General features: G+C 38.7%; 55 protein-coding genes (2 of these 55 only partly in view). 13 read left to right on the top strand and 42 right to left on the bottom strand.

Annotated features, from left to right (window positions below):
- Positions 1-875 carry the 3' portion of an NAD-dependent epimerase/dehydratase family protein gene (locus R3E32_18965; GenBank protein ID MEZ4886817.1) on the top strand. It extends 103 nt beyond the left edge of the window, so 875 of the gene's 978 nt are visible here — the last part of the coding sequence; its start codon lies off the left edge, out of view; the stop codon is at positions 873-875.
- A 76-nt stretch (positions 876-951) separates the two neighbouring features.
- Here R3E32_18965 and R3E32_18970 read toward each other — a convergent pair whose 3' ends face one another.
- Positions 952-1,521 (bottom strand): YfiR family protein, encoded by a 570-nt coding sequence (locus R3E32_18970; protein ID MEZ4886818.1) that lies wholly within the window; start codon positions 1,519-1,521, stop codon positions 952-954.
- Between the two features lie 472 nt (positions 1,522-1,993).
- Here R3E32_18970 and R3E32_18975 point away from each other — a divergent pair, with 472 nt between their 5' ends.
- The 4 genes from R3E32_18975 (at position 1,994) to R3E32_18990 (ending at position 8,130) form a co-directional block, all read left to right on the top strand.
- Positions 1,994-4,075, top strand: a complete 2,082-nt coding sequence (locus tag R3E32_18975) for an OmpA family protein (protein MEZ4886819.1) — start codon at positions 1,994-1,996, stop codon at positions 4,073-4,075.
- Positions 4,076-4,139: 64 nt separating this feature from the next.
- Positions 4,140-5,489 carry a nucleotide sugar dehydrogenase gene (locus R3E32_18980; protein MEZ4886820.1) on the top strand — a complete coding sequence of 450 codons (1,350 nt, stop codon included), beginning with the start codon at positions 4,140-4,142 and terminating at the stop codon, positions 5,487-5,489.
- A gap of 164 nt (positions 5,490-5,653) precedes the next feature.
- Entirely contained in the window at positions 5,654-6,313 is a 660-nt protein-coding gene (gene deoC, locus R3E32_18985) for a deoxyribose-phosphate aldolase (protein MEZ4886821.1), read from the top strand.
- Positions 6,314-6,393: 80 nt separating this feature from the next.
- A complete protein-coding gene (locus R3E32_18990) occupies positions 6,394-8,130 on the top strand; it encodes an amidohydrolase family protein (GenBank protein MEZ4886822.1) in 1,737 nt (578 codons plus the stop codon).
- Between the two features lie 133 nt (positions 8,131-8,263).
- On the opposite strand, the gene R3E32_18995 is transcribed toward R3E32_18990, so the two are convergent.
- Genes R3E32_18995 through R3E32_19005 form a run of 3 tightly spaced genes read right to left on the bottom strand, consistent with a single transcriptional unit; the run spans position 8,264 to position 10,340 of the window.
- Positions 8,264-8,512, bottom strand: coding sequence for a phosphopantetheine-binding protein (locus R3E32_18995; GenBank protein ID MEZ4886823.1), 249 nt, complete (start codon positions 8,510-8,512; stop codon positions 8,264-8,266).
- A gap of 58 nt (positions 8,513-8,570) precedes the next feature.
- Positions 8,571-9,845 (bottom strand): beta-ketoacyl-[acyl-carrier-protein] synthase family protein, encoded by a 1,275-nt coding sequence (locus R3E32_19000; protein MEZ4886824.1) that lies wholly within the window; start codon positions 9,843-9,845, stop codon positions 8,571-8,573.
- Between the two features lie 54 nt (positions 9,846-9,899).
- The gene (locus R3E32_19005) at positions 9,900-10,340 is read right to left on the bottom strand and encodes a 3-hydroxyacyl-ACP dehydratase FabZ family protein (protein ID MEZ4886825.1); all 441 of its coding nucleotides are present in this window, start codon (positions 10,338-10,340) and stop codon (positions 9,900-9,902) included.
- Positions 10,341-10,522: 182 nt separating this feature from the next.
- Between R3E32_19005 and R3E32_19010 the strand changes: the two genes are divergently transcribed.
- Positions 10,523-10,933 carry a HEAT repeat domain-containing protein gene (locus tag R3E32_19010; protein MEZ4886826.1) on the top strand — a complete coding sequence of 137 codons (411 nt, stop codon included), beginning with the start codon at positions 10,523-10,525 and terminating at the stop codon, positions 10,931-10,933.
- 41 nt (positions 10,934-10,974) lie between these two features.
- On the opposite strand, the gene R3E32_19015 is transcribed toward R3E32_19010, so the two are convergent.
- Positions 10,975-12,138: an aminotransferase class V-fold PLP-dependent enzyme gene (locus R3E32_19015; GenBank protein ID MEZ4886827.1), complete on the bottom strand. Its 1,164-nt coding sequence runs from the start codon at positions 12,136-12,138 to the stop codon at positions 10,975-10,977.
- Between the two features lie 149 nt (positions 12,139-12,287).
- Here R3E32_19015 and R3E32_19020 point away from each other — a divergent pair, with 149 nt between their 5' ends.
- Positions 12,288-12,770 (top strand): TlpA disulfide reductase family protein, encoded by a 483-nt coding sequence (locus R3E32_19020; protein MEZ4886828.1) that lies wholly within the window; start codon positions 12,288-12,290, stop codon positions 12,768-12,770.
- Positions 12,771-12,854: 84 nt separating this feature from the next.
- Here the strand turns inward: R3E32_19020 and pyrH are convergent, their stop codons facing one another.
- From pyrH to dnaN, 20 genes are all read right to left on the bottom strand, one after another.
- A complete protein-coding gene (pyrH, locus tag R3E32_19025; protein MEZ4886829.1) occupies positions 12,855-13,604 on the bottom strand; it encodes a UMP kinase in 750 nt (249 codons plus the stop codon).
- Positions 13,605-13,755: 151 nt separating this feature from the next.
- Entirely contained in the window at positions 13,756-14,484 is a 729-nt protein-coding gene (locus R3E32_19030; GenBank protein MEZ4886830.1) for a glycosyltransferase, read from the bottom strand.
- A 283-nt stretch (positions 14,485-14,767) separates the two neighbouring features.
- Positions 14,768-15,586: a class I SAM-dependent methyltransferase gene (locus tag R3E32_19035; protein MEZ4886831.1), complete on the bottom strand. Its 819-nt coding sequence runs from the start codon at positions 15,584-15,586 to the stop codon at positions 14,768-14,770.
- 414 nt (positions 15,587-16,000) lie between these two features.
- Positions 16,001-16,663, bottom strand: coding sequence for a peroxiredoxin (locus R3E32_19040; protein ID MEZ4886832.1), 663 nt, complete (start codon positions 16,661-16,663; stop codon positions 16,001-16,003).
- Positions 16,664-16,717: 54 nt separating this feature from the next.
- Entirely contained in the window at positions 16,718-17,074 is a 357-nt protein-coding gene (locus R3E32_19045) for a rhodanese-like domain-containing protein (GenBank protein ID MEZ4886833.1), read from the bottom strand.
- A 65-nt stretch (positions 17,075-17,139) separates the two neighbouring features.
- On the bottom strand, positions 17,140-18,552 hold the full coding sequence (locus tag R3E32_19050) for an MBL fold metallo-hydrolase (GenBank protein ID MEZ4886834.1): 1,413 nt from the start codon (positions 18,550-18,552) through the stop codon (positions 17,140-17,142).
- 198 nt (positions 18,553-18,750) lie between these two features.
- Positions 18,751-19,212 (bottom strand): hypothetical protein, encoded by a 462-nt coding sequence (locus tag R3E32_19055; GenBank protein ID MEZ4886835.1) that lies wholly within the window; start codon positions 19,210-19,212, stop codon positions 18,751-18,753.
- 106 nt (positions 19,213-19,318) lie between these two features.
- On the bottom strand, positions 19,319-20,101 hold the full coding sequence (locus R3E32_19060; protein MEZ4886836.1) for an alpha/beta fold hydrolase: 783 nt from the start codon (positions 20,099-20,101) through the stop codon (positions 19,319-19,321).
- A gap of 26 nt (positions 20,102-20,127) precedes the next feature.
- A complete protein-coding gene (locus R3E32_19065; GenBank protein MEZ4886837.1) occupies positions 20,128-20,772 on the bottom strand; it encodes a flotillin-like FloA family protein in 645 nt (214 codons plus the stop codon).
- Positions 20,773-20,779: 7 nt separating this feature from the next.
- Positions 20,780-21,211, bottom strand: a complete 432-nt coding sequence (locus R3E32_19070; protein MEZ4886838.1) for a DUF3995 domain-containing protein — start codon at positions 21,209-21,211, stop codon at positions 20,780-20,782.
- A 150-nt stretch (positions 21,212-21,361) separates the two neighbouring features.
- Positions 21,362-21,760 carry an SgcJ/EcaC family oxidoreductase gene (locus R3E32_19075; protein ID MEZ4886839.1) on the bottom strand — a complete coding sequence of 133 codons (399 nt, stop codon included), beginning with the start codon at positions 21,758-21,760 and terminating at the stop codon, positions 21,362-21,364.
- A 210-nt stretch (positions 21,761-21,970) separates the two neighbouring features.
- Complete coding sequence (locus R3E32_19080; protein ID MEZ4886840.1) at positions 21,971-22,549, bottom strand: Crp/Fnr family transcriptional regulator; 579 nt, start codon at positions 22,547-22,549, stop codon at positions 21,971-21,973.
- Positions 22,550-22,621: 72 nt separating this feature from the next.
- Positions 22,622-23,038 carry a hypothetical protein gene (locus tag R3E32_19085; protein MEZ4886841.1) on the bottom strand — a complete coding sequence of 139 codons (417 nt, stop codon included), beginning with the start codon at positions 23,036-23,038 and terminating at the stop codon, positions 22,622-22,624.
- A 125-nt stretch (positions 23,039-23,163) separates the two neighbouring features.
- Complete coding sequence (locus R3E32_19090) at positions 23,164-24,870, bottom strand: solute carrier family 26 protein (protein ID MEZ4886842.1); 1,707 nt, start codon at positions 24,868-24,870, stop codon at positions 23,164-23,166.
- Positions 24,871-24,874: 4 nt separating this feature from the next.
- Complete coding sequence (locus R3E32_19095; protein ID MEZ4886843.1) at positions 24,875-25,528, bottom strand: class I SAM-dependent methyltransferase; 654 nt, start codon at positions 25,526-25,528, stop codon at positions 24,875-24,877.
- 103 nt (positions 25,529-25,631) lie between these two features.
- Positions 25,632-26,045 (bottom strand): DUF6691 family protein, encoded by a 414-nt coding sequence (locus tag R3E32_19100; protein MEZ4886844.1) that lies wholly within the window; start codon positions 26,043-26,045, stop codon positions 25,632-25,634.
- A 6-nt stretch (positions 26,046-26,051) separates the two neighbouring features.
- Entirely contained in the window at positions 26,052-27,470 is a 1,419-nt protein-coding gene (locus tag R3E32_19105) for an OprD family outer membrane porin (protein MEZ4886845.1), read from the bottom strand.
- A gap of 6 nt (positions 27,471-27,476) precedes the next feature.
- Positions 27,477-28,034, bottom strand: a complete 558-nt coding sequence (locus R3E32_19110; GenBank protein ID MEZ4886846.1) for a YeeE/YedE thiosulfate transporter family protein — start codon at positions 28,032-28,034, stop codon at positions 27,477-27,479.
- A gap of 222 nt (positions 28,035-28,256) precedes the next feature.
- The gene (locus R3E32_19115; GenBank protein ID MEZ4886847.1) at positions 28,257-28,892 is read right to left on the bottom strand and encodes a Crp/Fnr family transcriptional regulator; all 636 of its coding nucleotides are present in this window, start codon (positions 28,890-28,892) and stop codon (positions 28,257-28,259) included.
- 29 nt (positions 28,893-28,921) lie between these two features.
- Positions 28,922-30,040, bottom strand: a complete 1,119-nt coding sequence (dnaN, locus tag R3E32_19120; protein MEZ4886848.1) for a DNA polymerase III subunit beta — start codon at positions 30,038-30,040, stop codon at positions 28,922-28,924.
- Between the two features lie 374 nt (positions 30,041-30,414).
- On the opposite strand from dnaN, the gene R3E32_19125 reads away from it, so the two are divergent.
- The 3 genes from R3E32_19125 to R3E32_19135 all read left to right on the top strand — a co-directional run bounded on the left by R3E32_19125 (position 30,415) and on the right by R3E32_19135 (position 33,140).
- Positions 30,415-30,927 carry a gamma carbonic anhydrase family protein gene (locus tag R3E32_19125; protein MEZ4886849.1) on the top strand — a complete coding sequence of 171 codons (513 nt, stop codon included), beginning with the start codon at positions 30,415-30,417 and terminating at the stop codon, positions 30,925-30,927.
- 206 nt (positions 30,928-31,133) lie between these two features.
- Positions 31,134-32,258, top strand: a complete 1,125-nt coding sequence (locus R3E32_19130) for a hypothetical protein (protein MEZ4886850.1) — start codon at positions 31,134-31,136, stop codon at positions 32,256-32,258.
- Positions 32,259-32,540: 282 nt separating this feature from the next.
- Entirely contained in the window at positions 32,541-33,140 is a 600-nt protein-coding gene (locus R3E32_19135) for a hypothetical protein (protein ID MEZ4886851.1), read from the top strand.
- A gap of 5 nt (positions 33,141-33,145) precedes the next feature.
- Here the strand turns inward: R3E32_19135 and R3E32_19140 are convergent, their stop codons facing one another.
- From R3E32_19140 to R3E32_19165, 6 genes are all read right to left on the bottom strand, one after another.
- The gene (locus R3E32_19140) at positions 33,146-34,762 is read right to left on the bottom strand and encodes an Ig-like domain-containing protein (GenBank protein MEZ4886852.1); all 1,617 of its coding nucleotides are present in this window, start codon (positions 34,760-34,762) and stop codon (positions 33,146-33,148) included.
- A 45-nt stretch (positions 34,763-34,807) separates the two neighbouring features.
- Positions 34,808-36,667: a tRNA uridine-5-carboxymethylaminomethyl(34) synthesis enzyme MnmG gene (gene mnmG / locus R3E32_19145; protein MEZ4886853.1), complete on the bottom strand. Its 1,860-nt coding sequence runs from the start codon at positions 36,665-36,667 to the stop codon at positions 34,808-34,810.
- Between the two features lie 316 nt (positions 36,668-36,983).
- Complete coding sequence (locus R3E32_19150; protein ID MEZ4886854.1) at positions 36,984-39,614, bottom strand: AAA family ATPase; 2,631 nt, start codon at positions 39,612-39,614, stop codon at positions 36,984-36,986.
- Positions 39,615-40,021: 407 nt separating this feature from the next.
- A complete protein-coding gene (locus R3E32_19155; GenBank protein MEZ4886855.1) occupies positions 40,022-40,747 on the bottom strand; it encodes a lytic transglycosylase domain-containing protein in 726 nt (241 codons plus the stop codon).
- Positions 40,748-41,122: 375 nt separating this feature from the next.
- On the bottom strand, positions 41,123-42,400 hold the full coding sequence (locus tag R3E32_19160) for an MFS transporter (GenBank protein ID MEZ4886856.1): 1,278 nt from the start codon (positions 42,398-42,400) through the stop codon (positions 41,123-41,125).
- A gap of 118 nt (positions 42,401-42,518) precedes the next feature.
- Positions 42,519-43,193, bottom strand: coding sequence for a rhomboid family intramembrane serine protease (locus R3E32_19165; protein ID MEZ4886857.1), 675 nt, complete (start codon positions 43,191-43,193; stop codon positions 42,519-42,521).
- A gap of 241 nt (positions 43,194-43,434) precedes the next feature.
- Between R3E32_19165 and R3E32_19170 the strand changes: the two genes are divergently transcribed.
- Complete coding sequence (locus R3E32_19170) at positions 43,435-44,916, top strand: glutamate synthase subunit beta (GenBank protein MEZ4886858.1); 1,482 nt, start codon at positions 43,435-43,437, stop codon at positions 44,914-44,916.
- Here the strand turns inward: R3E32_19170 and R3E32_19175 are convergent.
- The 6 genes from R3E32_19175 to R3E32_19200 all read right to left on the bottom strand — a co-directional run bounded on the left by R3E32_19175 (position 44,913) and on the right by R3E32_19200 (position 50,490).
- Positions 44,913-45,548, bottom strand: coding sequence for a hypothetical protein (locus tag R3E32_19175; GenBank protein MEZ4886859.1), 636 nt, complete (start codon positions 45,546-45,548; stop codon positions 44,913-44,915). The genes R3E32_19170 and R3E32_19175 overlap by 4 nt on opposite strands.
- A 48-nt stretch (positions 45,549-45,596) precedes the next feature.
- Positions 45,597-47,024, bottom strand: coding sequence for a gliding motility-associated protein GldE (gene gldE / locus R3E32_19180; protein ID MEZ4886860.1), 1,428 nt, complete (start codon positions 47,022-47,024; stop codon positions 45,597-45,599).
- A gap of 400 nt (positions 47,025-47,424) precedes the next feature.
- On the bottom strand, positions 47,425-47,904 hold the full coding sequence (gene ssb / locus R3E32_19185; GenBank protein MEZ4886861.1) for a single-stranded DNA-binding protein: 480 nt from the start codon (positions 47,902-47,904) through the stop codon (positions 47,425-47,427).
- Positions 47,905-47,988: 84 nt separating this feature from the next.
- Complete coding sequence (gene ssb, locus R3E32_19190) at positions 47,989-48,405, bottom strand: single-stranded DNA-binding protein (GenBank protein MEZ4886862.1); 417 nt, start codon at positions 48,403-48,405, stop codon at positions 47,989-47,991.
- Between the two features lie 314 nt (positions 48,406-48,719).
- Positions 48,720-49,769: a thiamine-phosphate kinase gene (gene thiL, locus R3E32_19195; protein MEZ4886863.1), complete on the bottom strand. Its 1,050-nt coding sequence runs from the start codon at positions 49,767-49,769 to the stop codon at positions 48,720-48,722.
- A 106-nt stretch (positions 49,770-49,875) separates the two neighbouring features.
- Complete coding sequence (locus tag R3E32_19200; protein MEZ4886864.1) at positions 49,876-50,490, bottom strand: hypothetical protein; 615 nt, start codon at positions 50,488-50,490, stop codon at positions 49,876-49,878.
- 254 nt (positions 50,491-50,744) lie between these two features.
- Between R3E32_19200 and R3E32_19205 the strand changes: the two genes are divergently transcribed.
- Positions 50,745-51,605 (top strand): AraC family transcriptional regulator, encoded by an 861-nt coding sequence (locus R3E32_19205; GenBank protein MEZ4886865.1) that lies wholly within the window; start codon positions 50,745-50,747, stop codon positions 51,603-51,605.
- Positions 51,606-51,679: 74 nt separating this feature from the next.
- Here the strand turns inward: R3E32_19205 and R3E32_19210 are convergent, their stop codons facing one another.
- On the bottom strand, positions 51,680-53,014 hold the full coding sequence (locus tag R3E32_19210) for a Fic family protein (GenBank protein ID MEZ4886866.1): 1,335 nt from the start codon (positions 53,012-53,014) through the stop codon (positions 51,680-51,682).
- Positions 53,011-53,340: a DUF2087 domain-containing protein gene (locus R3E32_19215; GenBank protein MEZ4886867.1), complete on the bottom strand. Its 330-nt coding sequence runs from the start codon at positions 53,338-53,340 to the stop codon at positions 53,011-53,013. The genes R3E32_19210 and R3E32_19215 overlap by 4 nt, the downstream gene beginning before the upstream one ends.
- A gap of 159 nt (positions 53,341-53,499) precedes the next feature.
- On the opposite strand from R3E32_19215, the gene R3E32_19220 reads away from it, so the two are divergent.
- Positions 53,500-54,180: an RluA family pseudouridine synthase gene (locus R3E32_19220; protein MEZ4886868.1), complete on the top strand. Its 681-nt coding sequence runs from the start codon at positions 53,500-53,502 to the stop codon at positions 54,178-54,180.
- 32 nt (positions 54,181-54,212) lie between these two features.
- Here R3E32_19220 and R3E32_19225 read toward each other — a convergent pair whose 3' ends face one another.
- The 3 genes from R3E32_19225 to R3E32_19235 form a co-directional block, all read right to left on the bottom strand.
- The gene (locus R3E32_19225) at positions 54,213-54,971 is read right to left on the bottom strand and encodes a DUF6577 family protein (protein MEZ4886869.1); all 759 of its coding nucleotides are present in this window, start codon (positions 54,969-54,971) and stop codon (positions 54,213-54,215) included.
- 114 nt (positions 54,972-55,085) lie between these two features.
- On the bottom strand, positions 55,086-56,162 hold the full coding sequence (locus R3E32_19230; protein ID MEZ4886870.1) for a nucleotidyl transferase AbiEii/AbiGii toxin family protein: 1,077 nt from the start codon (positions 56,160-56,162) through the stop codon (positions 55,086-55,088).
- 93 nt (positions 56,163-56,255) lie between these two features.
- Positions 56,256-57,671, bottom strand: the 3' portion of a protein-coding gene (locus R3E32_19235) for a Z1 domain-containing protein (GenBank protein ID MEZ4886871.1). It continues 762 nt past the right edge of the window; only the last 1,416 of its 2,178 coding nucleotides appear in the window; its start codon lies beyond the right edge, outside the window; its stop codon occupies positions 56,256-56,258.

The following is a 57,671-nucleotide window of genomic DNA, read 5'->3' on the forward strand; positions in this document are numbered from 1 at the left end:
GTAGAATGGATTTGGTGGCAGACATTGAAGATCAAATAGAGTGGTTTCAAGCGGATATATTGGAGGTAGAGAATTTGAGGGCTGCAATGGTAGGCGTTTCTAAGATTTATCACTGTGCTGCTGTTATTGCTTTTGACTCGAAACAATACGAATGGATGCACCGAGTGAATGTGGAAGGCACGGCGAATGTGGTGAATTTGGCATTGGAGGAAGGTGTACAAAAATTAGTTCACGTCAGTTCGATTGCTGCAATTGGCAGAAGTGAGCGAAATAATAGAGTGAGTGAGAACACTAAGTGGGAGGATAGCCCTAACAATAGTCAATATGCTATTAGCAAGTACAGAGGAGAGATGGAAGTGTGGCGAGGTGCTGCAGAAGGGTTGAATGTCGTCATCGTAAATCCTTCTGTCATTATTGGAGAAGGATATTGGAATGAAGGAAGTAGTCAGTTAATTTCTAAAGTAGCCAAGGGTTTACCATTTTATCCAGCAGGAGGAACAGGCTTTGTAGATGTAAAAGACGTGGTGGAAGCAATGATTGGTTTGATGGATAGTAAAGTCGGAAACGAACGGTTTATTCTAAATGGAATCAATACGACCTACCAAGATTTTTTTACACAAGTCGCTGTGAAATTTGGTAAGAAACCTCCTCGTTTCAAAATCAATCCCTTGATTGCTGCTATTTCGTGGAGATTAGCCAAACCCTTGTCGTGGATTACTAGAAAAGCCCCTTTGATTACCAAAGAAACTGCTCAATTGATGCAATCACGATATTTTTATGACAATAGTAAAATTCAAAAAATGATTGGGTTTAAATTTCGGTCATTTGAAGATACGCTTCGGAGAATTGCTAAAAATTTTCCGAAAGAAGGATAATAAAAAAACCGCTCATTTTTTGATGAGCGGTTTTTTAAGAAAGGGGGTGGACATCTTTTTAGGATGAATTGTATTTTTAAGGTTTTGACCCATTTGCAACATTGGGGCTAGATGTATCGGGCAATATGGCAATTCTGAGCAATTGTGGACTTACTTTGAAGCCATAGTTAATCATTTTACTTTGATTAATTTCAAATTTGAGTGCGCCCGTTCGGGTTTCTACAAAATTAATCAAGCCTCCTTGTTGGGTAAAACCTACCTTTTCACCGACTAATAAAATACTTTTACTCGCTAATTTTTCTAAATTTGCTTGTAAAATACTTTGATTTTCACTGATAAATAAAATATGGCATAATGCAGAACTAGAAGCTAATAAATCATTTACATTATCAAAAGAACGCACCTTTACAGGCCTGGTTATTTCGTTAGAATTTGCTTTCTGCTCTAAATAACTATACACTTCTGTGTTTCCTATTACACCTATAATAACTTCACTATTGCCTTGCACACCACTCCACTCCACATACTGAATAAAGTTGTAGATATAATCTGCTTTTTGAGTATTGGCGTTTGCTTGAGCAAGAAGACTCACGCAAACCAGCAATAAACTGGATACTAATAGCGAAATATTCTTAAAAGTTAACATAGATTTGGGATATTACCGTAGTTCAGTCTAAAATAAGTAGTGTATTCAGTTTCATAGGCACTTAGTTATCTGATTAGTTTTACGATGGTATAGGGTATGAAAGATTCATTTATATCAAAGCTTGACTATTTATTCTATATTTTCATTGATTTAAAATATATTTTTTTAGGCGAAAATCTATTCAATTATTTGATATTCAATTTATTTCAAAATAAAATTTAAATAAAAAATTGCGTAAAATATATGTATTTACAATAAAAACATGACAAAATTTAGCAAACAGATGACAAGGAACTTTATAATATTTTTTGACTTCTTTTTGTTAATTAAGAGAACTATTTGACCTCTTTATACGATTATTTTAGTACAAAAGATTGAGGCAACTTTTAGTTCGCCCATGAAGACTGCAAACAATAAGTCAGACTTTGTGATTATCCAATAGATTAATACATTGAAGCGTAAAAAAATATCTATGAATACTGCAAGACATTTTCTTTTTCTACTGACTACGGTTAGTTTACTTTTAGTAGCAGGCTGTAAACTATTTGAAGCCCCAATAGATGCGACTACTGCCTATCAAAATAAACAATATGCAGTAGCCAGTACCTTACTGATTGAAGAATACAACAAAGAGTCAGACCTTATTAAAAAATCAAATATTGCCTACAAAATAGGGGAGTCTTTTCGAATGGCAAACAACACCAAGAATGCCGAAATATGGTACGCAAAAGCACTCGACTACAGCTCTGAACCTGCTGTATTGTTCAAATATGGGTTGATGCTCAAAGCCAATGGCAAATACAAAGAAGCAATTGTCAACTTTAGAGAATATGCCCTCAGCAATCCCATTGACGCAGTAAGAGCTACAAAAGAGCGACAAGCCTGCCAACAAGCATTAGAATGGCAGGAAGACAAAACGGATTATAAAATCCTTCAATTACAGGGCATCAACTCCATTGCCTCCGACTATGCTCCTGTATTATATGCGGATAAACAATTGGTTTTCACTTCCGATAGAAGCGAATCAATGGGCGAAGATGAATTTGGTTGGACTGGAAACAAATATTCTGATTTGTTTGTCGCCAATTTATTGAACGAAGTAACCTATGACCTACCCGTTCAGTTTGGCGATTCTATCAACACTGCCTTCAATGAGGGCGTAGTGAGTTTCACCTCAGATTTCAACACCGTGTATTTTACGGCTTGCGGTAGTCCACACGAAAAAGACGATTTTTGTCAGATATATGTGACAAACAAAGGTGAAGGCGGAAAATGGAGAGTGCCAGTACAGGTAGTACTTTTTGAAGAAGACACCATCAATGTAGGACACCCTTATATTACCCCCAACGGCAAAGAATTGTACTTTGCAGCAGATGCTCCAGACAGCTATGGCGACAAAGATATTTATATGTCCACCATTACGCCAGAAGGTCTGTGGTCTTATCCTAAAAATCTCGGCCCAGAAATCAATACTGAGAACTACGAAGGATTTCCGTATATCGGAACAGATGGACGACTTTATTTTGCTTCAAATGGGCATTACGGCATGGGAGGCTTAGACATCTATCGTGCAGACCGTGAGAAAAAAGGATGGACGAATGTGGAAAACCTCAAAGCTCCAATTAATTCATCTGCCGATGACTTTGGGATTGTCTTTTTTCCTTACATCGAACCCGAAATGATGGACAAAGTGGAGGCAGAAGGTTATCTCAGTTCTGCTCGCAATGGAGGAAAAGGTGCAGACGATATCTATAAATTCATATTAGAAATCCCAAAAGAAGAACCTCCTGTAGTCATTACAGATACCGTTCCTCCAATTCCAGTAGTACCTAAAGAGCCTATTTATGTCTTGGAGGGAAAGGTATTTCAAAAAATACTGGCAGATCCAGAAGATCCTAATAGTGGTGTAGTACGTAGAGAGCCTATTCCCACCGCAGTTGTTGAAGTATTGGGTTTGAGTGCCAACAGCCGCATCGGAAAACGTTTGGTGACTGACGAAAATGGCTTCTTTTCATTGGAAGTAGAAAAAGAAACCGACTATAAAGTGCGTGCCTCTTCTGCTGGATTTCTGGCAGCCTCGGTCAATGCTTCAACCAAAGGTAAAACAGGTGCTGCAGGAGAAACAGTGAAAGTATATGTGGAAATTACACTGGACAAAGTATTTATCCAAAAATCCATTACCCTCCAAAATATCTACTACGACTTGGACAAATGGGATATTCGAGAAGATGCCAAACCTACGCTCAATGAGGTGGCAAGCGTGATGCTCGAAAATCCTACTCTATTGGTAGAAATGGGTTCGCATACCGATTCACGAGGAAAAAATGCTTATAACCTTGAGCTTTCACAGAAAAGAGCCGAATCTGCCGTAGATTACCTCACTTCAAAAGGAATAGAACGAAGCCGATTAATTGCAAAAGGTTATGGAGAAACACAATTGACCAATGGGTGTGCAGACGGTGTTACCTGCGATGAAGAACAACATCAAGCCAATCGCCGCACAACCTTCAAAGTAGTTTCTAATAAGTATCGTGGAGGAAGCGCAGGTTTTTAGGAATACATTGTATCTATGCACTGCTTTTTATAACTTTGCGTTTTTAAATAACAAAAGCTAGCAAATGTTGCTAGCTTTTACTTTCTACGTGAATGTTATGATGGCAACTATCCAAAAAGGACAGATATTTACCGACTTAATTCAAAAAAAAACCTCTCTTGCACTGATAGGTTTGGGATATGTAGGTTTGCCAATAGCGCTCGAATTTGCCAAGAATTTGTCCGTTATTGGATTTGACATCAGCCAAGAACGCATCAAAATGATGCAAGAAGGCATTGACCCCAGCAATGAACTTTCTGCCAAAGAATTTGAAGACAAAGATATCCAATTTACCCACCACATTAAAGACCTTCAAAAAGCACGATTTTACATTGTAGCCGTTCCTACACCGATTGACGAACACAAAGTTCCCAATTTGAAGCCCTTATTAAGTGCCTCAAAATTCATCGGAAAAGTATTGAAGCAAGGAGATTATGTGGTTTATGAATCAACAGTTTACCCTGGTTGTACGGAAGAAGACTGTGTGCCTATTTTGGAAGAAATGTCAGGTTTGAAGTGCGGCAGAGACTTCAAAGTGGGTTATTCACCTGAGCGCATCAACCCCGGCGACAAAGAACACACAATCACCAAAATTACCAAAGTTGTATCGGGTTGTGATAAAGAAGCTTTGGACAATATTGCAGCCGTATATGGTTCGATAGTCGAGGCAGGTATTTTCAAGGCAAGTTCTATCAAAGTGGCAGAAGCGGCAAAGGTAATCGAAAACACACAGCGTGACCTCAATATCGCCTTAATGAATGAGTTGTCCATTATTTTTGATAAGATGAACATCTCTACATCGGATGTATTGAAGGCCGCAGGTACCAAATGGAATTTCTTACCCTTCTCGCCAGGCTTAGTCGGGGGACATTGTATCGGAGTCGACCCTTACTATTTGACCTACAAATCAAAAGAATTGGGTTATCGCCCGCAAATCATCCTCAGCGGTCGCCGAATCAACGATGATATGGGCGCATACATCGTAAAACGCATTGTACAAATGCTTATCAAACAAGGTAAAAGCATTCACCAATGCAAAGCACTCATCATGGGCGTAACCTTCAAGGAAAATGTGAGCGACATCCGCAATTCAAAAGTAATAGACCTCGCCACCGAACTACAATCTTTTTCCATCGAAACCGACATCATTGACCCACACGCTTCATCCGAAGAATTGCAGCATGAATACGGAATAGGATTGACCGAACAAATCAGATCGGATTATGACTGTGTGATTGTGGCCGTCAAACACGATGAATACGCCAATTTAAACGAAGCTTACTTTCAGCGTATTAGCAATCCCTCGGCTATTTTGATTGACATCAAAGGTGTTTACCACGGTCAGATTGAAGAGATGGAGTATTGGACTTTGTAAAAAAATCAAGGTTCTTGGACAAAATCTGTGATTTGAAACTTCGGAAGTTTGCCGCTTACAAAATCAAAAAAACTATTTCGCTAAAAATCAACCTCTTATAAAATGAAACTTCCGAAGTCTTTATTACTTCCACAAAAATTGTCACAGAACCAAAATCAAAAAGTATGACCAACCAAGACATCGCTTCAAAAATTGACCACACGATTTTGAAGCCCACCACAACCCACCTTCAAATTGACCAACTTTGTGAGGAGGCTCTGCAATATAGCTTTGCAGCCGTATGTGTGCCGCCCAATCGAGTAGAACAAGCAGTGAAAAAATTGAAGGACAGTTCGGTAAAAGTAGCAACCGTCATAGGCTTTCCTTTTGGCTACAACGATTCGATTATCAAAATGTTGGAAACCAATACTGCTATCGAAAGTGAGGTGGATGAAGTAGACATTGTGGCAAATATTGGAGCCATCAAAGAACATAATTGGGAAATGGTCAGAATGGATTTGCTGGTTGCCGTACAATTGTGTCAAGTGCATAAAATAACCTCCAAAATCATCATCGAAACAGGCTTGCTCTCCAAAGAAGAAATTGTGAAAATGTGTATAATATGCGCCGAATTACAAGTGGATTATGTCAAAACTTCAACAGGCTTCAATGGCGAAGGGGCAACGATTGAAGTAATAAAATTGATGCGAGTCAACTTACCCAAATTCATCAAAATCAAAGCATCTGGCGGTATTCGTACACGAGAATTTGCCGTAGAATTGATAGAAGCTGGAGCAGACCGATTGGGTTGTTCTAGTGGGGTGAAAATCGTTTCTGAAAACTGAAACTTGTCTTTTACTTAGCTGTTGATGTATGAAATGGTATTTTTGCTTTTCATTTTTCACTTACTTCAATGTGCCTTCTTATGAAATCACCAATTTTCCTCTCGATATTCCTTTTCTCATTGCTGCTTTTTTCCTGCAATAACGAACAAACCTCCAATACGTCAACAGCTTCCAATACGCCAAAAACCGACCTAATTCTGTACAACGGAACGATTTATACGGCAGATGAAAACCTACCTAAAGCTGAAGCCATTGCAGTGAAAGATGGTGAAATCACCTTTGTTGGCAGCAATGCCGATATTCAATCTTGGATACCCGATGCTGCAAAAGTCGTTGATTTGGAAGGAAAGACGGTATTACCTGGATTCATTGAAAGCCACGGTCATTTGCTCGGTTTGGGTCGTCAAAAAACACAATTGGAGTTGGCAAATTTGAGGAGTTATGAACAGTTGGTGGATTTGGTGGCGGAAGCGGTCAAAACTGCTAAAAAAGGAGAGTGGATTCTGGGGAGAGGATGGCATCAGAGCAAATGGGAAAAAATTCCGAATCCCTCGGTCAAGGGTTTCCAGACGCACGAATTATTGAGTGTCGTTTCACCTGACAACCCTGTTTTTCTGACCCATGCAAGTGGTCATGCAGGTTTTGCGAATGCCAAAGCAATGAAAATGGCGGGCATTACGAGCGAAACAACTTTTCCGGAGGATGGTGAAATCATGAAAGATGCGGATGGCAATCCAACGGGTATTTTTGTGGAAAATGCAGAACAATTGATTACCAAAATCATCCCCGAATCTACGCCCGAAACAGATGCAAAGGCATTGCAGGCAGCGGTGGAGGAATGTTTGAAGTATGGCATTACCTCCTTTCAAGATGCAGGTTCGGAGCAGAAAGACATTGACCTTTACAAGAATTTTTTGTCCAATAATCAACTCAAAATCAGGCTTTATGTCATGTTGGCAGGATGGGCTGAAGATGATAGTTTACTGCAAAAGTGGTATGCGAAAGGGCCTGAAATTGGGTTGGGAGACAACCACCTCACCATTCGCAGCATCAAAATGTATGCAGATGGAGCTTTGGGGTCTCGTGGAGCATGGCTTCTCGACGAATACAGCGACCGTCCTGCTCATTTCGGAAACAACATCATGGATATGGAGGCGATTTATAAAACAGCCTCTAATGGACTGCAAAATGGCTTTCAGGTATGCACCCATGCGATTGGCGACAAAGCAAATCGAGAAGTCTTGAACCAATACGAAAAGGCTTTTGCAGCCTATCCCGAAGCTGCAAAAAATGCCCGTTTTCGCATCGAACACGCACAACATCTTTCGCTTGAAGACATTCCGAGGTTTGGAGAATTGGGAATAATTGCGTCTATTCAAGGGATTCACATGGCTTCTGACCGTCCGTGGGCGATTGACCGTTTGGGTAAAAAACGCATTGAAGAGGGGGCTTATGTTTGGCAAAAACTCCTTCAATCGGGCGCAAAGGTCATCAATGGAACTGATACTCCTGTCGAACCTGTCAATCCTTTTGCTTGCTTCTATGCTTCGGTGACTCGTCAAACTTTGGCGGGTACGCCAGAGGGGGGCTATGAGGCTGACCAGAAAATGACCCGTGAACAAGCCTTGAAAACCTATACTTTGGATGCAGCTTATGGTTCGTTTGAGGAGGACATCAAGGGTTCTATTGAAGTGGGGAAATTGGCAGATTTTGTGGTGTTGGATAAAGATTTAATGCAAATTCCCGTAGAACAGATTTTGAGAACGAAGGTGGTTTATACGATTGTGGGAGGGGAGATTGTTTTTGAAGGGGAATAGAATACAAAAGTAAGATTTTGATTATTTGAATTGTGCCGCTAGTGGCGACACAATTCAAATAGTTTTGTTTTTAAAGTATTAATCAAAATCTCAAAACCCACTATCATCCACCTGCTCCAACCAATCACTAACACTAAGCCGTTTTCGCCATTACCACTTCAACAGCATCCTTGACCGTCAGCATTTTCTCTGCCGAATCATCGTCAATTTCGATGTCAAAAGCATCTTCCACATCAATGATAATGTCCACCAAATTGGCAGAATTGATGTCCAAATCGTTCAATAAATTTGTTTCACCATTGATACTTTGCAGTAAACTTTTGTCTTCCACATAAGGTGCAATAATCGTTTGCAGTTTTTCGGTAATTTGTTCTTTGGTCATATTTTATATGTGTATTTTTTATTCGTAAAAAAATCTGCGCCATCAATAAAATCTGCGATCAATATTTCTTGAAGATAACACAACTGTTCACATCTCCAAAACCAAAGCTGCTTTTCGCAAAAATGTTTAGTTCTGCTTTTTGAAAAGTTTGTGGAATTCTTTTGGGGTCAATAACCGCTGCAATTTCGGGATGTAAATCTTCACAATTCAAAGAAGGATGCAAAAAATTGCCCTTCAATTGCAGCACAGCCGCCACCGCTTCAATCGCTCCTGCGGCACTCAAACAGTGTCCAATCATGGACTTCAAAGCACTGATATACGGAAAATCCGTTCCTGTTCGCTGCAATGCCTTGGACCAACTCGCTACTTCACCAGGGTCAAACATCGTAGAGGTCAAATGTCCCGAAATCGCATCTACTTCCGATGCTTCAATGCCCGCATCTTGCAGTGCGCCGAGGATGCAACGCTCTATGCCTAAAACATTTGGAGCTGTCATGCTGCCTGCATTTCGTTGACCGCCAGAATTGGTAAAACCGCCCAAGACTTCTGCATAAATCGGTGCATTTCGCTCCAAAGCACTCTCCAAATCCTCCAACAACAAAGCCCCCGCACCACCTCCAGGCACAAAACCCGTAGCCGTTGCACTCATCGGTCGAGAAGCATATTCTGGATTATCATTGCTTCGCCGATTCAACACCCGCATCGCATCAAATCCCGCCCAAACGTATGCTCCCGCACTATCACAGCCTCCACACAACATTCGTTTTGCCTTGCCGAGTCGAATCCGTTCCGCACCCATAATAATCGCCTCCGTTCCTGTGCTACAAGCAGAAGCATTCGTTGTGACTTGATTTCCCAAACCCAACATTCCACCCAAGTAGGCACTCACGCCGCTTGACATCGTTTGTTGGGTAATCGTGCTGCCCAGTCGCCTCGTATTCAATTCGTCAATCATATACATGGCGTAGCGAATTGCCCTTGCGCTCGCCAAACCTGCCCCCATAATACAACCGCTATCCCAATCTGCTTCATCCGTTTTGCGGTCCGAAATGGTCAAACCTGCATCTTTCCACGCATCCATTCCTGCAATGCAGCCATACAAAACGCCATTGGCTTTGAGGCGACTGAGTTCTAAATCCGAAAAATACTGTTGTTTGTGTTCGAGAGTGACAGGCGGTATTCCTCCTACTTGACAGGAAAATTTCAATTCCTTCAATTCTTCAATGAATTGAATACCCGATTTCCCTTCCTTCAATGCGGCTTCAAAATCGGCTAACCCGACTGCATTTGGAGCAACTACGCCCATTCCTGTTATGACGACTCGTTTGATAATGTTGGTTTTTGAATGATAGAATTTTTATTCACCTCACTTCTCACTTCTTGCATCTCACTTCCTCAAAACCATTCCCGACAAATGCCCTTTGCAGACTTTTTCACCTGCTTCATTGGTCATCACCACTCTACACTTCAATTTGCCGAAACGAAAGTACACCTTTTCGGACTGTACCCAAACTTTTTCTTCTGGACGCACCATCTTCAAAAATTCTACTTCTGAACTACTAAACGCAAAATCAATAAGTTGGAGGTTTTCATGTGCTTTGATTAAGAACATTCCCAAAGTCACCAAACCGATTTGTGCCATCGTTTCGATCAATATAACCCCTGGCGTAATCGGATTGTTGGGAAGGTGTCCACGATAAAAATACTCATCTTTGCGAAAAGTATAAGTTCCTTTTGCGCCATTTTCGTTGATTTCGGTGAGTTCATCTACAAATAAAAAAGGTGGCTCATAGGGAAGCAGTTCTTTGATGCGTTGCAGTAAATCCATGTAGAATAGAAGGATTAACGCATTTAATTGTTTACAAACAACAAGAATATATTTTTACTGTAATAAGGCTGTTTTCATTGAAGGAAGTGAAGAAACGTAGATATTGGAGCAAATTGCAGTTGTAGAGGAACTTTTTAGCATTATTCTGCTGTTGATTAAATAACAGCAAAAACCTTATGCTTATGAATACCTTCAGCAAATTGCAATTTCGTTGGTACTTGTTCAACAAAAATATTCCCCAATTGGCAACATTCCTTCAATCTCCCTCCTACAAAAACCGTAGATTGGCCGCCCTAAAATTGGGACAATTGAAGGACATAACAGCCATTCCTTTTTTGAAGCAAAAACTGGATGACCCTGTATTGAAGGTAGCCGAAACTGCTTTGTATGCCATTGAAGTAATTTCTACTTTTAATGATTATCCTATTGACTTGCAAGAATATAAGTACACATTGAAGCAAAGAAAAAAGGATTTAGCGTATTCCTACCATAGAATGGAAGATTTCAAATTTCAGAAAGAAAGTTGGATTCCCACAATTAAGCAATTACTGAAAAAGCCCATTGCTTATGGAAGCTGGTTTCCGAATCAATAACCCAAAAAACGCTATGGATTTTATCACAAAACTGCAAAAGTCTAAACAACGTCCTTCACCACCGCCACCAAATACTGCAAATCTTTCTCCTCGTTATAAATTGAAGGTGAAACCCTTACGGCATCTCCACGAAACGAAACATAGATTTTTTCGTCTACAAAACGTTGCTTCAAAGCATCGATAGATACGTTTTGAGGAAGTCGAACGCCAAATAAATGTGCGCTGCGAAAATCGGTATCTTCCACCCAACAACCCATATCTTTGAGTGCTTCAATCGGGTTTGCCACAATACTTTTGCAGTAGGCTTGAATATGGGCAGGTTTCCAACAATTCAAGGTTTTGATGGCTTCTAACAGCATGGGAACCAAGATAAAATTGCTTGCTTCTCCCGTTTGATACCGCCATGCACCTGCTTGATACCTGTCTTCGTAATGGACCAAATTGGCGAAATCCTCGCTTTTGTAGCGGTTGAACCAACTTTCTTCAATCGGTTTGCCATTGTCAAACGCTTCTCCAAAATAGGCTACCCCGAGCGAATAAGGACCTAACAACCATTTGTAACCTCCACAAATCAAGGCATCAGGCTGAATGACTTGCACATCAAAAGGATATGCCCCAACTGATTGTGTTCCGTCAATTACCAAAAGTGCACCCACTTCACGGGTTCGCTGTCGAATTTTCACCAAATCAAACCAAGAGCCATCCGCCCAATGTATGTGCGACATCGCCACCAATTTAGTTTTTGGAGTGATGGCTTCCAACAGATGTTCATTCCAAATTTTGCCCCGATTTTCTTTGGTTTTGGGGGCAGAAACGGTGATGATTTCTGCGCCGTTTTTTGCAGCCAATTCCTGCCAAACATAGACATTGCTCGGAAACTGTTCGCCAATCAGCACAATGTTTTCACCTTTACCGATTTGAATATTGTTGGCCACAACTGCCATTCCATAAGAAACCGATGGAATGGTCGCAATTCTCTGTGGTTCAAGATTGTTGATGAGTTGTGAATATTGTTTTCGGATTTCCTCCAAGGGTTTGAAAAAATCGTCTATGCTAAGGTTGAAGGGTAGTCTTTTGGCTTGAACGCCTTGAATACCTGCCGAGTCAACGCTTCTAAGGGTAGGCGACATATATGCACCATTGAGGTAGGTGACATTATCGGGCAGAAAAAAATGTTCTTTTTGACATTGAAGTGCTTTTTTCATTTTTATTCTTATTTTGATTTTCATTTATTCCTTATCTGTCAATCGAAAGACAGAGCCTAAATTTCTCTATTTTTGTGGAAACATTCAAAAAAGCAGTTTCGTTTTGCAGACGTAAACTATTTATTTTCTTTCAACCCAAATAGATTCAGATGAAAAGGATAAAGTATTCGTGCATAGCTATTTTGTTTTGCACATTGGGTGTATTGAATAGCTGCAATGTCAGCAACATGAAACTGAGCAAGATTGACTTAGTAGATTTAGAGGGGAAGGAAGTGCATTTGGAGGATTTGAAGGGAAAACCGATTTTCCTCAATTTTTGGGCTACATGGTGTCCGCCTTGCCGCCAAGAAAAACCAGCGATGGAACGAGCAAGGCAAATTTTGGAGAAAGAGGGTTTTCAATTTGTGATGATTTCACAAGAAGATATTGAGGTTATCAAAAAATTTCACCATGCAAAACCTTATGGCTTCAAATACCTAAAAACCATGGACAACATCAAGTTACTGGGCGTTTTTGAAATTCCTCAAACCTATGTTTACAACAGCGATGGTGAAGTTGTTTTTGAGCATACAGGCATGATGAATTGGGATAGCCCCGAAACTTTGCAGATGTTGCGAGAAGTGGTGAAGTGAAAACTCAAGACAAACTCAAAAAACAAATGCAAATTCAAAAGATTATTTGAATTTGCATTTGAAACTTGGATTTATATTTTCCTCTTATCTTTCCACCAAAGTACCAATTGCTTCTCCTTGCACAATGCGTCGAAGATTGCCTATTTGATTGACATCAAATACAATGATTGGAATGTTGTTTTCTTCACAAAGCGTGAAGGCAGTCGTGTCCATCACTGCCAGTTTTCGACTCAATACTTCTTCAAAAGAAATGGTGTCAAATTTTTGGGCATCCTTGTCTTTTTCGGGGTCGGCTGTATAAACGCCATCGACTCGTGTTCCCTTCAAGATTACATCTGCTTCAATCTCAACGGCTCTAAGTGCCGCTGCAGTATCGGTTGTAAAATAGGGATTGCCTGTTCCTGCTGCCAAAATCACCACTCGCCCATTTTCCAAGTGTCGAATGGCTCGGCGGCGAATGTAGGGTTCACAGACTTTGTTCATTTCGATAGAAGACATTAGACGTGTTTGCAGCCCTACTTTTTCGAGGGTGTTTTGAAGTGCAATGCCGTTCATCACCGTTGCCAACATGCCCATATAATCACCTGATGCACGGTCAATTCCCATATCTTTTGCTTGCATTCCCCTAAAAATATTGCCGCCTCCAATCACAATCGCTACTTGAACCTTTTCTTCCTGTACGATTTCTTTGACCTGCTCAATGTATTCCATGATTTGATCGGGGTCAATGCCGAATTCTCCCTTACCGATAAGGGCTTCCCCACTGAGTTTCAATAAAATTCGCTTGTATTTTGGCGTTTTTGCTTGACCATTGCCATTGGAGTTGATAGACATGAGAACGTTTTTAATTTTGAAGAAATGAAAACTTCGGTAAGTGAAAACTCAAAAACTGACTGATTTAAAATTAGTTAGCAGTCAAGTAGCTTGAAATTATTTTGAAAGTTTCGTTATGTACCGACTTTAGGCTGCAAAAATAGCAAATACACTACACATAACTTCGCATTTTCATGATCGCAACCAACATCTTGAGGCTATCGCTTACCAAATTCACCTTCGACAAGCCTCTTTCCTCCCATTTTACAGGCAAAGATTCCACTACATTTCTACCTTTGAGGAGGCGAAACAAAACCTCGACATCATGTGCATAGCCCAATTCAACCAAAGGCTCAAAAGCGGTTTTGGCAATGGAAGTAGGGTACAATTTGAAGCCACACTGAGTATCGCCTTCCGTAATGCCTGTAAACCAATACACAATGGTAGAAAAAACCCGCCCTATGATTCGCCGATACCAAAGAGCTTTCACCAATTCTTGTTCTCGCCCCAATTCTCGTGAGCCAATGTAGGTCGTTTTCTGTTCCTTCAAATCTACCATTCCTTTTGCCACCCAATTGTCCAACTGTTCGGGTAAGGTCGCAAAATCTGCATCCGAACTCAATACCCATTGACTTGTTGAAGCCAAAACACCCGCTCGAATCGCATTGCCTTTACCTTTGTTTGGTTGTATATGAATCACCTTGAAGTGAACCTGTGGAAACTGTGCAGAAAATTCTTCTTCAATGACCTCCAACATTGCCTGTGTTTGGTCTTTGCTTCCATCATTCACCATCGTCACTGCATCAAAGAACTGATTGTGGGTCAGATATTTTTGAAGCGTACTCTTGAAAAAAGGAATTCGCTGTTCTTCGTTGTAAAAAGGAATAATTAAATCAACCACGCTTAAATGAAAATTAAATCACAGATATTTTTTTGAACAATACAGATTTTAGACATTGTTATTACACTGTAAAAGAAATTATTTAATATTTCAGCAACATCGCTGCGACTCTATTTGTAGAAACAATGGTAAATAGATTTCATAAGGGGCGTAGCCTCGACACCATCCATAGAGAATCAGCACCGAAGTTACGCTCCTAATCGCTTCAATTCCATCTATTTTTCTACAAATGGGGTCTGGGCTAAAGCCATTTTGAATTCTAAATAACTTTGGTTACAGTGTATTATTTTGTATCACCTTTTTTCTGCAATACAAACCCCTTTCCCACACTCGCTTTTGACCAACCAAACAACAACTTATCCACAGCAATCAAAGCATCGGTCAAAAAAAGCAATGGAGGATTTTTGGTAGAAGGGCGCAATTTTAGGCTTTTATCTGCTTCTTTCACAGAAGCATTTTGAGTGTTTGCCTTCAGCAGTTTTTGCAAGAATCCAGGCCAATACAATTCGGGCAAAGCCGCAAAGTATTGGGTTAAATAACGTTCGGCTTCAATATTCAGTTGGTTTTCAGCCGACCATTGTTTGAATTTTTTGGAGTCAATCAGTTTGAAATGCCCATAGGCATACGCTCCAATCGGAATTTTCTGCCGAAATAGGTTCAACAAACGATTGACGGGATCGTAGGTAAACGGAAAATCTATGGAAGGAAAAGAAACAACTGCTTTGGCGTTTGGCTGCAAAACCCGACCAATTTCCTGCATCATTTTTGCCGAATCAGGAACATGTTCAATCACATCTATTGAAATCACCAAGTCAAAAGCCACATCTTCAAAACTCAAATTTTGGGCATCTTCTATCCGATAGGTCAAGTTATCCACATTCGCATTGAGTTGTTGTGCATAAACAATGTCCGCCTCATTGATGTCGCAAGCAGTCACTTTTTCGCCATATTCTGCAATCATTTGATCATAGTCACCTTCTCCCGTTCCGAGATGCAAAATGTGTTGAAAACGGTTTTGCCCATTTGCGGTCAGCGCATCCAACGTGTTTTTGAGAAACAAATAGCGGGTTCGGTAAGTCGGAAAAAGTAGTTTGTAGTTCATATTGTACTCTTGACTGTCATCGAATTTGAGGGCAAATATCACTCATTTTCGCTTTTAAAAATGTAAAATCCATGCAAAAAGCCTTTGAAGTACTCTACTGGATCTTGAGCGTATGCTTGACAAAGCTAATTATCCTTTTGTAAAATATGGAATCTAAATGGATAAAAACCATCCCTTATCGCAGGCATTAAGAGTACCAATTATCGAAATATACGGTAAAAAAATAGCTGTCAGCATATAATGAAGATATTTAATGAACATTTATTCATTTACCCCTTACATTAGGTTTCGTTTGAAGGTGTTAGGAGAGTACATCATCGGATAAAACACAAATGCTGCCCTCGCAAGAAGCGGGACAGCATTATTTTAACCAAAAAAGATACTTTATAAAATCTGCAATTCTTTGTATTTCAACTAATTTAGATTCAAACTCTTCTTACACAGGTAGAAATCCACTTTTTCACAAGAGGTATCTGCCAAGCGACTGTCCATTTCCTCTAGTGTTTTTGGCGGAGGAACAATCACTTTTTCACCTCGTTTCCAGTCCAGAGGCATTGCCACTTTGTATTTGTCCGAAGTTTGGAGGGCATCCAAAACTCGCAAGATTTCGTCCATATTTCTACCCACATTCAAGGGATAGTACATAATCAAGCGAATTTTTTTGGAAGGGTCAATGAAAAAAACTGCACGAACCGCAGCCGTCTCACTTTCATTGGGCTGCAACATTCCATAAAGCTTTGACACCTTCATGTCAATATCCGCAATAATGGGAAAGTTAAAATAAACTCCTGTATTGTTTCTTACATTGTTAACCCAACCCAAATGAGCATGCACACTGTCAATGCTCAGACCCATCAGCTCCGTATTGAGTGCATCAAACTCGGGCTTGCGAATCGCAAAACCACTCATTTCTGTCGTACAAACGGGCGTGAAATCGGCTGGATGTGAGAACAATACGACCCATTTATCCTTTGCATAGTCCGAAAACTTGATTTTTCCTTTGGTCGTAACCGCCTCAAAATCGGGAGCTTGGTCGCCAATTCTTGGCATGGTGTTTATGATTTCTTGTGTTTCCATATTGTTGATATTATTTTGTTGCTATTGAATAATTGAAGTGTATTTGGAGTTTGATTAATATCCTCCCTTCAAATCGTAAATTTCTTCAAAACCTTTTGCGGCCAAAAGCCCTGCGGCCTTTCCACTGCGGTTGCCGCTTTTGCAATAGAGGTAAATGGGTTTTGACTTATCAAAACGCTCCATTTGTGTCACAAAATTGCTGTCAAAAAAGCTGATATTAATCGCATTATCAAAATGCCCTTGCTGAAACTCCATTGCAGTTCGCACATCTACTACTTGCACGTTTTCATTTGCTGCAATTGCTGCTCTAAATGTTTTTGCATCCAAAAGTTGGATTGCATCAGAAGTAGTTGTATTGTTGGAAAAAAAGCTGAATAAGCCCATGAGAAGAATAATTTTTATTGAATTCATTTTTTACAAATGATTTTAAAAGACTTCGGAAGTTTTGAAAACTTCCGAAGTCTGATTTTCATAGGTTACAAAGTCGAAGGACAAACATAATCGGTCACAGGAATACCCGCCTCTTTTGCAGCCCTAAAACCACCTTTCACATCCACTAAATTGTGGTAGCCTCTCGACTTCAATATCGAAGCAGCAATCATCGAACGGTAACCTCCCAAACAATGCACATAAAAAGGAGCTTCTTTGGGTAGTTCTGCCAGATGATGGTTCAACTCTGCCAAAGGCACATTCTCCGCACCTTCAACGTGTTCGGACAAGTATTCCGACTTTTTACGTACATCCACTACCGATACTTTCTCATCGTTTGCCACAATTGCAGCCAACTCTTCGGCAGTCACTCCTTCAATAGTATCTACCTCTTTTCCAGCCTTTTTCCATGCTTCAAACCCACCTTCTAAATATCCCAGTACTTGGTCAAAACCCACTCTCGCCAAACGTGTCACCGCTTCCTCCAATCGGTCTTTGTTTACGACCAACAAAATCGGCTGTTTTACATCCTTAATCAAATCACCAACCCATGGCGCAAAACTACCATCCAAGCCAATAAAAATAGAACGGGGTAAATGCCCTGCTGCAAATTCGTCTTCTTTTCTCACATCCAACACCACTGCATCTGTCTCATTTGCAGCTACTTCAAAAGCATCTGGCGACAAAGCCGTTTCGCCTTTTGCCAACACTTCGTCAATGCTCGCATATCCTTCCTTGTTCATCATCACATTCATCGGGAAATAAGCAGGAGGAGGCAACAAACCGTCCGTTACTTCTTTGATAAACTCATCTTTGGTCATATCCGCACGCAAAGCATAGTTCATTTTCTTTTGATTGCCAAGCGTATCGACCGTTTCTTTCATCATGTTTTTGCCACAAGCCGAACCTGCACCGTGAGCAGGATAGACGATTACCTCATCTGCCAAAGGCATAATTTTGGTGCGGAGGCTGTCGAATAACAAACCCGCTAAATCTTCTTGCGTCATGCTTGCAGCTTTTTGCGCCAAATCAGGACGACCTACATCACCCAAAAACAAAGTATCACCAGAGAAAATCGCATGGTTTTTCCCGTTTTCATCCTTCAATAAATAAGTCGTGCTTTCCATTGTGTGACCTGGCGTATGCAAAGCCACAATTGTAATATCTCCCAACTGAAAAGCTTGTCCATCTTCTGCAATAGTTGCTTCAAATTTTGTCTGAGCCGTAGGGCCATACACGATGGTAGCACCTGTTTTTTCGGCGAGGGTCAAGTGTCCACTCACAAAATCGGCGTGGAAGTGGGTTTCAAAAATGTATTTGATTTTTGCGCCTTCTTTTTCAGCTCGTTCGATATAAGGCTGTACTTCTCTAAGTGGGTCAATAATGGCTACTTCTCCTTTGCTCTCGATGTAGTAAGCTCCTTGTGCCAAACATCCTGTATAAATTTGCTCTATTTGCATTTTTGAAATTATTTTATCGGTTATTGTTTGTTTTATTCTTTTTTATAATCTGTCAAAAAAGGCTACGGAAGTTTTTTAGAAAAAAGCCTCTTTTAAATAAATGAAACTTCCGAACTCTTTGTTTTGTTGATTGTACTGCAAAGATAAAGTATATAAAAAGTTTGCTGGGTAACACTTGTTACAGTCATTGGGAATGCACTAATTGGCATATGGAAAAGAAGAGTGATGTACTTCTATCTGTAAATCTCCTTTCTCATTTTGAATATAGCTAAAAGTATATTCCACTTTGATTTCGTTTCCAGTTGCATCCATAAAATAATAGTTCCCAACAGCAAAAGCCCTTCTTTCCTTCAATATAATAGCCGCATTGTCAAACCGAACCTTCATCCACGGTTGCAATGCAAAACCTTTATCTTCTGGATACTGCACGTTGCTACCAATGAAATAAGAGATAGCTCCTTCCTTAGTCAAACGAAATGGAATATCTGATGCTTTTGTGGGTTTGAACAAAACCTTAACTGTATCAAAAGCATACAGCGTATTTATAGCAGAATTTGCAGCCTCCTCACACGCACTTCTATTTTTCCTCAATCTACCTATTTCGACAATGGCATTACCCCAATTTTTTTGGGCTTTTAGGACTTGTTTTTTGGTTATCATAGCAGGCTGTTTTTTGAAATCTATTTTTTGTGTACTGCAAAGATAATGTCAGTAAGGAGTTCTCTGGGTAACACTTGTTACAGTCATTTGACTTTGAGAATAGCGTTTAAATAGAGAGTATTGCTTTCATATTGAAGTCATATTCTTTACTATTAATCAAGTCATTGTGTCCTGCTCCTTCAATAAGATACAGCTTTATATGTGGATATTTTTCCTCCAATTGCAGTGAATGACTATGTGGAATCACCGTATCTTTGTCACCATGAAAAATGGTAATCGGGCATTTCACCTGCTGAAAATGTTGGAAGGTTTTGAATTTGTACTTGATTAGAAAATTTGGAATGACCTTCACTTTCTCCAATATCAAAGACTGCAAACTAAAATAAGGAGAATTCAGCAGCAATTTCAATGGTTGGTTTTGGGCTGCAATTTGAGCTGCAATGCCTGTACCCATTGAAGTACCCGACACGATAATGGTGTTTTCTGCATAGTGTTTTTTCAAATAGTCGTAGGCAATTTGTGCATCCTCGACCAATTGATTTTCACTTTTTATCTTCCCATCGCTTTTGCCATATCCCCTATAATCCACATAAAAAACATCGTATCCTTGTCCTGTATAAAGTCCTGCGCCCGTACCCCATCCATGAATTGCTCCGCCATTTCCATGCAGAAACAACAACACTCCTTTGGACTCTTGTTGATTGGTTTTGAACAAAAGCGCATTGATGTGAATGTTTTTTGCCACTTCTAAATTAACCTCTTCAAAAACCTCGGAAAAATGGTAGGTATAATTTTTTGGAAGTTTGGAGGGAAAGAATAACAAGCGTTCTTGCATAAAGTAAAGGAGCGCAAAAAGTAGGATAATAGTGCTTATAGAGAAAGCAAGCATGTACTTAAGTTTTTTCAAGAAATTGATTATTTCAGTATTATGTTTTGTTCTATCAGTTGAACACCAATAATCTTATCCCAGTATTTGTTATTCAAAACCATTGTATGAATGAACGATTTTGTTTGAGTCGGGGATTTCGATGTCCAGTTTGCAGCAAAACCAGTCAATGTTTCTCTGATTTGCTGTTCTATTTTCTTTTCTTCCTGATGGCTAAACCATCTTGAAAGTCCATATTTGAATTTTGCGTTGTAGTTGATTTCAAAATCATTGACTTGCAGACAAGAAATTGTTATTTGATAGATTTTTTCGGCTTTTTGAACTGCTTCCTCTAAATTTTCACCTGCTAAGTCGAGTATTGTTAACAGTTGAAAGGTAGCTTCTGGGTTCTCTTGATTTTTTGCTAAAACAGCCACAACCTGCTGAGGATTTCCACTAGACAGTAAGTGTGCTTCAAGTTCTGCAATAGTGATATTTAGCCCATACTGTTGAACTATGGCAATGACTTGAAAAAGAGAGGGTTTTGCCGTTTTTCGAATGGTAAGTAGCAATGCTTCTTTAAGTGTTAAGTTTGCAGACTTTTGGGCAGCTTTGAACTTTGTCACTAGCAGAGGCAAGGCAAACAAAAAAGCCAAAAAGAGTAGTAAGAATACGATGAGTATGCCTGTTTCCATCTGATTTTTATTGTATTATGATTTGAAGAATTACCCCCGCCACTCCAATCAACAGACATAATGGCGCATACAGTTTCGTGTCCATTGTGCCAAAATTCGTGTTTTTTATACTTTTGAAGAAGCCCACATATCTAAAATCGCCCAGCGCACGAAGCAGAAAAATCGCTGAAATGCCCCATCCACCATATTTTACCACCCATTTAGGAACAACCGCAGCTACAATGAATTCACCTTTGAGTAGATAGTAGGCTGCAAACAACAACAAGCCAAAACCCACGATAGCAGAAGCAAAACTACTGGGATTCAATATTCTTTCGCCCTGTTCATTGGTTGGTAAGGCTTGATTGAAGCCCCATTTGCCGCCCAATGCCCAGTAGAGATGTAGAAGGGAAAGTAGCAGAAAAATGGTGAATAGTAGAAATGATAGGAGAGTTTGCATGACTTGTTTCTTTGGCTAACAAGTGGTGACAGCATTTTGATTTCAATATTCGCCAAAAAAAGCAGGTGTTTTCGATTCCTCAAACACACCTGCCCTATTATAGGATTTTAATCCGTTCTAAACCAATGAAGTTTTGAGTTGGTTGGCTCACTATCTCGCTGGTGGACGCATTTTATTGAAGATATATTGGGCAATTTTCCATGTACCTCCCTCTTTTTTCAAGACAAACAACTCTCGATTTTCTTCTGGCACGGTGATCCCCGCAGCCAACACATCAGTCGTGCCTCTCGAAATAGTCCGAGCAAAAGCGACATCGTCTTTCACCACGATTTCGTCTATTTGAAAAACAATGGTGAGTTTGATTTGACTGAATACGTAATTGTACGCTGCTTCAACAGCTGTTTTGCCAATGCTTGTAGGTGCTTCGGAAGGCATGAATACGCCATCTATTGCATACAAATCCAAGATGGCTTTGGTGTCAGAGGCATTCAAGGATTTTTCATACGATTTGAGAAGGTTTTCTACTGCTTGATTTTCTTGTGTGTTCATGTGAGTTATCTTTTGGGTTGTGGAAAAAATAGCATTTGATTGGGAGAAAACGCAAACCATTCCTGTGAATAAGAATAGCATTGCAGTCGTTACGATTGGTTTCATCCGATTAAATTTAATTAACTAATGATGCAAAAATAACGGTAATATAATTAGTTGCCCAATAAGCTAGTTTAAGAAAAAAACTTAAGGTAGGTTAAGCTTTGGCTATTACTTCATCAGATTTTTTCTGATTTTACTCAGAAATTCTGGCGTAACACCAATAAAAGAAGCAATTTGAACTTGTGAAATACGGTTGGCGAGATGGGGGTAATTCTCTAAGAAAGTAAGGTAACGTTCTTGAGCAGTCGAACTGATGTTTTGAATCACCCGTTCTTGCATTTTCACAAAAGCATTTTCGACCAAAACTCTAAAATAACGGTCAAATTTTGGGGATTCGGTATAAAGAGTTAAAAGGTCTTTCTTTTTGATTTGCAGCACTATTGAAGGCTCTAAAGCTTCAATAAAAAGGCGACTGGGTGTACTGGCATGAAAACTGCCAATATCGGCTATCCACCAATTTTCGGTCGCAAATTGAAGCACGTGTTCTGTTCCTTTTTCGTCCACAAAAAACATTCGCAAACAACCTTCTATCACAAAATGGTAATGCTTACAAACATCCCCTTCTTGCAGTAAGTACTGCCTCCTCCTTATTTTTTTGGATTGAAACGAAGAAACCAGTAGGTTTTGCTCTTCCTCGGTTAGAGGAAGAAGTTGGTGGATGTGGGTGATGAGTTTTGAGTGATCCATTTTATATGTCCTTCGGTTGAAAATCTATCCAAAGATACTGCATTTCAAACAGAGTGCATTGGCAATAATGGGTTAATCCACATAAGACAAGGAAGAATGATGCACCTCTATTTCTAAATTTCCTTTCTCATTTTGAACATAACTAAAAGTATATTCTACCTTGATTTCCTTACCAGTTGCGTCCGTAAAATAGTAATTTCCAACAGCAAAAGCCCTTCTTTCCTTTAAGACAATCGCAGCATTCTCAAATCGGACCTTCACCCGCAGTTGAAGCGCAAAACCTTGGTCTTCTGGGAAATGTTTGCTACCCCCAATAAAATAAAAGATTACTCCATCTTTGATCAAACGAAAAGGAATGTCGGACGCTTTGGTGGGTTTGAGCAAGGCTTTTCCTTTGTCAAAAGCATATAAGGCATCAATTGCCGAAGTTGCAGCTTGTAAAGATGTGCTCCCAATCTTTCTTGAGTTTACCAATCTCTGCAATTGCATTGCCCCATTTATCCTGTGCTTTTAAGACTTGTTTTTTGGTTATCATCGCAAAGTGAATTTTAATTTACTGTCAGCCAATCCGTTTTTATTCTTACTGATTATTCAGGATGGGCTATTTTTAACTCCTAACCATTCGTTTGCAGCGTATAAGTTTTATCAAAAGCCTCTTGTCGCCCCTTGATGTCATTCACCGCTTCAATCACCCGCATGTGGAATCGGTGCGCTCCCAAAGCCTCCACAATATGTGCTTTTTGAAGTATATCCCTCACAGGCCCTATCGCATTGGCAATGTAGAGTTTAATGCCTCTTTGTTCGTAGTCTTCAATCAAATCGTGTAGGGCATGAACCGCACTCGAATCCAAGCTACTGATAGATTTGGCATCCAAAATCACATACTTCAATTGAGGTTTTTTTGCCTCCATTTGTTGAAGGTTCTCTTTGAAGTAGCTCAAATTGGCGAAATACAACTGGGCATCAAAACGAACTACCAAAATCTCTTTGTCTTGAATCAAATCATCGAAGCGGTTGATGTTTCTAAACTGTTCGGAATTTGGAACTTTTCCCAACTCTGCAATGTGAGGATTTGATACCTGGTAAATGACCATCAACAATGACAATCCTGCGCCAATCAAAATGCCCTCTTCAATACCCAAAAACAAAGTGCCTACAGCCGTCACCATAAACAAGGTGAAATCTCGCTTGTCAATCTGCCACAAGTGTTTCGCCTCTTTGAAGTCTATCAAACCAAAGACCGCTACCATGATGATAGCCGCCAAAACTGCATTTGGGAGATAGTAAAAATAAGGAGTCAGAAACAAAAGTGTAATCACAATCAAGACCGCACTGAAGATAGAAGCCAATCCCGTTTTAGCACCCGCTTGGTCGTTTACGGCTGTTCTCGAAAAACCGCCCGTCACAGGAAACGCCTTGAAGAACGAACCGACAATGTTTGCCAAACCCAAGCCAATCAACTCTTGATTCGACACGACTTCGTAGTTTTTGTGTTTCGATTGAATCGCTTTGGCGACTGCAATGGATTCCATAAATCCCACAAACGAAATGGTGAGGGCAGTTGGTAACAAGGCTTTGAAAGAAGTCATGTCCCATTCAGGAATACCAAAAACGGGCAAACCACTTGGCACTTCTTTCACGATTTTTACACCTACTTCTGCCATATTGAAGCCAAAAACGGCTGCAATTCCCAAAAGAACGACAATCAATGGTCCTGGGATTTTTCGGTTTACCTTTTTGACAATGAGCAATGTTGCAATCGCTAAAACGCCAATCGTCAAAGTCGGGTAGTTGATTTTGTCTAAATTCTGAAAAACATTGACCAACAATTCGTGTACTTTTCCTCCTTCAATCTTGAAGCCCAAGAGGTGCTTCAATTGGCTGAAACCGATAATCAAGGCGGCGGCAGAGGTAAACCCTGCAATGACGGGATGCGACAAAAAATTGACCACAAAGCCCAATCGAAAAACGCCCATACTGAGCTGAATCATACCAACCATCAAGGCCAATAATATTGCCAAACTGATAAATTCGGTAGAACCCAACTCTGCCAAAGCACCTACTCCGCTCGAAATCAACAACGCCACCATCGCCACAGGCCCGACTGCCAATTGGCGAGAAGTGCCAAACAAAGCATAGATTATCAAGGGAATTGTGGAAGCGTAGAGTCCATAAATCGGTGGCAAACCTGCCAACATGGAGTAAGCCATACCTTGCGGAATCAACATCACCCCAACCGTCAAGCCTGCGGTGAGGTCGCCACTCAAATCTGCTCGCTTATAATTAAACATCCAATCGAGGAAAGGAAAATATTTTTTCATCGTTTTATTTGTTTTTTTGCACCATCAAGTAAACATATTCTCTATGTGTACTATCTTGTTCTGTAAAATTTTCGTGGAAAGCATCCAGGACCTCGTAACCTTTGAAGCGGTTCTGTAAGGATTGTTGACTCCACAATTGCAACTCTAAACCACAACAAGTAGCCACATTGTTTTTGCTAAACACACCAATAATCGCAATCCCGTTTGGTTTCAAGAGCTTGTCAACCAACTGAAAATAGCGGTCTTTGTCGGCACAAGTGGTAAAGAAGTGAAGCGTTGCTCGGTCAATCCAAACATCCAGCTTTTGCTCATACTGCAATAATCTATCGGCTTGCATCAAATCTGCTGCCACATATTCAACCGCCTCATTTGTGCCGATTCGCTTCTGCAAACGCCTCAGTGCCAGTTCGCTGATGTCATTGGCGATAATTTGGGTATGTTCTTTTTGCAGCAACTTGTCAACCAAAAAAGAGTCACCGACTCCTGCACACATTACCGTTTCGGCTTGTTTGACAAGAGGATTTTCCAGCCATCGGTCAATCGCCAAATCCGTTCCTTCCTGCCAATTGTGCGTTTTTTCTTCTTCAAAAACACTGTTCCAATAGGATTCATAATCTCCATTGAAGGTGTTCAGCGTACAGCAGTTTTTTTGTGTCATTGTTTGAAGTCCTAGATTCAAGTGTTAAATCAGTGTTTTTTTGAAAATCAATTTCCTTAGTGTGCAATCTCCGTTTCAACTGTTGACAAAGTTTTCACTTCCATTAATGCGGCAATTTCGGGCGTAAAATTCCATAAACCAACGTTCCCAGCAAAGCCCCAGCAATCACCACCAAAATTGACAAATAACCATAGCCAACCAAGACAAACATAGGCCCAGGGCAAGCTCCTGCCAATGCCCAACCCAAGCCAAAAATGATTCCACCAACTAAGTAGCGGGTCACACTTCGGTCTTTATGGCAGAAGGTAATTTCTTTGCCTTCAATGCTTTTTATTTCTCTTCGCTTGATGATTTGCACGATGATAATGCCCAAAACGATGGCAGAACCAATGATACCGTACATGTGAAATGACTGAAACTTAAACATTTCATAGATGCGGTACCAAGAGATGATCTCGGCTTTCGACATCACAATGCCAAACAACACACCTGTCAATAAAAATTTGATGTAATTCATTGTTTATTAAAAATTTATATTTGCTATCAAATTGAAGTGATGGTAGTTAGTACCATAAAAAACCGTTGCAGGCTTCAATTCCACACTTTTTTCAGTGATCTTGTAGATGTATAAAAATTGTAGTTCCAACCCTTTCAACTCGTTGGTGAACTGATAGGTCGTATTGGCGGTCAATTGATAAAAAGACGGCACATTGTATTTATTGAACTCAAAAGTGTCTAAACCTGCTGTAATCGTTCGACTCAATCGCACATCCAAGTTCAAGTGCTTGTTCATCAATTCTTTGGTTTTGAATCGAAGCATCCAAACATCTGTATCTCCAAACCCATCTATCCAACTTCTCGGCTGCGATACATAGAAATCTTCTCGTCCCAACTCTCTCGGAAACAAAAAACGCCCCGAGTCAAATGCATGAAAATAGGCAGCAGATAATTGCCATTTACCCAACTTGTAACCCATCAAAAGATTCAAAACATTTGCCTTTTCGTCGGGCTGTATGTATCGGTCGGCATAGTCCAGTTCTTCTTGAAAAGCTGCCGCATTTTGGTGAACATATTGCAGTCCCAAGTTCCAATCCCCTTTTTTGTAGTCCGATTGCAGCCAAATGATATTGGTGAGATGGTGAAAATGGTAGTTCCACATCTGCCATTTCCAACCTTCAATTTGGTCATTTTCATAGCCTATCACGGCGATACCTTTCGTTTGTGCGGTTTCGTGGTAGTGTGCTTTTTCGCCATTGGGCTCAGTGCCATTGTTGTTGAGACCAATCACTTCATCCATCGAAAACCATTCAGTCGTACCCCTCGGTGAAACACCGTCAATCCATCCCAAACTAACTTTTTGGTCTTTCAGTTCACCCCATTCCGACCACAAGCCCTGATATACAAAAGGCATCATCCTGCCATCTCTCCGCAAAAACAATGGACGGGTATTGATGTCCATTTTGCCGTATTGCACAAACGACTTAGAGAAATTGAAGCGAATAAACAATTCCTCCAGCCTATCTATATCTTTTCCTACTTCGGGTCGGTTTACATCGTACAACTCCTTTTCCCACTTCGCACTTTTGCCTACAATTGTATCAACTTCATTAAGGTCAGCCGAAAAGGTCTTGTAAGTGAAAATACTCTTCATCCCAACCTGTAAACCATACCATTCGGGTGTAGTAAGCTGAATACCTTCCCCCAGTGCATTGGTCCAGTAATCCTTCAAGTCGCCCTCATTGACCGTTGCCATAAAATAGTTGCGGATATGTCCTTGCAAACGGCTTTTACCCCAAAAATCTTGAAGGGAACGGATTGTAGTATCTTTATGGATAAAAGGTGTCTTATTCTCTGCCAATACAGCTTTTGTCTTGTGTTCTTGGGCTGCAATGGGCTGGAAAATGGCTAAAAGAGAGAGGAAAAGGAAGATGTAGATTTTCATAATTACCTAAAAAATAATGGGTAAGAAAAGATAGGTCATCATCAAGCCTCCAATGAAAAATCCTGCAACGGCAATCAAAGAAGGAATCTGCAAGTCCGAAATTCCGCTGATGGCATGTCCAGAAGTACATCCGCCCGCATATCTCGCTCCAAAACCGACCATGAAACCACCGCCCAAAAGAATGAGTAAACCTTTCAAGGAAAATACAGATTCACTGCCAAAAATCTCGCTGGGTAAATACTGACTACCAGGATTTTCAAAACCCAGTTCCTTCAAATCTGCAATCGTTTGGGGATTCAAAAGCACGGTTTCGGAAAGTGTGAGGTAATGAGCTGCAATGAACCCACCCACAATTGCGCCAACGACAAACATCAAATTCCAGCGTTGGGCTTTCCAATCAAATTTAAAAAAATCGGCAAGTCTGTCTCCACCTGCTGCCGAACACATTGTCCGCAAATTGGCCGACATTCCAAAGTCTTTGCCAAAATAGAGTAGCAAAAGCATCACAAGGGCTATCAAAGGCCCTGCCACGTACCATTCCCAAGGTTGGGTAATTATCTCCATTTGTTCTTTGCTTTTTATTCAAGTTATGAATATTCGTTCTTTCTGGTAGCAAAGATACGGGTAGAAGAAGGTTTGAGGAGTAACAATTGTTACAGTGAAGGCAGAAGAGCTTCCATGAGAAAGAATAGAGAGGCAAAAAGAGGGAATCAATACTTGAATTGTATAGGCAAAACAGAGAAGAACACATCTTACTTCTAACATCCGCCTTCTCTCCTCCAAAATTTAATAATAATTCGGCACTTCAATCAAATTTCGGTGCAATTTGATTTTGCCATCATTCTCCAATTTCTTCAATAAGCGAGAGATTACCACCCTTGAAGAATTGAGTTCGGATGCAATCTGAAAATGCGTCACAATAAGATTGGAGCTTTTGGCAATAAATGCTTTGTCGGTCAGGTATTTGTAAAGGCGTTCTTCCATGTTGTTAAATGCAAGATTGTCAATCGCTTCCAGCATTTCATTCAGACGGGTATTGTAGCTTTCAAAGACAAACACCCGCCAAGTTTCGTATTGTATGATCCAATCCACCATTTTGTGGACGGGAACCATGATTAGTTCGGTGTAAATTTCGGCAACTGCCCTAATTTGGCTTTTTGTTTTTCGCAAACAACAGTTGAGGGTCATCGCACACGTATCACCTACCTCCAAATAATACAACAACAATTCACTGCCATCCTCATCCTCACGCATGATTTTGATAGAACCCGACAACAACAAAGGCATGTATTCAATCGTGTCGCCGATGTCCATAATCGTCGTGTCTTCCTTCACTTTGCGGTAAGTACCAACGGCTGCAATTTCCTCAATCAGCTTGGCTTCAAAAACGTATTGGTATCTTTCCTTTAATAATTCTAACATGTGAGCAATATCACTTGAATGTATAATTTCTATTGATTCAACATAATTGGCATGACCAACATCAACAAATCCTCTTCTTCCACTTGTACAGTTGGTACAATCAAACCTGCCCTTGAAGGAGTTGAAAGTTCTAATGCAATTTCGTCGCCATCCATTACACCCAAAATCTCCACTAAAAACTTAGCATTGAAAGCAATTTCCATATCATCCCCTTCATACTCACAGGTTAGATTCTCACGAGCTTCACTCGAAAAGTCAATATCTTGTGCATACAAAGAAAGCTTGTTGTTCTCGATTTTCAAGGCTACTTGATAGGTCGTTTTGTTGGAGAAAATTGCAATTCTTTTCAAGGAGTTTTGGAAGTCTTTTTTATTGATAATCAATCGATTTGGATTCTCTGTTGGGATAACCGCATTGTAATCAGGATAGCGAGCATCAATCAATCGGCACTTCAATCGAGTACCGTTGAAGTTGAAAAATACATCCGCTTGATCGTAAGAAATGGTGATGTCTGTATCATCGCTTGGTAAAGCAGCTTTCAACAAGCCCAAAGCTTTTTTGGGAACAATAAAACTGGAGTTTTCATCGCTTGTTTGACCTGTATGGCTGTAACGCACCAATTTGTGGGCATCTGTTGCCACAAATGTCACACCATCAGTACCCATAATGAAATAAACGCCTGTCATAGATGGGCGTAGTTCATCGGTACTCACTGCAAAGGTACATTTATTGATGGCAGTAGCCAAAACCGAAGCTTTCAATACAATTTGATTTGCACCTTCTAAACTTGGCACTTGGAAAAAATCATCATCAGGCTCACCCGCCAATTTATAGCGTCCATTGAGAGAGGAAATACTGATGATGTTGGTATCTGGATTCAACTCGAAAGTCAAAGGCTGATCGGGGAGTGTTTTCAACAACTCTAATAAAATTTTTGCAGGAACTGCAATTTTTCCATCTTGTTGTGCGCTTACATCCAATGTCACCGACATCGTTGTTTCCAAGTCTGTTGCTACTACCGTCAATTGGGAGTTATTGACTTCAAACAAAAAATCTTCTAAAATAGGAATTGTGGTGTTGGTTCCTACGGCTCCATTTATGATTTGCAACTGCTTTTGCAGTTCAGATGTGCTGGTCGTAAATTTCATATTATTTTTTGAGTTAAAAACAACTTACAGATGAATCCATAAAGTTACAATAATTTTAGAGATTTGGGATCGAAGATTGTCAATGAAAAAATGTAAATTGGAAGGAATTCAAATTTCAGGCAAAAAACAAACACAATTTATAATAATGTATATTTTTGAATTTAATCGTTCTATTTAACTCCCTATCAAACAATTACAAAACCATCAAGGCAGTAACAATTTTAAGCACTTCAATTGTTCTTTTGATTACTGACATGAAAGATAGAATGTTCGTTCAATATGGTAAAATAGCACATCCTTTTCCTTTATTTAACACTGATTATCAGATACTTAAATAAAAAACTCATATAAACTTCAAAAAAAATTCTTTTATTATGGCAATTATTAAAACGGTGCATGATTGCACTCCTCAATTTGGTGAAAATTGTTTTTTGGCAGACAATGCCGTTGTGATTGGAGAAGTCATAATGGGCGACAATTGCAGCGTGTGGTTCAGTGCTGTTGTTCGAGGGGATGTGCATTACATCAAAATGGGCAACAAGGTGAATGTGCAGGATGGTGCAGTGATTCATTGTACTTACAAAAAAGCTCCAACGAATATCGGCAACAATGTTTCGATTGGTCACAATGCGATTGTGCACGGCTGCACGATTCACGATAATGTGTTGATTGGAATGGGAGCGATTGTGATGGACAATGCCGTTGTTCATTCAAACAGCATCATTGCGGCAGGGGCAGTGGTCTTGGAAAATACGGTGGTAGAATCGGGTTGTATCTATGCGGGCGTTCCCGCCAAAAAGGTCAAAAACTTGAGTGAAGAACAAACTGCTGATTTGATTGAACGGATTGCGAACAATTATGTTTTTTATGCGGATTGGTTTCGTTAATTTTTATTCTACTTTACTTGTGTACCAAATTTTATGTTATTTGTAATGATTTTGTCAAATTTCACCAAAGCAGTATGTTTTTTAACTAATTGATACACAATCTTTTTTTGATAAATTTTTATTATACTTGTAAATAGTTGTGAAAAATAATTGTCGACGCTTTATTTCAACACACACTTATTCCATTAACATAAATTTTTTACAGAATGAAATTTATCAAAAACACACATTTATTTATTGTGTTGATAGCTCTCTGCGTAGTATCTTGTACCAAGCAAGACAGCATTATAGATACGAGCCTTAACACACAAAGTCACGATATTATTGATGTTTCTAATGAGGAATTCATTGATGGTGTTTCTCAGGCAGATGTAATTGTTCCCATTGACTTAGAAGTACAAGTTAGAGATGGAATGATGATTTTCAAGGACCATACTTCTTTTATTCACGCAATGGATGTTTTGTTTGAACACAATTTAGAAAGTATTGAAGCTTGGGAACGACAGATTGGCTTCAAATCTCTTTTTACAGAACTCGCCAGAATTGAAGAATTGCCTTTGGAAGATATGCAAAGAGAGTTGAAGAAAGGTAGGTTAGAACAAGTTACAGAAATTAAAACCTTTGAAGGAGAGCCTTTCTTAGAATGTTCGATGTATAGTAGGGCAATGTCTATGGTTCTTAATACTGATGCGTTGGTTCAAGTAGATGCTTTTATTGGAACGATTGGGCAAGATATAACAATATGGACAATGCCTAAAAATAAAGAGGAACTTATTCAGGCATTTGATACAAGAGAAAAACCTATTGGAAAAGAGTTTATTATAGATGATGGTAGATTTTTTGAACATAAGAAGGATTTTGCAGTAAATACAAGTTGTACTAAAAATGCTTTATGGCATTCAGGTACTAATACATTTGTAAACCCCGATGCGAATAGAAGAATAGATACTCGTTTTATATTTTCTCCAATTACAACTAATCGTTCTAACGGAAATAAAGACTACACTTGTAAGTTTTCTGCATTGAGTACTTCAAGAAAGAGTAGCTGCTGTAAATATAAAACTGATCATTACTGGGCTATTGATATAGAAACAACGACTTTTGACCCAGCAACAGGAAATACGGCATGGACAGCTAATGGAACTACTACTAATCAAAAGCATGGGGGAGACAATATTACCATAGTAACGTACCAAGATGTATCTCAAAGTTTTTTAATTACCAATGGTATAAGTCTCGTAGAGGCATATCCTAATAATCAAAATGGACAAGGTACGAAATTATCTCATAGAGGAATGGACGGTGATTATGCTCGATTTACATGTGATTAATAACATTTTATAACTTTAGAGTATGCTGAAAAAACAGCATACTCATTTTCTTAAGCAACCATGAAAATTACTGTATTTATATTTTTTTGTTTTTTGATTTTACCTTCCGAGCTATTTGCACAATTTTCATCCATTACAATTTCAACAGGACTTCAATACTCAGATGTTTATACCCTTGATTTTTCTGATGATTTCAAAGGGTACAATACCACTAAACGAGGTTTCTATTTAACAATAGGAGTAGATTACCAGGTTTTAAGATGTTTGAAGATTGAGACAAACTTGACTTATCAAGAGCGCAAAGCTTTGGAAGTTTTTCATTTTCCTTTTGGAGATGAAAGCCAACAAGTAGCAGGAGTAACAGGAATGTGGATATTTGCAAAATACCCTACAAGTCCGCAAAGTGAAATTTTTGATCCCGAAATTGACCATCCTTTTCCCAATTTCAGATATCTAAATTTAGAGTTCATCCCCATGTTTGAAATAGGGCAAAAATTAAAATTAAGAGCTGGATTTGGCTTATTTGGAGGTATATTGCTCAATCCCGCACAAATGACCTTTGGTAGAGAAGATTTCCCTCGTGATGATGCCTTTTTTGAACCGCCTTTCAACGTTTACGGAGAAGTATCGTATCACGAATATGATTTTGGTTACCTTCCCAAAATTGCCATTTCTTACCCTATCAATGGCAAAATGAATATAGGAGCATCGGCAAAAGCCTATCTATCAAGAGTAAGACTAAACGATACTTTTGTTGCTCCTAGAAACCTGCAATGGAATATACGTTGGGAATCTTTTTTAGTAGGTCTTGATTTTCAATACCGTTTTCCTGAGAAAAAGAAAGAAAAACGACAAAAAACATTGATATATCCTTTAAATTAAGTCATTTACTCCAAATCCACCACCACCTCATTCTCCCAATTCGGACGAATCTCCACTTTCTCCGAAATCACAAAGATTTTTTCGGGTTGTCGCTTCAATTCATAATCACCCGTTGTCCATTCGCCATCTTTGTTGCGGTCTTCAATCACCGAAATTTGGTATTCGGCAGGTTTCAAGTAAGGCAAAGTCAATTGATTGTTGGAGAGTTTTTGTTCCTTTACGAGTTTGTTGTTTTTGTCTGACAACTGAAAAATATAGTCCAAATCTTCGTTGAAGTTTCGAAGTTTAACAATCAAAGTTCCATAATCTTCCTCAGATTTGACCTTAAAATTTAGCGAAATCGTATCACGAGTTTGCCCAAAAAAGTCGGTAGCAAAAGTAGGGTAGAGGTCGATTTGGTAATTTTGGGTGGGCTTCCAATCCGCATCTAAGTAGATTCGGTGTATATTCGAGGTATCTTGCCATACCTTCAATGACTGTTTTGCAGGAATTGAATCTTCAAAAAAGGCAATCTGAGTCGAGTCTATTTGTAGGATAGGATGATTGTATTGCAGCCAAATTCGCTGATTCAAGTCCAGTTCTCCACGGCCCAAATTGGTTCGATAGGTCAATTTGGGTAAATCTTCTGCCTTTTTCAAGCTCTTAAATTCAATTGTATCAGCAAAACCTTCACTGCCGATGACTTCAAAAACCAATTCTTCTGCCACACTCGAATGGTACCATATATTGACCGTATCCTTTTTTGCAGCATAATCTATCAACAGAGAATCAGCAGTAATCAAATTTAGGCTGTCCAATAAGCGGACTTCTAAAGTGTCTTGAGCTTTGGTGAACAACAATTGAAGGCGGCCATAGTCCAATTTCTTTTTCTCGTTCAAGCGCAAAACTGTTTTTTCTTCGTTGAACATCATTAGGTCAAAATGTTCTCGCAAACTATCTGTAATGGTGATGGGAGAGGGGTAAAAAGCGATGTCTTCGGTAGTCTGGTCGAAAAAATAGTTGTTGTTTTTATCGGAAAGTGCAATCAATTGGTAGGTCCCCGCTCGAATATTGCGAAGATTAAACGTGCCTTCTTTGTCGGTTCGGCTGATGTATTTGGGAGGGGTAGTGGTAAACAAAGTGTCAGAACCTGCCTCATACAAAGCCACCAATACGTTTTCGGCTGCGGCTTTGTCTTTGGCATACATGACTTCTCCACGAATGGCTAAAGAGTCAATTTCATCGCCTGTCGCAAAGGCATACTCGTGGTTTTCCAGCTCATTTCCCTCATTGTTGTCTTGAATCGCCAAGCCAAAATTGATGGTATAGGTCGTGTTTTCCTGCAAATCTTCTTGCAGTTCGATGGTCAAAGTTTTGCCTTTGATTTTGAATTCAGGGCGTTTGATCATCAAAGGAGAGATGACGATTTGCTCAGTGGGATTGTTGAGTTTGATAAATTCGTCAAACTCAATTTCAATTGTTTTAGCATTGAAGTTGGTAGATAGGTGAGGGGGGCTTACTGCCAAAACCTTAGGGGGGATTTCGTCTTTTGCTCCACCATTAGGTGATATTTGCTTTGCACAAGCTATCAATAAGCAATACCCCAATAGGCATAAGTAAAAAATCTGTAGCCATTTTTTCAAAATCATATGCATACTATTCACCAATTACTGATCCACTAATCACTACTATCTCCCCAAATGCACCATCAACACCGATACATCAGAGGGTGAAACACCACTGATTCTGCTTGCTTGACCTAATGTGACAGGTTTGATGCTACCCAATTTTTCCCTTGCTTCCGAGGATAGCCCTTTTAGCTGCTCATAATCAAAAGAAGGGTTCAGTTTGATGTGTTCCAAACGGTTCATTTTTTCAGCAGTTTCCTGTTCTTTTTGGATGTAGTGGTCGTATTTTGCGCCAATTTCGACCTGCTCAATGGCTTCTGCCGAGTAATTTGCCATAAATTCACCAATCTTTGGCACTTGCGAAAGGGTTGCGATATCAATTTGTGGGCGGAGCAGAAGGTTGAAAACCTTCATTTTTTGACGTAGGGGAGGCGTACCCTTTGCCTCCAAAATACTATCTATTTCTTCTGGCGAAACGCTGAGATTCTCCAAGAAATACTTGATTTCTGCAGCACCGTTTTTCTTTGCTTCCATCCTATCGTATCTTTCTTTACTCGCCAAACCTATCTCATGACCAATGCCTGTAAGTCGCAAATCGGCATTGTCTTGTCTAAGTAAAATGCGGTATTCTGCACGAGAAGTAAACATTCGATAGGGTTCTTCTGTCCCTTTGTTGATGAGGTCATCAATCAATACGCCAATGTAGGCATCTGAACGCTTCAAAATCACTTCCTCCTCTCCTTTTGCTTTTCGGTGTGCGTTGATTCCTGCCATCAAACCTTGACAAGCGGCTTCCTCATAGCCTGTAGTTCCGTTGATTTGTCCTGCAAAAAATAGATTCTCGACCAACTTTGTTTCCAGAGTATGCTGCAACTGTATGGGTGGAAAGTAATCGTATTCGATGGCATATCCTGGTCGAAACATTTTGGCGTTTTCAAAACCAGGAATTAGCTTCATTGCCTTCATTTGCACATCTTCTGGTAATGATGTAGAAAAACCATTGAGGTAAATCTCTACGGTGTCCCAACCTTCTGGCTCTACAAACAATTGATGCCTGTCACGCTCCGAAAAACGATTGATTTTGTCTTCAATTGAAGGACAATAGCGAGGTCCTACTCCTTTGATGCGCCCTGCAAACATGGGTGAGCGACTAAAACCTGTCTTCAATAAATCGTGAACATCAGAGTTCGTATAGGCAATCCAACAGTTTCTTTGTTTTGTTGGTAAGGGTGTATCGGTAAACGAAAATCGAGACGGAGGGTTATCTCCTTCTTGCACTTCCATCTTACTATAGTCAATACTTCTGCCATCTATTCTTGGTGGCGTTCCTGTTTTCATTCTTCCTGCCTCAAAACCCAACTCTACGAGTTGTGCAGTGATACCTGTCGCAGCTTTTTCGCCCGCTCTTCCACCGCCAAACCGCTTCTCTCCTATGTGAATGAGTCCATTTAGGAATGTGCCATTCGTCAAAACAACCGATTTGCCTGCTATCTCTATACCTAAACTTGTTTTTACCCCACAAACACGTCCATCTTTTACAATTAAACCCACAACCATTTCTTGCCAAAAATCCAAATTAGGTGTTTGCTCCAATTGCAGTCGCCACTCGGCGGCGAACAACATTCGGTCATTTTGTGTGCGAGGACTCCACATTGCAGGGCCTTTGGACTTGTTCAACATTCTGAATTGAATCATCGTTTTATCTGTCACAATCCCAGAATATCCTCCCATTGCGTCAATCTCCCGTACTATCTGTCCTTTTGCCACGCCACCCATTGCAGGATTACAAGACATCTGCCCGATTGTCTGCATATTCATTGTGACCAACAGCGTTTTTGAACCCAAATTTGCTGCTGCGGCTGCTGCTTCACAACCTGCATGACCACCTCCCACTACTATTACATCGTATTCTGCAAACATTTTTTTATGCTTTATTAAGAGTCAAAACAAGATGTTCTGACTGTTCGTTTTATTTTTTTGAAAAACCATGAAATAAATCTTTCGACGTATTCCTCTCATCCACAAAAATAACAATTCTATCTGTACTGTTCTTTAGAAAATATGTTCCCCGTAGAACATATTATTGTTGGAGCTTCAAAGGAGAACTATAAATGTTCCCCGTAGAACAATTATGGAAGAACAAGAACTTTCTCTATAAATGAAAAATGGGAGAACAGCAAACAAAAAATTGCAGCTACTCTCCCATCTCTTTTTGAAGTTTGTTTAGACTAAGCCTTTACGATGTTGTGCTGCCTGTTCGAGTAAATCCCAAACGTTTTCTTCCACCACTTACTGCTTTTCTCTCGTCAAACATTTCGACATCCATCAAAATGATATTTTTTAGCATTTCATCTGTTCGTTCTTCTTTTGGCATTGCAGCCAATCTTAGATTTTGATTTTTGATAATTTCGTCAATCGTTTTCACTACTGTTCGACCATTGCCAAAGAATGAATCTTTGGTGGCTTGCAAGTAGCCCAAATATCTACGAAGGTGTGTTTTTGCATCTTCTTCGATGGTATAACCTTCTTTCTCGATTTTTCTGACTGCAATTTCAAGGAGCGATTTCACAGAGAAATCTTCAAAGACCAACAATCTATCAAAACGGGATTTGAATCCAGGATTTGATTCCAAGAAAGATTTCATAGGGTCAGGATATCCTGCCACTACTACAGCAAATTGTCCTTTTTGATCTTCCATTCGTTTGATTAAAGTTTCGATGGCTTCTTTACCAAAATCTGTTTGTCCACGTTGTGTGAGTGCGTAAGCTTCATCAATGAACAAAACACCACCGATTGCAGCATCAATTTTTTCAGAAGTTTTCAATGCCGTTTGTCCAACATAACCTGCTACCAAACTATGCCGATCACATTCTACGAGATGTCCTCTTTCTAAAACACCCAAAGCTTTGAATATACCAGACAAGATTCGGGCAACTGTTGTTTTACCTGTTCCTGGGTTTCCTGTGAATACAGAGTGTAGCGAAAATTTGTTGAGCACGTCCTTCCCTATCTCTCTATAAAAACGAACCAACTGTACCAACTCCGAAATTTCTTTTTTCACTTCTGCCAATCCTACCAAAGCATTCAATTCTTCCAAAGATTCTGCAAGCAGTTCTTCATTGATTGGAATATCTGGCAGTGTCTTTTCTTTTTGTTTGAATATTTTTTCAAAATCCTCTACTATCAAAGTTGACAAATCTTCTTTTGACAAACTCTTTGGACTTTCCTGCTTCATCACCCTCAATCCCAAATTGATTTTGGCTTCGCTAATGAGTGAATTAACATAGCGTGCATTTCCAAAAAATCGGTCTCTGGTTCGATATGCTTCTACAATCTTGCTGTATAAAAATGCTTTTGATTGAGGTGTTAATAAAATGTTTCGTTTGTTTGCAGCATACTCGGCAATGTCTGCCAACTCTTGAGGAATGTAATCAGGGAATTCAAACCATTGTGTAAAACGAGATTTCAAGCCTGGATTAGCATCCATAAATGTTCTCATCTCACTAGGATAACCTGCAACAATAATGGATAAATCTCCCGTTCCATCGGACATTTCTTTTACAAGAATTTCTATGACTTCTCTACCGAAATCTTTGAGATCGTCTTTTGCACGAGCCAAACTGTATGCTTCATCAATAAACAAAATTCCGCCTCTTGCATTTTTGATAGCTTCCTTTACTTTTGGCGCAGTTTGTCCGATATACTCACCTACCAAGTCCGCACGATCCACTTCATGGACATGACCTTTGGATAGCAAGCCCATGTGTTTGTAAATTCGACCCAACATATTTGCTACCGTTGTTTTACCTGTACCTGGGTTTCCTGTAAAAACTGCATGAAGGTTTATTTTTTGAGCATCCTCAAAACCTTTCTCTATTCTGATTTTGACAAACTTTAGATACTCCGCATATTCTTTGATGCGTTGTTTCACCGTTTGAAGCCCAATCAAGGCTTCCAAGTCAGACATTACTTCTTCAAAAGTTTGCGGTTGTTCTTGTTCTTTAGGAATCAACTTTGCACCAGTGCTGGGGATCAATGCCTCAGACATACCTTCTTCAAAAGCATCTGAAACCTCAAAGGGTAAAATAGCTACCAAATGATCCATGAAAATGATTTCAAGGGTATAATTATCGTGAAACCATGTGCCTTTGTCATTTGAACCCCATCCTGACGTGATGGTATAGGTTTTGTCCGTAGGTTTGATATGAAATACTTCAACGGTTTCTCCCTTCAATTGATGGGCATCGTTGTAAAATTTGAAGAAGACCTCACAGTTCCATGCCTTTTCTACTACCAAGTTTTGCATGGCAAATTCTACAAAAACATAACGAGCATTTTTTCCGTCAAATCCTTTATAATATGTTCTACTATTTATAGGAATATTATTATCAGGGCCTTCATAAAGCTTTATAGATTCAATAGAAAAATATGGGTTATTATCTTCGGTAACGACTCCTACATCTTCTACCCAAAACTTTTGACTTGCAATTAGCTTCCCTTCGATATAGGCTTCCCAAAGATAAGTGCCTTTCTTCCAGTACAAGCCAGTTTTTTTATTGCCCCATCCTTCACGGATATACACAATATTAGATTCCTTACTCACCTCTTTCACCGAAGTAAGTTTACAAAGTTCTTGCTTCTTCGTTCCTCGAAGCGCAAAGGCTTTCAGCGTAACCTCCATTTTCCAATCTTCCTGATCGAATAATTTATTGTAGAATGAAAATTCTGCATAAATATACGATGCTTCTGACCGATCAAATACACGACGGTATTTCTTCTGTTCATTGGCAAGCCACTCCGAAGAACCATATATTTTGAGGTCTCTAAATTTATAGGCGATAAATGAGGTATCTTTTTTCTCTGACATAATGTACAAGTTACTTATTTGTGTCGCTATTCTTAAACGGCAAACAACAAGCCAAGTTGTGAATTACTAAGAATTAAAAAATTCAATGTGTGATGTCTTTGACATTCATTTACTATTAATGCCAATATTGATTTTTTAGTTTCCATTCAAGGTTAAAAACAGCTAAAACATCAAAAATACTAAAAATTACCCAACCCTGCTTGTAAATGAACTGTTAAATAAAAACGAAAAAGGCATCTTGCAATTTTTAAAGTGCAGATGCCTTCAGATTTTGATTAAAACAAACTATTGCAGTGATTAGCAATGAGTGACCCACATGTAGCTTTTCAAAAAAAAGAACAATGAAAGGACTCTAATTACTTTGACTTTTTTCTAAAATGGAACTTTCTTGTTTTTTGACTTTGAAATTAGCGACCGATTCCTCCCCAAAAACTTTTGTTTGCTTTCTCTTCTCCACCCAATGAAGCCATGTAGGCCGTAGGATAAATTCGTTTTACGAACTTGTCAATATCTTGAACAGTCACCCGACCGTCTTTGTCCTCATCCAGTCCCGAATTCATTTTGTACGCAGCCGAAGGTTGCTCATACAAGCTAAAGCAATATTCCTCTTCCAAAGCACGAGGATACAAAATAGCAAGGTACAAATCGGTCAAACTTTCGTATTGTCGGTGCAATTTTCGTTTGGCATCCAAGTATTTGTACACAAAATCCAACTGCTCTATGTGATTCATATTCCGTAGTTTTTCTACCGTAATGTTAAAATCCTTTGCAGTAGCAGGCATCCATTGAATCAAACCTGTTGCGCCACTGCCTTTGTGATTTGATACAGACGCATCAAACCGAGATTCAGCGTGCATGACAGCCATCAACCATTCAGGAGCAATTTTTAAATCATCACAAACCTGCCTTACTTTTTCTTCAAAAGCATTTGAGTTGTAAACATATTTTTCGGCTTGATCCAATAGATACAAAGACGGTTCTGCAATCGCTTCAGCTACAGCAGTAGGGGCTTTGTTCGAGACATTCATCAAACGATAGGTGAAGATGTTACTCAACACGATAAACAAAAGTAAAAAGCCAAAAGATTTGACATTGAGTTGGACATTTTGATTCCATTTTAGAAGTTGTTTCATCTTATTAAAATTTTGAAGGTTAGCAAAGGAAAGTCACATCTAAACTTGCTTGACAACAAATTTAGTATTTTGCTAAGAAATTAGCAAATCTTTTGCCAACTTTTAATTTTTAATAACACATCTTTAGAAAAAATTTCTTCAAAACTATAAAAATATAATGCCAACAACTTTATGATTTTCAAAATTTTAACCAAAAAAATAAAGCATTCTTATTTCAAGAATAAGATACTAAAATAATTAGTTTTTTTTAAAAAAAATCACTTCAACAGAAATAATAACAACCGTTAACATCAAAGAGCCAAGTACTTTCTGCTACTGCAAAAAATACTTGGCCCTTTGTTATATAAATAGAAGATACACTTCAACGGTCTTCCATTAATGATTTGCACTCATCACTACTTTTTCCTTATTTCTAGTATAAAAATACAACCCTCCAAAAGCAACTGTCAGTAAAACAGGTATCCAGACCATGGCAGACAAAATTTCGGGGCCCGCCAATACTTGCGCCTGAGCAAATTGATTTGCCATTTCTGTTCCTTGTTCTGCACTTTGGTAAGTAGATAAATCGGCGCCAGCAGGTAAATGTGAAGACAAATTGCTGTCATACATGCGCCCCATGATTGGGAAAAAGATAGAATTGGCAAACATCCCTGCTCCACCTATTAATGAAAGCCCAATTGCTCCTGTTCTAGGAATGTATTCTGCTACGAAACCAATCATTGTAGGCCAAAAGTAAGTTACTCCTACTGCAAAAACGCCTGCTGCCACAAACAACATATTTCCTGAAAGAGTGCTAAGTAGATACAACCCTATTGCAGCCAAAATAGAGGAAATCAACAACACTCCAGCAGGCGACATTCTATGCACCACAGGACCAGCCATTCCTCGACCAACAGCCATGATACCACTGATAAAGACGAGCAATAACAAGGAATTATCTGTGACGTTGGCCAATAATACACCAATCCATTGATTCGTTCCCAACTCTGTAACCGCCGTTCCGAACATACAAATCACCATAAAAATAAATAATGGATTCAACAATGCTTGATACATTTCGCCCGTACTCACACCTTTCGCCACTCGTTCGGTAACAGGAAATGCCTGTCCAAAAAATAGAACTCCATACATTGCAGCAGGAATCAACATCGTTGCCATTTGCACTTGCCAACCAACTCCGGCATTCCCCAAAAAGTAAGCGACCAATCCTCCAATGACCAAACCACCAGGAAACCATATATGAAAATGATTGAGTTTGGTCGTTTTATTATCAGGATACATACTGGCAATCAATGGATTACAAACAGCTTCAACCAAACCATTTGCGATACCGATGAGTAGAGTTGAAAAGAAAAGCGACCAAAATCCTCCTGCCAAAATTGTCATTACAATACCGATAACATGGCTAAAAAATGCAGCATACATTAGTTTTCTCATTCCTATCAAATCCACGAGTGCGCCTCCAATAATTACCGCCAATGGAAAACCCCAAAAGGCTGTTCCTGCAATCCAGCCCAGTTCTTCTGTATTCAGCCCAAAATCAATTCCAAGTTGTCCCAACATTCCCGCACGAATGGCAAAAGTCATTGACGTAACGACCAATGCAAGGCAACTGGCTACAAAAAGTTTGTTTGTGTTTACTGTTTGTCCCATAGTATTTGTTTGTTTATTTTTTTGATTATCAGTAATATCTGACAGAAGATTTTGAAGAAAAAGAAAGGTTTTGAAGTAATGGTATCACAAGTTAAGGAAAAACTATTTTTGATGAAATTTAATCATATATCGCCAGTTCTTTTTTAATAGTAGTTGCTCTAAAAAAAAATCCTGCAACTACGCCAAATGCAAAACCGCCAACATGTGCCCACCAAGCGACCGTTTCTGCTTCCTCCAACAACGGATCCAAAGACCCCATGCCACTAAGGATCTGTTGTACAATCCAAAATCCTAAGAAGAAAATGGCTGCAATACGAATGGAAGTAATGAAAAACACCAATACCTTGATGCGAGAATAGGGAAACATCACAATGTAAGCACCTAATACTGCAGATATAGCTCCGCTGGCACCAATCATTGGAGCACCACTATTGGCATTGAAGTAAATATGGCCAAAAACAGCTGCAATACCACCTAAAACATAGAAAATCAAAAACTTAAAATTCCCGATACTTGCTTCAATGTTGTCTGCAAAAACCCATAAAAAAAGCATATTCCCAATCAAGTGCATCCATCCACCATGCAAAAACATGGAAGTCAGAAGCGTAAATTCATCTTGCCCGTTCAAAACTTCTATTGGGCGTGCGCCGTATTCCAACACAAACGCATCTAATTCTGGGATCGGCAAAGTAAGTTGATACAAAAAAATAAGCACATTCACTGCAATAAATGAATAACTGAACAGTGGTGTATATCCACCCTTTACTTGGTCGTCACCAATTGGAAAAATCATAGCGGTAGTATAATGTTGTTGGCTAAAAATATTTCAGAGCAATTTACAAAAATTATGAATAGCTGTATGATTGTAAGTGGAGAGAATTGTAAAATTGAAGGAAGCAAACGTGTTCTCTTCATACAGTTATAGAGGCATCTCATTATTTCATTTTAAATTTTTCTTGATTATTCGGTTTTATTTTATCATTTTTGCAATAATTTGTGCTTTTAATTTAAAAATTCGCAAAAAAGACAAGTAGATGGGCAAGCCAACAGGTTTTTTAGAATTCAATAGAGAACTACCTAATTCACGCAATCCGAAGGAAAGAATCAAAGACTATAAAGAAATTTATGAGCCTTTTAGTGAAGAAAAGACCACTGAACAGGCTGCAAGGTGCATGGATTGTGGTGTTCCTTTTTGTCACAATGGCTGTCCTCTCGGCAACATCATTCCCGAATTCAACGATGCAGTGTATCAAAACGACTGGGCTTATGCTTTTGAGATTTTGAGCAGCACCAACAATTTTCCTGAGTTTACGGGTCGAATCTGCCCTGCTCCATGCGAAGCTTCCTGCGTTTTGGGAATCAATGCCCCTCCTGTCACCATCGAACATATCGAAAAATCAATTGCTGAACATGCTTTTGAGAATGACCTTGTAAAACCCAATCCTCCAACTACTCGAACAGGTAAAAAGGTAGCGGTAGTAGGTTCTGGTCCAGCAGGACTTGCGGCTGCAGCTCAACTAAACAAAGCGGGGCATTGGGTGACGGTTTTTGAACGTGCGGATAGAATTGGAGGTTTGTTGCGCTATGGTATTCCTGACTTCAAATTAGAGAAACGAGTGATAGACCGCAGATTGAAGGTAATGGAGGCAGAAGGTATTGTATTCAAAACGAATACAAATGTGGGTGTAAATGTGACAGCCAAAGACTTGATGAAAGAATATAATGCGGTAGTGCTTTGTGGTGGTTCGACCATACCAAGAGATTTACCCATTCCAGGAAGTGAATTGAAGGGGGTTCATTTTGCAATGGATTTTTTGACCCAGCAAAATCAAAGGGTTGCAGGTGATAAAACCTTTGAAGTACCCGAAATTTGGGCAACCGATAAAAATGTGGTGGTCATTGGTGGGGGAGATACAGGCTCGGACTGTGTGGGAACTTCAAACCGCCATGGAGCTAAGAGCATTACCCAAATCGAACTTTTATCGAAACCTCCTGTCAATCGAGAACAAGAGGATATGTGGCCCAATTGGCCAATGACCTTGCGAACTTCTTCTTCGCATGAGGAAGGGGCTGAACGTCAATGGGCAATTGTGACGAAAGAATTTATTGGAGATGACCAAGGCAATTTGAAGGCATTGAAGTTGGCGAAAATACAGTGGGAAGTTCCTAAAGATAGTGGCCGTCCAAGTTTCAAAGAAATAGAAGGTTCTGAACAAGTTATACCATGTGAATTGGCATTGTTGGCAATTGGTTTTGTGCATCCACAATTTGAAGGAATGTTGGAAGAACTAAGCGTAGAGTTGGATGGTCGTAGGAATGTGAATGCTCCAGAAAGTGGTGATAACCGCTATCAAACGAATATTCCCAAAGTGTTTGCAGCAGGAGATATGCGCCGTGGTCAATCGTTGGTGGTTTGGGCAATTTCGGAAGGGCGTGAGGCGGCAAAGGCAGTGGATGTGTTCTTGATGGGGAGTTCTAAATTGGAGGGTAAAGAGGATTCGTTTTTGGAGGTTTAGTGCTTGTTTATGTTTATACTACGATGCCAATGCCGATAAAACCAATGTGACAAATAGGAAATAAATAGCAAATAAAAAGTGTTGAATAGGACTTGTACGACTGCAAAGTAAAGCCAATTTTTTGGTGTAAAAAAGCCACAGGGTATATATGCATTCAGGGGAAACAAAACAGTATAACTGTTCCAAAACAATAAGAAAAGGTCGTAAAAAAATGAATCAGGACTGAATTGTATGAGCCAACCATCTTCTTCAAAATACACAAAACTACCTAAGATTCCAATTGTTGCAGCGGTTAATTGAATTCCTGAAAGTATATACAATTCATACTTTCTTGAGTCTTTGAGTTTCAAAATAATGGTATAGACAGTCCCAAAAATTACTGCAATTAAGGTGCTTTTGTGGAGAAAATAAAGGATAGAGGAGTTGATATAACCTAAATGGAGGCAATCTACAGGATAGTCATTGATAAACAGCAAAAAGGCAATTCCAATCGTTATAAAAATCACTTTTCTACGCTGCAAATTATTTAGTCCTATAAATGGTAGAAACCCCACTGCAATGAAGATAGGCATCAAATAGGTCAAACTTCCTGAACACAACTCATACCACAATGACAATGTATTATCTTCCATTTTTACATTTCCGTTAATATAGAAAATGGACGGCAAAAGCAGAATCCTTTACTGCGCTGAAATCCCCCTATGAATCGTCACCTTTACCTTTTCAATCACATTATCCTGTGTAGAAAGCACTGTAAAAGAGAAATTTTTGTAGTTCACCTTCTCACCTTCTTGGATAAAACGCCCTTCTAGTTCCAACAACAACCCCCCCAAAGAATCGAAATCACCTTCTACCCCTTCAAAAATGCTGGCCTCAATTCGCATGATTTTGCAAGCATCGTGCAGCATAATCTTGCCTTCAAAAATATAGTTGTTACGGTCTATCTTTTCCGTATAAATTCGCTGGTCTTTTTTCTTGGCCATTGTAGCCGTTTCATCTTCAATTTCTCCCAAAATCTCTTCAATAATATCTTCCAATGTCACCAAGCCCGAAGTACCGCCATATTCATCCACGATAATGGCAAGATGGATTTGTTTACTTTGCATCTCTTTGAGGAGTTTGTAAATCTTCTTGTTTTCAGGAACGAAAAAAGGTTTGTGCATCAGTTGATGCCATTCAAAATCTGCTGTTTGGTGGGTGTGAGCAAGTAAATCTTTGACGTATAAAATTCCCTTTATTTGGTCCAGATGTTCTTCATAAATAGGAACACGTGAATAATTTTTTTCTTTAACATCCACTAATAATTCATCGAAGGGTGTATCAAATTCCATTGCAAACACTTCCATTCGGTTGTGCATAATTTTACTCACTTCAATGTCTCCAAACTTCACAATTCCCTTCAGCATTTGATAATCCTTCTCCGTCACTTGTGCGCCTGCTACAATATCAATCATATCATTGATTTCCTGCATATCCACATTCTTAGATGTTTTTTCATCTAACTTCCGCTCCAAAAAACTGGTGGAAACAATGAGTGAGCGACTGATAGGGGCAAGTGTCCACCGAAGCAGTGAAAGCGGATAAGCTGTCATCATCGCCATACGTAGATTGTGACGTTGTGCATACACTTTAGGCATCACCTCTCCAAAAAGCACTAAAATAAAAGTAACTCCAATGACATTGATGAGTACTTCTGGGTCGAGGTTCATTTTAAAAAGACCTATGTCTAGCAAAATATGGGAGGAATCTGTAAAATTGAAAATACTACGGGTCACAAAAAAAGTGACAATCACAATTCCAATATTAAATAAATTATTGGCGATTAATATCGTTGCCAATAAATACCGAGGTTGTCCAAGCAGTTGAAGAATCTGAGATCCTACTTTACTTTTACCATTCTTTAAATCTTTCTTTTGATTGGGGGTAATGGAAAAAAAGGCTACTTCGGAACCAGACACCAAAGCGGAACCCAAAATAAGTATCAAAATGATAAGGATGCCTAACATGATACTCCACCAGTCAAGGTCAGTATTGATAATGGAAGCTAAGGGAACATTCGTTAAAAGACTCGAGTAATAATCGCCTCCCCCGTCAGGATTAATTTCCAAAACTATGTGATTTTATGAAAAAATGCTATTGAAGTGATTGCTCCAATATTTTTATTTACTCAAAAATTGTATTAGGTAAATTTAGGTCATTTACATTTGTTTTGCAAATCTTTCTTTTGGTGAAAAATCAATGGCAAACAGAAAAAGCGAGTTCCTTGTATAGAAACTCGCTTTGGATTTAGCAAATATACTGTATTTTTTATTTATAGTACGATAAAATTAAATAAATACAGGCTTATCTTTTTTACAAAAACTTCTTAAAGAAAGTTTTGGAATGCCAATCACTCCTTCCTCACCAAGTAATAATCAAAAACCAATCCCTCGATTTAAAATTCCGAACCGCCTGATGAATAAGTATTTTTTTCATTTTTATTCCTCACTAAATCTACTAATCACCGTACTAAAAGGGTAAATCATCGTCCACTTCGTCAGCAGGCGGCGGTGGGGGCGTATTGTCCACAGCAGGTGTATTGCTAACATTTGTGCTACTAAAGTTATTACTACTGCCTTCTTTCGTAATCACTGCAGATTGATCAGGACGGCTACCAACCAAAACTATTTTGCCAGATTTATCCCGCACTTCTATTTCAGTTCGATACTTTTTCACACCACTGCTATCCTCCCAAGAACGGGTACGAATGATTCCCTCCAAATACAATTTGGAGCCTTTGTGCAAATATTTTTCGGCAACCTCTGCCAGTTTACCATACACACTCACATTGTGCCATTCGGTTTCTTCAATCCATTGCCCCTCTTTGTTTTTGTAGCCATCCGTAGTTGCCATCGAAAAAGATGCCTTTAAAGTACCACTACTAAAACGATATATTTCAGGAGTTTTCCCTAAGTTTCCCAGTAAAGTTACTTTATTTAAACTTGCCATATTTGTAAAATTTATTGTTTTTAAGCTGTGCGGTATTCACTCCGCAAAAATATCCTATCCAACTTCAATGAAAATCCAAAGCTATTAAAATGGGAAATCTTCACTTTCTTCTATTTCCGCATTAGCAGCCTCACCTTCCATATTTCCTCTTCCGCTTCCTTTACTATCCAACATCACCAAACCACTAAAATCTCGAACCTCTACTTCTGTAATGTATTTTTTAGTACCCGTCTGGGCATCGTCCCATGAGCGGGTTTTCAGCTTTCCCTCAATATATACTTGACTTCCTTTTTTCAAGAATTTCTCGGCCCTCTCCGCCAGTTTATACCACATCACGATGTTGTGCCATTCGGTTTCTTTCATCTGTTGTCCATCAGCCGTTGAATAATTAAACGAGGTGGCTACAGAAAACTTAGCTTTGACGGCACCACTTTCAAAACGCTGCATTTCGGGATCTTGGCCCAAATGACCAATTAATTGTATTCTGTTCAAACTTGACATATTTATTTGTATTAGATGATTTTTGTTAACGATAGGTGGTACAAATGTGTTCTTTTAAACACTTAAATATAACACAATGTGTTTGTGTTTTAAAAGATTATCGCCCACTTTTTTTGAAGTAAAAAAAAAAGTAGCATTTTTGAGTCCAAAGAATAGTTTTTTACTAAAAATAACGCTAAAATAACTTTTTTTTTAGCAAAAAAGTTCCTTCAAAATTTGGTTTATTATAAAAAATCATTGTAAGAGATAGTAGGGAAATACGTTTGCAGTTGAAAATGTTAGAACAGCAATCACGAATAACCAGTCTAAATTCGTTAAATATGCTTCCAACCTTGGGCTATCAACTCATGCTGTTCTCCTTTTTTCGTAAAGAGGTACCGCCCTTTATTGGCATCCGTAATGCGTCCGATAATCGAAAACCCTTGAATTTCTTCCAAACGATCGGCATCCTTAGGGCTTACTGTGAACAATAGTTCATAATCTTCCCCGCCACTCAGCGCACAAGTAATGGGAGGTAAACCCATTTGCATAGCCGTTTTCAAGGTATCAGGATGTATGGGAATATTTTCTTGAAAAATACGACATCCGACATTCGATTGGTCGCAAATATGCAATAAATCTGATGACAAACCATCCGAAACATCAATCATTGAAGTAGGTTTGATCTTCATATTTTGTAGAATATCAATAATATCATTGCGGGGTTCGGGCTTCAATTGACGAGCAATCAAATATTTAGAAGCAGTCAGGTCAGGTTTCATATTAGAGTCCGCTATAAACACTTCTTTTTCACGCTCCAAAATTTGCAGGCCCAAATATGCGCCCCCCAAATCACCTGTTATACAAATCATATCGCCTACCTCTGCAGTATCTCGATACACAATTTCATCCGCTTTCGCCTCGCCAATTGCCGTAACGCTAATCACCAAACCCAAACGAGAAGAGCTTGTATCACCTCCCACTAAATCAACGCCATAAGCATCACAAGCAGCATGAATACCCTCATAAATTTCTTCTAAGGCTTCCACTGTAAAACGACTCGAAACAGCAATAGAAACCGTAATTTGGCGGGGTATGGCATTCATCGCAAATATATCAGAAAGATTGACTACCACAGACTTATAGCCCAAATGCTTCAAAGGTGTATAAACCATGTCAAAGTGAATACCTTCTACCAACAAATCTGTAGAAACCACTGTCACCTTATCCTTTTCATAGTGAATCACTGCTGCGTCATCACCAATACCCTTTAAAGTACTCGTATTGTTTTGGCGGGCATTTTTATTCAAATGCTCAATCAAACCAAATTCCCCTAATTCACTGATAGGCGTTAGTTTTTGTTGTTCAGGATTGTTACTGCTCATAAGATAGGAATGTTTGGACAAAGATAAATATAAAAAAGCCATTGAAGCAAAAACTCCAATGGCCATACAAACAAAATGCTTTATAAAACTTTACTACTAATCTTTCTTATCGAACAGAGATGTATTCATAAAAAGTTTCGCCTCCGTAGCTCATCACAAAAGTATAATTACCTTGCTGTAAGCGTTTAAGATTAAATGTTTTCTCAAATTGATTCGTGCTATTGGATGCAAAAAGATTGTCACCATCCTGAGTAAGCATTTTTACTTCAATAGTACCATCCGCTACAACATTCAATAGAGCCATTTGCCTGCGTGCATCGTATTGAAAAGTAGGTTTTTGAACAGTTTCTTTTTTATACTCCTTCAAAATAACCTCTTCAAAATCAATACGAAAAGCCTGCTTCGTGATTTTCTCATTGTCTTCAATAGTAATATAGTAAATGCCGTTTGGCAAACTATTCACATTCAATTCTTTAGCAAATCCATCTTTACCTTTAGCTCTTTCACTGAACAAAGTAAAGTCGTTTTTGTCCTTCAATGTTATCATTACCTTAGGACTATCTGAGTAAGGAATACGAACAGAAATGCTCTTATTGCCGTTGTCTTTTTGAACCACTGCAATGTGCGATACTACTCCAAAAGGATTAGCAAAAGTCATTGAAGTAATGAACATTAAAGCACTTATCATCATACTTGTGAAAATTAATTTTACGTTTTTCATGTTACGTGAATTTTAAGTTTTTAAAAAAAAAGAACTTTTTAGTTTTGAAATGGGTTATATCACCTTGCTATCGGTGAACTTAAATTACCTTTGTATTATTTTCACTGCAAAGGTACATTGGCGCACAAGACCTCACTACTACTATATTGACAACTTGTAGTGCTAAATTAACCCAGATTTGATGTTGCTTACCCAAACAATTGAAAACCAGACTACAAACATCAAATTTGTATTTTTTCACGAAACTGAAGCACATGAAACCAGTATTAGAAACTATTCAACCCAGTTTTGGCAGCTCTTTCGCTGTCCGTAAATTTCACACTCAAAACAACCAAAAACCACTTTGGCATTTTCATCCCGAATATGAACTCGTATATGTTGCTAATGGTAGCGGCAAACGACATATCGGGCAGCACATTTCGTATTACCGCAATGGTGAATTGCTCTTACTCGGCCCAAACCTACCCCATTTGACATTTGCAAATCAATCAGGACAAGAACAAACAGAAATCGTCGTACAGTTAAAAGCTGATTTTATGGGGAGCGATTTTTTGGATACACCAGAAATGATGGCTATTCGTCAATTGCTGCACAAAGCAAAGGGAGGCATTTCTTTTCCTTCAAAAGTAAAAAAACATATTGGCGAACGATTGGAGTATCTACTTCAATTGCCTCAATTCTCTAAACTACTGTGTCTATTAGACATTCTTCAAGAATTAGCACAAGTTACAGACTATCAATTATTAAACGCTGAAGGTTTGACCGTAGAGGTAAATGTACAAGAACGTGAACGAATGATTGTGATACATGAATACATTCAAAACCATTTTGAAGAAGCCATCACCCTTGACGACATTGCCCAAGAAGTTCACATGACCGTTCCTGCCTTTTGCCGTTACTTCAAAAAGCTAACCAACACGACTTTCACCAAATTTGTCAATGATTTTCGCATTGCTCAAGCCTGCAAATTGTTGGCGGAGGAAGATACCTCTATTGCAGGGGTAGCCTTTGAAGTGGGATTCAATAATTTATCTCACTTCAACAAAATGTTCAAAGAAATAATGGGCAAAAGTCCAACGGAATACCGTGAGGAAACGGGGGGATTTGTAATGTAGTTTTGAACACGAAGATGCACATTTTTTTTTACTGGGAGTAAAATTGAACAAACAGACGAGGAGGCGGAGAGGTTTTATAATTGTATGTTGGTTTTTTGTTGGATTTCGATTAGTATGGATTCGGCTGTAGAGTTGATAATTTGTTTGATTTCTTCTTGGGAAAGTTGAAAACCATATTTTCTTTCAATAGGTTGAATGTTTACATTTGATATTTGTAAATAATAATGGTTTGTAAAGAGAATTATATTAATATTTTTTTTTACATCAAATAAAATCTGTTTGCTCATATTGAATTTCTCCCAAACAAAATATATACGTATTCCTTCTATATTTTTTTCTTCAAACGCCTTTTTGATATGGCGAACAAAATTTTCTTTATAATCTATAAAAGTATTTATTTCTAAAGTATGATTAGTTTTCAAGAATAGATCATTAAATTGAATTAGTTTTTTTTCAAGTCCATCAATTAAAGGCTTTAATGATTTTTCAAACAATTCTTTTTGTACTTCAATGTTTCTTTCAATAGGCCTTTCTTCAATTTCATTCTGATTCTTCAACTGCAATTTCAACAAAGCAATTTTTTTATCCAAATCATCCGATTCACCAATATTTTCACCTTTTGCCCCTCGTACATACAAGTCGGTAGATTCCAACAAACATTCACCTACAAAAAGAATGAATTTTTCCAAATCACCTGCGTCCGCCTCACCCAAAGCTGCCAAATATTCACTACGCTTTTCCATTTTGATAATAGCAGGAGGATATCCTCCACGCATTAAAATCAAATTCATCAAAATTCTCGACATCCTCCCATTTCCATCATCAAAAGGATGAATTTTGACAAAGCGATAGTGAAACGTAGCTGCCAAAACCAAGGGGTGTAATTTTATTTTTTCCTGTTCGTACCACCGCAACAAATCATCTACCATTGCAGGAACCTCTTCGGGTAGGGCATAATGGTAAATTTCACCTGTTGATGTGCGAACATGGTTGGGGCTTGTTTTGTATGCCCCTATTGAGATTTTCTTTTGGACGATTTGACCTGTTGGAGTAATGGCAGGAGAATCATAAGATTCCTTCAACAATGTTTGGTGGAGTTCTCGGATAAAATGTTGCGTAAGTGGGCGGTTTTCTTTTACTATTTCTTCAATCCACAGCAAAGCCTCATTGTGCCCTTTTACTTCTCGATGGTCTTTGTAGGATTTTCCTTTTGCAGTTAAATCAAAGAGAATGAGCGAAATGGTTTCACCCAACGTCAACTGATTTCCTTCAATCGCATTGGAATGGTAATTCCACCACAGCCGAAATGTTTGCTTAATTTTCGCCTCCCGTTCGACAGAAATTGGTCGAAGTGAATCCAACTCTTTTTTTAGGTCGTCAATTTGTTGAATCAGTATTTGCAAGGTCATTGTACCAAAAAATTTATGTTTATCTTATTTTTTACCCAATATGCTCGACAATCTTGCGTTCTATCCAACAGTTTGCTGCTGAACATCATACGCCTCAACAAAGCAGGGTCGCCAAATGTATGGTGTTGATTCAGCAACACATTGACCTCCTTTTCTGAGTAGTTTTTGTCGGCTTCAAATTTGGTAATCAAATATTGCAGTACTAGCTGCTTTTTACTGTGTTTGGTGGGCCACTGTTCAATTTGCAGGTCTTCATTGAAGAAAGTGACAATGGGTTTGTATTGTTCTCCAATTTTTGATAAGACAATAGATTTTGTTGATTGCATGAGAGGAAGTGTTTTGTGGAGGTAAATGAAATAGAATCAAAATTAAGTTTTAATTTTGAGAGTGCATAATTAACCCTTTTGCGCCAAAATTAGTTCACTTATATGTTTTTTGCCAACAGTATTATTTATCCAATCAGTGATTTAACTTCAATTCTACCAATGAATTTACCTTTCGATATACTCTACGAAGACAATCATCTCATTGCTATCAATAAACCTGCAGGAATGTTGGTGCAAGGCGACAAAACAGGCGACATACCCTTGAGTGAGTACGTCAAACAATACATCAAAGAAAAATACAAAAAACAAAACAATGTCTATCTTGGCGTAACGCATCGCATAGACCGTCCTGTTTCAGGAGTTCTGCTATTTGCTCGAACCAGTAAAGCATTGGCGAGACTCAACAAAATGTTTCAAGAAAAAACCATCCAAAAAACCTATTGGGCAGTGGTCAAAAACCATCCTCCCAAAATGGAGGATACTTTGGTGCATTACCTCATCAAAGATCAAGTTCGCAACAAATCAAAGGCATATCCTACGGAAACAAAAGGTACCAAACGAGCTGAAACCCACTACAAATGGCTACACAGCTCCGACAATTACCACCTACTCGAAATGAAACCCTTAACAGGCCGACACCATCAAATAAGGGTGCAATTAGCAGCAATTGATTGCCCCATCAAGGGCGACCTTAAATATGGCTTCAAACGCACCAACAAAGATGCCTCGATTCACCTTCATGCCCGCCAAATCGAATTCATACATCCTGTCTCTCAAGAACCTATTGTAATCACTGCGAGTCCTCCCAAAGAAGTAGTTTGGGATGCGATGGTGTCTTAGGTGACAACAACAATCAACTGTTGTTCAATATTTTAAAAAATCGTGGACAAAACCTTTTCATCCACCAATTCCTCTAAAAGAAACCTCACTCTTTTCTGCTTATTTCTTCTCTTAGCATAGCTCCACAAAGTGCTGAAATTAAGCGCATATCGGTCAGTAGCATCCTCATAAATTCGGTCCAATTCTCTGCCTTGATAGATATAGTAAATATGTTTGTCTGCTACTAAATCCACCAATAGTTTTTCTAAAGTAGGAATGAAAATGTTTTCTACCTCTTGAATAGGAGCCCGACTTACAAGTGGTTTGATAACTATAGATTTTTCTTGCCCCAACACATAATCTTGCATCAATTGTTTATTCGGATTCAAAAAAACATTTTGATATCCTTCGTCTCGGAATTGGTGAAAAACAGGTTCTAAAGCCTCTTTATCAACTTCAATAACGTACAGAAATTTGATAAACTGATGCTTGGTAAAATAATTTAGCCATTCAGTGCTGCAAATCGAATGTGCCTCCAATACAAAACCGTTGTTTGCAATACTATAGATTTTCTGAAAGTAGCTACTGAAATAAGGTTCAAATATTTGCTTGGTTTTCAGTGTATAGATTCCCCTCCCAACTACTTGTATTATGCCTTTATTCTGCAAATCATGAATTCTCCATTCTATGGTTTTCTTAGAACGATTGGGTTCTAATTGCTTGTAAAAAGTAATCACATCTTCTTTTGTAAGGTAAATTTTTCCTTCAATGTATTCCTCAAACTGTAGTTGTATGTAGTTTTCTGCAGCCAAAAAATTAGTGTTTTTGTGAAAAATAAACCATATTTCTCCAGTTTTATCATTTTTTGGAAAAATATGATTTTCAAAAATACTCCAAAAATTTATTTTTTTGGAGAAATATTGAATTTAGTTGACTAAATTCAATAACTTCAGTGCCTCATACCAATATGCAAAAGCTTTTGTTGGTTGTTTCTTCTGCTTGTTCAAAATACTATAATTTTGATTTGTGATGAATTCCGTTTTGTAAGGTTTGTCAAATTTTGGAATTGGATTCAAATCATTTGCTTTAATTTTGGCAGCTAAGTAAGCCGCCTTACCTGCTGCTTCAATTGCATGTTCTATTCGGAACTTAGTAGAAGGTAAATGACTATCTACACTTTTAATTCCATCTGATAACTCTTTAATTTTTCCAATATCATTGGTTTCTTTGTTTCTGTCACGTTTTGCAAGCAACAAACCTGTTTCAATAATATCATCCAAAACATCCTCAATAGTTATTTCTTGGTTTCTATAGCCGATTTCTTTGAGTACGGTATTGGTAAATGACTGAACAACAATGCCCATGTCATCTGCTATCTCAAATAATAAACCTACATCAAACAACTGCTTGATAATTTCCATTGACTTATCAACTTGATAAGGTATGCCTGTCGTATTGGGAGCATAAGCGGTTAGTTTGTCTCCCAAAATAGATTCAATTGTTGGAACACAAACTTGTTGAGGAGGATTGGAATCCGACAACAACCATTGTGATTCAATTGAAAGTATTTGAGTTTTGGGATAGGGCGATTGTTCAAACAAAATATCCAATAAAACTTTATCTTCCTTCTGCCCAAAATGTCCTTCATAAAAGAAAGCATAGTGTGCTTTTGGAATTTTGCCTCTATCGCTTTCTCTTTTTTGTCGTTCAAAACGTTTGAAATGAGAATTTTGAATAATTTTTTCAAATGCGTTCTCCAATTCCTCGTTTGTATGTTCAGTAATAATGTCAATATCTATGGACAATCTATTGAAGTTGGGTAGTAATAAGGAAAGTGAAGTTCCTCCTTTGAATATGAAATTCAAGTCGAAAATCCGTAATTGCTCCAATAATCCCAAAGCATGTATCATTTTCTCCAAAACCGAACGATTGATTTTGGAATATTGACTTTGATTTTTAAAGCTTTCAATGTGTTCTTTTGAAAATGTATTTGATGAAATCATTTGTCATTTTGTTTTTCAAAGTAAAGATGAATAGCACCTTGTAGTAGTTAATTTTTTGTCAAGGTGCTATATTCATTCTTTTACTTTATCAGTTTAGTTGCAAACTTTGTTTGCGAATATTATTGCCTCCGTATTTTTTGGAGCAATTAAAATGGGCCACCAAAAAGGATGATTACTTTTCCAGTTTTTCTCTTTCCTTCCGTTTTGTCGTAAGAGTATGAGAGAAGGAATATCTTTTGCCATTTTACGAGCAATTGTTCCTTCACTTGTGGGTTCACTAGCGGTATCAGGCGAACCTTCAAATCTACCATCACCTCTGAACCGATTTATTTCTCTATTATACCTAACGACAATATAAACATGGTTTTTTATAGTTTCATCTTTAGATTCTGAAGATAAATATCTCATTGTTGCTTTAAATTCTTTGACATCCCATTTGTATCCGTCTTCAAATTTTAGAGTTTTTCCAATATTATCAATAATATTTTCAGCTTTGTCAATTGAAATCAACTTAGCTTCTTCATAGCTAGCGTTCTGCCAAATAGAATCTATTGTTGTGTCTAATTTTGAAACAATTGGTTTAAGTTTAGCTTGTGTTATTGTCTTGAAACCTAATGGAAGTAATCTGCGATGTGGATGTATAGTAGTTGTATCTGAAAGCAGTATTTTATTCGGAGAGCAAGGCAAGATATTACCATTTTCTCTCCTTATAAAAACTACTTCTTGATGACCTCCACTTTTGAAAGCATTTCTCAGAGACTCATCAAATTTATGCATCTTATGCATAGCCTCATAAATGTGTGTTGCAGTATAAAATCGAGTAACAGCTAAATCTTCTTTTGGACGTGCACCATACATTCTTGAATGTTGTGTAACAGTATCTTGCTGAAACTTCTTTGGGCTTCTACCATAGAAAAATCCAATTAGATTTTCGATTGTTAAGCCTCTATCCAAAATCTGCCCACCAATGAATATATTAAATGGATTATTTAGTCTCAATTGTCCATTATCATCAAGTAGCGTTTCTATAGAATTATCAGAATTGACTACATTGTAACCTATGTATTCATTTTGGATAGCCTTGCATACAGCTTCGAATATATCCTCTTCTGAAGGAATCCAATTGCGCATAATTTCTAATGAAGATTGCAAATCAGTATGGGCATCTTTTACTAATTCTTTTAAAGTTGCTACATCCTCATTCAGTAAACTCTCTAAACCATGCCTTAATGCTTCAACCAACATTCCCTGCCATTCATGACGTTTCTTTTGTCTTGCAATGTGAACAACAAAGCTAAATTTCTTTTGACGCTCTTGATAATGTTTATTTTGTAATCTTCGAATACATCCTCCTACAATGAAGGTCATAATAGCCTTCCGAAAAATACGTAAATTAGGAGTAGTAAGAATATTATTGATATACCTTAAATCTTGTTTTTCCAGTACGCCTATTTCTTTATTTGGTACAGGTTGGAATAAATAATAAGCTAAATCTGACGAATTGGTACT

The sequence above is a fragment of the Chitinophagales bacterium genome (genome assembly GCA_041392475.1).
Classification (GTDB): domain Bacteria; phylum Bacteroidota; class Bacteroidia; order Chitinophagales; family UBA2359; genus JAUHXA01.

Coding starts and splice junctions, on each gene's coding strand:
- R3E32_19070 (MEZ4886838.1), bottom strand. CDS start 21,211: ATGCAAACTCTCCTATCATTTCTACTATTCACCATTTTTCTGCTACTT.
- R3E32_18980 (MEZ4886820.1), top strand. CDS start 4,140: ATGTTGCTAGCTTTTACTTTCTACGTGAATGTTATGATGGCAACTATC.
- R3E32_19200 (MEZ4886864.1), bottom strand. CDS start 50,490: ATGAAAAACGTAAAATTAATTTTCACAAGTATGATGATAAGTGCTTTA.
- R3E32_19125 (MEZ4886849.1), top strand. CDS start 30,415: ATGGCAATTATTAAAACGGTGCATGATTGCACTCCTCAATTTGGTGAA.
- R3E32_19090 (MEZ4886842.1), bottom strand. CDS start 24,870: ATGAAAAAATATTTTCCTTTCCTCGATTGGATGTTTAATTATAAGCGA.
- R3E32_19155 (MEZ4886855.1), bottom strand. CDS start 40,747: ATGAAACAACTTCTAAAATGGAATCAAAATGTCCAACTCAATGTCAAA.
- R3E32_19020 (MEZ4886828.1), top strand. CDS start 12,288: ATGAAAAGGATAAAGTATTCGTGCATAGCTATTTTGTTTTGCACATTG.
- R3E32_19230 (MEZ4886870.1), bottom strand. CDS start 56,162: ATGATTTCATCAAATACATTTTCAAAAGAACACATTGAAAGCTTTAAA.
- R3E32_19085 (MEZ4886841.1), bottom strand. CDS start 23,038: ATGCAATTGCAGAGATTGGTAAACTCAAGAAAGATTGGGAGCACATCT.
- R3E32_19035 (MEZ4886831.1), bottom strand. CDS start 15,586: ATGAACTACAAACTACTTTTTCCGACTTACCGAACCCGCTATTTGTTT.
- R3E32_19075 (MEZ4886839.1), bottom strand. CDS start 21,760: ATGAACACACAAGAAAATCAAGCAGTAGAAAACCTTCTCAAATCGTAT.
- R3E32_19010 (MEZ4886826.1), top strand. CDS start 10,523: ATGAATACCTTCAGCAAATTGCAATTTCGTTGGTACTTGTTCAACAAA.
- R3E32_19095 (MEZ4886843.1), bottom strand. CDS start 25,528: ATGACACAAAAAAACTGCTGTACGCTGAACACCTTCAATGGAGATTAT.
- deoC (MEZ4886821.1), top strand. CDS start 5,654: ATGACCAACCAAGACATCGCTTCAAAAATTGACCACACGATTTTGAAG.
- R3E32_19210 (MEZ4886866.1), bottom strand. CDS start 53,014: ATGACCTTGCAAATACTGATTCAACAAATTGACGACCTAAAAAAAGAG.
- R3E32_19215 (MEZ4886867.1), bottom strand. CDS start 53,340: ATGCAATCAACAAAATCTATTGTCTTATCAAAAATTGGAGAACAATAC.
- R3E32_19050 (MEZ4886834.1), bottom strand. CDS start 18,552: ATGCAAATAGAGCAAATTTATACAGGATGTTTGGCACAAGGAGCTTAC.
- dnaN (MEZ4886848.1), bottom strand. CDS start 30,040: ATGAAATTTACGACCAGCACATCTGAACTGCAAAAGCAGTTGCAAATC.
- R3E32_19065 (MEZ4886837.1), bottom strand. CDS start 20,772: ATGGAAACAGGCATACTCATCGTATTCTTACTACTCTTTTTGGCTTTT.
- R3E32_19105 (MEZ4886845.1), bottom strand. CDS start 27,470: ATGAAAATCTACATCTTCCTTTTCCTCTCTCTTTTAGCCATTTTCCAG.
- R3E32_19130 (MEZ4886850.1), top strand. CDS start 31,134: ATGAAATTTATCAAAAACACACATTTATTTATTGTGTTGATAGCTCTC.
- mnmG (MEZ4886853.1), bottom strand. CDS start 36,667: ATGTTTGCAGAATACGATGTAATAGTAGTGGGAGGTGGTCATGCAGGT.
- R3E32_19160 (MEZ4886856.1), bottom strand. CDS start 42,400: ATGGGACAAACAGTAAACACAAACAAACTTTTTGTAGCCAGTTGCCTT.
- R3E32_19115 (MEZ4886847.1), bottom strand. CDS start 28,892: ATGTTAGAATTATTAAAGGAAAGATACCAATACGTTTTTGAAGCCAAG.
- R3E32_19040 (MEZ4886832.1), bottom strand. CDS start 16,663: ATGGAAACACAAGAAATCATAAACACCATGCCAAGAATTGGCGACCAA.
- R3E32_19005 (MEZ4886825.1), bottom strand. CDS start 10,340: ATGGATTTACTGCAACGCATCAAAGAACTGCTTCCCTATGAGCCACCT.
- R3E32_19060 (MEZ4886836.1), bottom strand. CDS start 20,101: ATGCTTGCTTTCTCTATAAGCACTATTATCCTACTTTTTGCGCTCCTT.
- R3E32_18970 (MEZ4886818.1), bottom strand. CDS start 1,521: ATGTTAACTTTTAAGAATATTTCGCTATTAGTATCCAGTTTATTGCTG.
- ssb (MEZ4886862.1), bottom strand. CDS start 48,405: ATGTCAAGTTTGAACAGAATACAATTAATTGGTCATTTGGGCCAAGAT.
- R3E32_19015 (MEZ4886827.1), bottom strand. CDS start 12,138: ATGAAAAAAGCACTTCAATGTCAAAAAGAACATTTTTTTCTGCCCGAT.
- R3E32_19205 (MEZ4886865.1), top strand. CDS start 50,745: ATGAAACCAGTATTAGAAACTATTCAACCCAGTTTTGGCAGCTCTTTC.
- thiL (MEZ4886863.1), bottom strand. CDS start 49,769: ATGAGCAGTAACAATCCTGAACAACAAAAACTAACGCCTATCAGTGAA.
- R3E32_18990 (MEZ4886822.1), top strand. CDS start 6,394: ATGAAATCACCAATTTTCCTCTCGATATTCCTTTTCTCATTGCTGCTT.
- ssb (MEZ4886861.1), bottom strand. CDS start 47,904: ATGGCAAGTTTAAATAAAGTAACTTTACTGGGAAACTTAGGGAAAACT.
- R3E32_18995 (MEZ4886823.1), bottom strand. CDS start 8,512: ATGACCAAAGAACAAATTACCGAAAAACTGCAAACGATTATTGCACCT.
- R3E32_19045 (MEZ4886833.1), bottom strand. CDS start 17,074: ATGAATTCAATAAAAATTATTCTTCTCATGGGCTTATTCAGCTTTTTT.
- R3E32_19220 (MEZ4886868.1), top strand. CDS start 53,500: ATGAATTTACCTTTCGATATACTCTACGAAGACAATCATCTCATTGCT.
- R3E32_19150 (MEZ4886854.1), bottom strand. CDS start 39,614: ATGTCAGAGAAAAAAGATACCTCATTTATCGCCTATAAATTTAGAGAC.
- R3E32_19055 (MEZ4886835.1), bottom strand. CDS start 19,212: ATGATAACCAAAAAACAAGTCCTAAAAGCCCAAAAAAATTGGGGTAAT.
- R3E32_19080 (MEZ4886840.1), bottom strand. CDS start 22,549: ATGGATCACTCAAAACTCATCACCCACATCCACCAACTTCTTCCTCTA.
- R3E32_19100 (MEZ4886844.1), bottom strand. CDS start 26,045: ATGAATTACATCAAATTTTTATTGACAGGTGTGTTGTTTGGCATTGTG.
- pyrH (MEZ4886829.1), bottom strand. CDS start 13,604: ATGTCTATCAACTCCAATGGCAATGGTCAAGCAAAAACGCCAAAATAC.
- R3E32_18975 (MEZ4886819.1), top strand. CDS start 1,994: ATGAATACTGCAAGACATTTTCTTTTTCTACTGACTACGGTTAGTTTA.
- R3E32_19110 (MEZ4886846.1), bottom strand. CDS start 28,034: ATGGAGATAATTACCCAACCTTGGGAATGGTACGTGGCAGGGCCTTTG.
- R3E32_19170 (MEZ4886858.1), top strand. CDS start 43,435: ATGGGCAAGCCAACAGGTTTTTTAGAATTCAATAGAGAACTACCTAAT.
- R3E32_19175 (MEZ4886859.1), bottom strand. CDS start 45,548: ATGGAAGATAATACATTGTCATTGTGGTATGAGTTGTGTTCAGGAAGT.
- R3E32_19165 (MEZ4886857.1), bottom strand. CDS start 43,193: ATGATTTTTCCAATTGGTGACGACCAAGTAAAGGGTGGATATACACCA.